The sequence below is a fragment of the Leucobacter chromiisoli genome, from assembly GCF_016522505.1.
GTDB classification, from domain to species: domain Bacteria; phylum Actinomycetota; class Actinomycetes; order Actinomycetales; family Microbacteriaceae; genus Leucobacter; species Leucobacter chromiisoli.
In genome coordinates this window covers 1-57,671 of the sequence record NZ_JAEHOH010000015.1, presented here as the reverse complement: position 1 = coordinate 57,671, position 57,671 = coordinate 1, and the positions used below count along the sequence as shown (strand labels likewise).

48 protein-coding genes (1 of these 48 running past the window's edge) are annotated in these 57,671 nt (G+C 71.3%); 25 read left to right on the top strand and 23 right to left on the bottom strand.

The annotated features are described in order from the left end of the window. The 3 genes in view from JD276_RS11720 to JD276_RS11710 are tightly spaced (at most 2 nt apart) and all read left to right on the top strand, a layout consistent with a single transcriptional unit that may run on beyond the window. Window positions 1-1,245: the 3' portion of an ABC transporter permease gene (locus JD276_RS11720; RefSeq protein ID WP_200115893.1), read on the top strand. It extends 408 nt beyond the left edge of the window; the window shows 1,245 of its 1,653 coding nt (coding positions 409-1,653); the start codon falls outside the window, past its left edge; it ends in the stop codon at window positions 1,243-1,245. Between the two features lie 2 nt (window positions 1,246-1,247). Next, window positions 1,248-1,925 (top strand): ABC transporter ATP-binding protein, encoded by a 678-nt coding sequence (locus tag JD276_RS11715; RefSeq protein WP_200115838.1) that lies wholly within the window; start codon window positions 1,248-1,250, stop codon window positions 1,923-1,925. Further along, complete coding sequence (locus JD276_RS11710; protein ID WP_307866550.1) at window positions 1,922-2,482, top strand: nucleoside/nucleotide kinase family protein; 561 nt, start codon at window positions 1,922-1,924, stop codon at window positions 2,480-2,482. The genes JD276_RS11715 and JD276_RS11710 overlap by 4 nt, the downstream gene beginning before the upstream one ends. 34 nt (window positions 2,483-2,516) lie before the next feature. Here JD276_RS11710 and JD276_RS11705 read toward each other — a convergent pair whose 3' ends face one another. The 3 genes from JD276_RS11705 to JD276_RS11695 all read right to left on the bottom strand — a co-directional run bounded on the left by JD276_RS11705 (window position 2,517) and on the right by JD276_RS11695 (window position 5,869). Beyond that, on the bottom strand, window positions 2,517-3,839 hold the full coding sequence (locus JD276_RS11705; RefSeq protein ID WP_200115837.1) for an ABC transporter substrate-binding protein: 1,323 nt from the start codon (window positions 3,837-3,839) through the stop codon (window positions 2,517-2,519). Between the two features lie 238 nt (window positions 3,840-4,077). Continuing rightward, window positions 4,078-4,950, bottom strand: a complete 873-nt coding sequence (locus tag JD276_RS11700) for a carbohydrate ABC transporter permease (RefSeq protein WP_307866549.1) — start codon at window positions 4,948-4,950, stop codon at window positions 4,078-4,080. Between the two features lie 13 nt (window positions 4,951-4,963). Beyond that, a complete protein-coding gene (locus JD276_RS11695) occupies window positions 4,964-5,869 on the bottom strand; it encodes a carbohydrate ABC transporter permease (RefSeq protein WP_200115836.1) in 906 nt (301 codons plus the stop codon). Window positions 5,870-5,970: 101 nt separating this feature from the next. On the opposite strand from JD276_RS11695, the gene purN reads away from it, so the two are divergent. The 5 genes from purN (at window position 5,971) to JD276_RS11670 (ending at window position 11,095) form a co-directional block, all read left to right on the top strand. Continuing rightward, window positions 5,971-6,762: a phosphoribosylglycinamide formyltransferase gene (gene purN, locus JD276_RS11690; RefSeq protein ID WP_200115835.1), complete on the top strand. Its 792-nt coding sequence runs from the start codon at window positions 5,971-5,973 to the stop codon at window positions 6,760-6,762. Further along, on the top strand, window positions 6,753-8,411 hold the full coding sequence (gene purH / locus JD276_RS11685) for a bifunctional phosphoribosylaminoimidazolecarboxamide formyltransferase/IMP cyclohydrolase (protein ID WP_200115834.1): 1,659 nt from the start codon (window positions 6,753-6,755) through the stop codon (window positions 8,409-8,411). The genes purN and purH overlap by 10 nt, the downstream gene beginning before the upstream one ends. Before the next feature lie 93 nt (window positions 8,412-8,504). After that, a complete protein-coding gene (locus JD276_RS11680; RefSeq protein WP_200115833.1) occupies window positions 8,505-9,278 on the top strand; it encodes an ABC transporter ATP-binding protein in 774 nt (257 codons plus the stop codon). Then, complete coding sequence (locus JD276_RS11675; RefSeq protein WP_200115832.1) at window positions 9,275-10,666, top strand: ABC transporter permease; 1,392 nt, start codon at window positions 9,275-9,277, stop codon at window positions 10,664-10,666. The genes JD276_RS11680 and JD276_RS11675 overlap by 4 nt, the downstream gene beginning before the upstream one ends. A gap of 78 nt (window positions 10,667-10,744) precedes the next feature. Beyond that, window positions 10,745-11,095, top strand: a complete 351-nt coding sequence (locus tag JD276_RS11670) for a hypothetical protein (RefSeq protein ID WP_200115831.1) — start codon at window positions 10,745-10,747, stop codon at window positions 11,093-11,095. 99 nt (window positions 11,096-11,194) lie between these two features. On the opposite strand, the gene JD276_RS11665 is transcribed toward JD276_RS11670, so the two are convergent. Together JD276_RS11665 and JD276_RS11660 are read right to left on the bottom strand one after the other, a co-directional pair. Next, window positions 11,195-11,617 (bottom strand): META domain-containing protein, encoded by a 423-nt coding sequence (locus JD276_RS11665; protein ID WP_200115830.1) that lies wholly within the window; start codon window positions 11,615-11,617, stop codon window positions 11,195-11,197. Window positions 11,618-11,663: 46 nt separating this feature from the next. Beyond that, window positions 11,664-12,692 (bottom strand): agmatine deiminase family protein, encoded by a 1,029-nt coding sequence (locus tag JD276_RS11660; RefSeq protein ID WP_200115829.1) that lies wholly within the window; start codon window positions 12,690-12,692, stop codon window positions 11,664-11,666. Window positions 12,693-13,130: 438 nt separating this feature from the next. Here JD276_RS11660 and JD276_RS11655 point away from each other — a divergent pair, with 438 nt between their 5' ends. Genes JD276_RS11655 through JD276_RS11645 form a run of 3 tightly spaced genes read left to right on the top strand, consistent with a single transcriptional unit; the run spans window position 13,131 to window position 15,648 of the window. Next, window positions 13,131-14,255, top strand: a complete 1,125-nt coding sequence (locus JD276_RS11655; protein ID WP_200115828.1) for an LLM class flavin-dependent oxidoreductase — start codon at window positions 13,131-13,133, stop codon at window positions 14,253-14,255. Continuing rightward, the gene (locus tag JD276_RS11650; RefSeq protein WP_200115827.1) at window positions 14,252-14,818 is read left to right on the top strand and encodes a MarR family winged helix-turn-helix transcriptional regulator; all 567 of its coding nucleotides are present in this window, start codon (window positions 14,252-14,254) and stop codon (window positions 14,816-14,818) included. Before JD276_RS11655 ends, JD276_RS11650 begins: the two co-directional genes overlap by 4 nt. Next, a complete protein-coding gene (locus JD276_RS11645; protein ID WP_200115826.1) occupies window positions 14,815-15,648 on the top strand; it encodes a CE1759 family FMN reductase in 834 nt (277 codons plus the stop codon). The genes JD276_RS11650 and JD276_RS11645 overlap by 4 nt, the downstream gene beginning before the upstream one ends. A 171-nt stretch (window positions 15,649-15,819) precedes the next feature. On the opposite strand, the gene JD276_RS11640 is transcribed toward JD276_RS11645, so the two are convergent. Then, window positions 15,820-19,593 (bottom strand): multifunctional oxoglutarate decarboxylase/oxoglutarate dehydrogenase thiamine pyrophosphate-binding subunit/dihydrolipoyllysine-residue succinyltransferase subunit, encoded by a 3,774-nt coding sequence (locus JD276_RS11640; protein ID WP_200115825.1) that lies wholly within the window; start codon window positions 19,591-19,593, stop codon window positions 15,820-15,822. Window positions 19,594-19,949: 356 nt separating this feature from the next. Here JD276_RS11640 and JD276_RS11635 point away from each other — a divergent pair, with 356 nt between their 5' ends. Both JD276_RS11635 and JD276_RS11630 read left to right on the top strand, forming a co-directional pair. Then, a complete protein-coding gene (locus JD276_RS11635; protein WP_200115824.1) occupies window positions 19,950-21,284 on the top strand; it encodes a hemolysin family protein in 1,335 nt (444 codons plus the stop codon). After that, on the top strand, window positions 21,281-22,327 hold the full coding sequence (locus JD276_RS11630; RefSeq protein ID WP_200115823.1) for a hemolysin family protein: 1,047 nt from the start codon (window positions 21,281-21,283) through the stop codon (window positions 22,325-22,327). The genes JD276_RS11635 and JD276_RS11630 overlap by 4 nt, the downstream gene beginning before the upstream one ends. A gap of 44 nt (window positions 22,328-22,371) precedes the next feature. Here JD276_RS11630 and JD276_RS11625 read toward each other — a convergent pair whose 3' ends face one another. The 3 genes from JD276_RS11625 to JD276_RS11615 all read right to left on the bottom strand — a co-directional run bounded on the left by JD276_RS11625 (window position 22,372) and on the right by JD276_RS11615 (window position 25,735). After that, entirely contained in the window at window positions 22,372-22,977 is a 606-nt protein-coding gene (locus JD276_RS11625) for a hypothetical protein (RefSeq protein WP_200115822.1), read from the bottom strand. A 101-nt stretch (window positions 22,978-23,078) separates the two neighbouring features. Beyond that, window positions 23,079-24,284 (bottom strand): homoserine O-acetyltransferase MetX, encoded by a 1,206-nt coding sequence (metX, locus tag JD276_RS11620; protein WP_200115821.1) that lies wholly within the window; start codon window positions 24,282-24,284, stop codon window positions 23,079-23,081. A 122-nt stretch (window positions 24,285-24,406) separates the two neighbouring features. Further along, window positions 24,407-25,735, bottom strand: a complete 1,329-nt coding sequence (locus tag JD276_RS11615) for a bifunctional o-acetylhomoserine/o-acetylserine sulfhydrylase (RefSeq protein WP_200115820.1) — start codon at window positions 25,733-25,735, stop codon at window positions 24,407-24,409. Window positions 25,736-25,938: 203 nt separating this feature from the next. Between JD276_RS11615 and JD276_RS11610 the strand changes: the two genes are divergently transcribed. The 3 genes from JD276_RS11610 to JD276_RS11600 all read left to right on the top strand — a co-directional run bounded on the left by JD276_RS11610 (window position 25,939) and on the right by JD276_RS11600 (window position 30,560). After that, complete coding sequence (locus JD276_RS11610) at window positions 25,939-26,631, top strand: uracil-DNA glycosylase (RefSeq protein ID WP_200115819.1); 693 nt, start codon at window positions 25,939-25,941, stop codon at window positions 26,629-26,631. A 102-nt stretch (window positions 26,632-26,733) separates the two neighbouring features. Next, window positions 26,734-28,191 carry an APC family permease gene (locus tag JD276_RS11605; RefSeq protein ID WP_200115818.1) on the top strand — a complete coding sequence of 486 codons (1,458 nt, stop codon included), beginning with the start codon at window positions 26,734-26,736 and terminating at the stop codon, window positions 28,189-28,191. A gap of 113 nt (window positions 28,192-28,304) precedes the next feature. Beyond that, the gene (locus tag JD276_RS11600; RefSeq protein ID WP_200115817.1) at window positions 28,305-30,560 is read left to right on the top strand and encodes a DEAD/DEAH box helicase; all 2,256 of its coding nucleotides are present in this window, start codon (window positions 28,305-28,307) and stop codon (window positions 30,558-30,560) included. A 188-nt stretch (window positions 30,561-30,748) separates the two neighbouring features. Here JD276_RS11600 and JD276_RS11595 read toward each other — a convergent pair whose 3' ends face one another. The 6 genes from JD276_RS11595 to speB all read right to left on the bottom strand — a co-directional run bounded on the left by JD276_RS11595 (window position 30,749) and on the right by speB (window position 37,298). Continuing rightward, on the bottom strand, window positions 30,749-32,047 hold the full coding sequence (locus JD276_RS11595; protein WP_307866548.1) for an MFS transporter: 1,299 nt from the start codon (window positions 32,045-32,047) through the stop codon (window positions 30,749-30,751). A 123-nt stretch (window positions 32,048-32,170) separates the two neighbouring features. Then, entirely contained in the window at window positions 32,171-33,526 is a 1,356-nt protein-coding gene (locus JD276_RS11590) for an NAD-dependent succinate-semialdehyde dehydrogenase (protein ID WP_200115816.1), read from the bottom strand. Further along, window positions 33,508-34,329, bottom strand: coding sequence for a cyclase family protein (locus JD276_RS11585; protein WP_200115815.1), 822 nt, complete (start codon window positions 34,327-34,329; stop codon window positions 33,508-33,510). Before JD276_RS11585 ends, JD276_RS11590 begins: the two co-directional genes overlap by 19 nt. A 4-nt stretch (window positions 34,330-34,333) precedes the next feature. Further along, on the bottom strand, window positions 34,334-35,884 hold the full coding sequence (locus JD276_RS11580) for a purine-cytosine permease family protein (protein WP_200115814.1): 1,551 nt from the start codon (window positions 35,882-35,884) through the stop codon (window positions 34,334-34,336). Beyond that, entirely contained in the window at window positions 35,881-36,345 is a 465-nt protein-coding gene (locus JD276_RS11575) for a nuclear transport factor 2 family protein (protein ID WP_200115813.1), read from the bottom strand. Before JD276_RS11575 ends, JD276_RS11580 begins: the two co-directional genes overlap by 4 nt. Window positions 36,346-36,350: 5 nt before the next feature. After that, complete coding sequence (gene speB, locus JD276_RS11570; RefSeq protein ID WP_200115812.1) at window positions 36,351-37,298, bottom strand: agmatinase; 948 nt, start codon at window positions 37,296-37,298, stop codon at window positions 36,351-36,353. A gap of 107 nt (window positions 37,299-37,405) precedes the next feature. Here speB and JD276_RS11565 point away from each other — a divergent pair, with 107 nt between their 5' ends. Beyond that, window positions 37,406-37,987: a helix-turn-helix transcriptional regulator gene (locus tag JD276_RS11565; RefSeq protein WP_200115811.1), complete on the top strand. Its 582-nt coding sequence runs from the start codon at window positions 37,406-37,408 to the stop codon at window positions 37,985-37,987. Between the two features lie 6 nt (window positions 37,988-37,993). Here the strand turns inward: JD276_RS11565 and JD276_RS11560 are convergent, their stop codons facing one another. From JD276_RS11560 to hrpA, 3 genes are all read right to left on the bottom strand, one after another. Further along, a complete protein-coding gene (locus tag JD276_RS11560; RefSeq protein ID WP_200115810.1) occupies window positions 37,994-39,223 on the bottom strand; it encodes an MFS transporter in 1,230 nt (409 codons plus the stop codon). Between the two features lie 169 nt (window positions 39,224-39,392). After that, the gene (ppgK, locus tag JD276_RS11555) at window positions 39,393-40,202 is read right to left on the bottom strand and encodes a polyphosphate--glucose phosphotransferase (RefSeq protein WP_200115809.1); all 810 of its coding nucleotides are present in this window, start codon (window positions 40,200-40,202) and stop codon (window positions 39,393-39,395) included. 9 nt (window positions 40,203-40,211) lie between these two features. Further along, on the bottom strand, window positions 40,212-44,249 hold the full coding sequence (gene hrpA / locus JD276_RS11550; RefSeq protein WP_200115808.1) for an ATP-dependent RNA helicase HrpA: 4,038 nt from the start codon (window positions 44,247-44,249) through the stop codon (window positions 40,212-40,214). Window positions 44,250-44,387: 138 nt separating this feature from the next. Between hrpA and JD276_RS11545 the strand changes: the two genes are divergently transcribed. The 4 genes from JD276_RS11545 to argG all read left to right on the top strand — a co-directional run bounded on the left by JD276_RS11545 (window position 44,388) and on the right by argG (window position 49,128). After that, window positions 44,388-45,224, top strand: a complete 837-nt coding sequence (locus tag JD276_RS11545) for an aldo/keto reductase (RefSeq protein ID WP_200115807.1) — start codon at window positions 44,388-44,390, stop codon at window positions 45,222-45,224. 50 nt (window positions 45,225-45,274) lie between these two features. Continuing rightward, a complete protein-coding gene (locus tag JD276_RS11540) occupies window positions 45,275-46,273 on the top strand; it encodes a malate dehydrogenase (RefSeq protein WP_200115806.1) in 999 nt (332 codons plus the stop codon). 149 nt (window positions 46,274-46,422) lie between these two features. Continuing rightward, window positions 46,423-47,670, top strand: a complete 1,248-nt coding sequence (locus JD276_RS11535) for an MFS transporter (RefSeq protein ID WP_200115889.1) — start codon at window positions 46,423-46,425, stop codon at window positions 47,668-47,670. A gap of 36 nt (window positions 47,671-47,706) precedes the next feature. Next, a complete protein-coding gene (argG, locus tag JD276_RS11530) occupies window positions 47,707-49,128 on the top strand; it encodes an argininosuccinate synthase (protein WP_200115805.1) in 1,422 nt (473 codons plus the stop codon). Between the two features lie 75 nt (window positions 49,129-49,203). Here the strand turns inward: argG and JD276_RS11525 are convergent, their stop codons facing one another. Then, the gene (locus JD276_RS11525; RefSeq protein WP_010156721.1) at window positions 49,204-49,452 is read right to left on the bottom strand and encodes a WhiB family transcriptional regulator; all 249 of its coding nucleotides are present in this window, start codon (window positions 49,450-49,452) and stop codon (window positions 49,204-49,206) included. A gap of 196 nt (window positions 49,453-49,648) precedes the next feature. Here JD276_RS11525 and JD276_RS11520 point away from each other — a divergent pair, with 196 nt between their 5' ends. Continuing rightward, entirely contained in the window at window positions 49,649-50,074 is a 426-nt protein-coding gene (locus tag JD276_RS11520) for a hypothetical protein (RefSeq protein WP_233615643.1), read from the top strand. 16 nt (window positions 50,075-50,090) lie between these two features. On the opposite strand, the gene JD276_RS11515 is transcribed toward JD276_RS11520, so the two are convergent. Next, complete coding sequence (locus JD276_RS11515; RefSeq protein ID WP_200115804.1) at window positions 50,091-50,366, bottom strand: hypothetical protein; 276 nt, start codon at window positions 50,364-50,366, stop codon at window positions 50,091-50,093. Window positions 50,367-50,867: 501 nt separating this feature from the next. Beyond that, window positions 50,868-51,341, bottom strand: coding sequence for a thioredoxin-dependent thiol peroxidase (gene bcp / locus JD276_RS11510; protein ID WP_200115803.1), 474 nt, complete (start codon window positions 51,339-51,341; stop codon window positions 50,868-50,870). 137 nt (window positions 51,342-51,478) lie between these two features. Between bcp and JD276_RS11505 the strand changes: the two genes are divergently transcribed. Continuing rightward, window positions 51,479-53,707: an NADP-dependent isocitrate dehydrogenase gene (locus JD276_RS11505; protein WP_200115802.1), complete on the top strand. Its 2,229-nt coding sequence runs from the start codon at window positions 51,479-51,481 to the stop codon at window positions 53,705-53,707. Between the two features lie 180 nt (window positions 53,708-53,887). Here the strand turns inward: JD276_RS11505 and rsgA are convergent, their stop codons facing one another. Together rsgA and aroA are read right to left on the bottom strand one after the other, a co-directional pair. After that, window positions 53,888-54,934: a ribosome small subunit-dependent GTPase A gene (gene rsgA, locus JD276_RS11500; RefSeq protein ID WP_200115801.1), complete on the bottom strand. Its 1,047-nt coding sequence runs from the start codon at window positions 54,932-54,934 to the stop codon at window positions 53,888-53,890. 9 nt (window positions 54,935-54,943) lie between these two features. Beyond that, complete coding sequence (gene aroA / locus JD276_RS11495; RefSeq protein ID WP_200115800.1) at window positions 54,944-56,377, bottom strand: 3-phosphoshikimate 1-carboxyvinyltransferase; 1,434 nt, start codon at window positions 56,375-56,377, stop codon at window positions 54,944-54,946. A 190-nt stretch (window positions 56,378-56,567) separates the two neighbouring features. Between aroA and JD276_RS11490 the strand changes: the two genes are divergently transcribed. Beyond that, entirely contained in the window at window positions 56,568-57,173 is a 606-nt protein-coding gene (locus JD276_RS11490) for a sigma-70 family RNA polymerase sigma factor (protein ID WP_200115799.1), read from the top strand. After that, window positions 57,170-57,412: a zf-HC2 domain-containing protein gene (locus JD276_RS11485; RefSeq protein WP_200115798.1), complete on the top strand. Its 243-nt coding sequence runs from the start codon at window positions 57,170-57,172 to the stop codon at window positions 57,410-57,412. The genes JD276_RS11490 and JD276_RS11485 overlap by 4 nt, the downstream gene beginning before the upstream one ends. Window positions 57,413-57,671 lie beyond the last annotated feature (259 nt).

Below are 57,671 nucleotides of genomic sequence, written 5' to 3'. Positions count from 1 at the left end.
ATCGTCCTGGCGCTCGCGTTCTTCAACGTCACCGTCGTCATGCGCACCGTCGGCGGGTTCTGGGGCAACCTCGACACGCGCCCCGAGCAGGCGGCCCGCACGCTCGGTGCGGGCCCGGTGCGGGCCTGGTGCACCGTCACGCTTCCCGCGCTCGCGCCGGCGATCGCTTCCGCGGCCTCGCTCGTCTTCCTCTTCTGCGCGACGTCGTTCGGCGTCGTGCTCGTGCTCGGCGGGCGAGAGTTCTCGAACATCGAGACCGAGATCTACCGCCTCACCGTCCAGTTCCTCGACCTGAGATCGGCGGCAGTGCTCTCGCTCGCGCAGTTCGCGATCGTCGCCCTCGCGCTCGTGGTCTCGTCGCGGCTGCGCCGGCGCCGCGAGCACGCGGTCGCGCGGCGGGCGGAGAGCGTGCGGCCGACGCGTCGCCACGCACCCGTGGTCGCGATCTTCGCGGCGACGGTGCTGGTGCTGCATGCGCTGCCGATCCTGACCCTGCTGCTCCGCTCCTTCCGGGGCGCGGGCGGCGGGTGGACGCTCGGAAACTACGCGAACCTGATCTTCCCGCCGCCGGAATCGCCCATCGAGGGGTCGGTGCTCGGCGCCGCCGCGCTGTCGCTGCGCATCGCGCTCGCCGCCACCGCGCTCGCGATGCTGCTCGGCCTCCTGGTCGCCCTGGTCGCCTCGCGCCGCCCCAGGTCGCGGACCCTGCGGCGCGGGATCGACCTCTTCGACGGCCTGATCATGCTGCCGCTCGGCGTCTCGGCCGTGACGCTCGGCTTCGGCCTGCTGCTCACCATGCACCGGCCGCTCGGCATCGGGTTCGACCTGCGCAGCTCGGTGGTGCTGATCCCGATCGCGCAGGCCATCGTCGCCCTGCCGCTCGTCGTGCGCACGATACTGCCGGTGCTGCGCGGGATCGAGCCGCGGCTGCGGGACGCCGCGGCGACGCTGGGCGCATCGCCGTTGCGGGTGCTCGCGACGATCGACTTCGCGATGATCGGCCGATCGGCCGGCCTCGCCCTCGGCTTCGCCTTCGCCGCCTCGCTCGGCGAGTTCGGGGCGACGGCGTTCCTCGTGAGGCCGGGGGCGCAGACGCTTCCAGTGGTGGTCGCCGAGCTGATCGGGCACCCGGCGAGGGGGAGTTACGGCACCGGCCTCGCGGCGGCGGTGCTGCTCGGCGTGCTGACGGCCGGGATCATGATGCTGGCGGAGCGCTGGCGGACCGACAGTGCAGGGGAGTGGTAGAGGTGACGAGGAGCAACGGGCTGAGCGTTCGCGACATCGTGGTGCGATACCCGGCCGAGGGGCGCAGCGGCCGTGCCGCGCCCCCGGCGGTCGACGGGGCGAGCTTCGCGGTCGGCCGCGGCGAGGTGCTGGCGCTCCTGGGCCCCTCGGGCTGCGGCAAGTCGACGCTGCTGCGCGCCGTCGCCGGGCTGGAGCCGCTCGAGCGGGGCACGGTCGAGTGGGACGGCGAGGACCTCGCCGCCGTGCCCACCCACCGCCGCGGATTCGGGCTGATGTTCCAGGACGGCCAACTGTTCGCCCACCGCAGCGTCGCGGAGAACGTCGCCTACGGGCTGCGGGTGCAGCGGCTGCCCCGGGATCGGCGGGAGGCGAGGGTGGCGGATCTGCTGGCCCTGGTCGGGCTGCCCGGTATGGGATCCCGCGCGGTGACGTCCCTCTCCGGCGGAGAGCGTCAGCGGGTGGCGCTCGCCCGGTCGCTCGCGCCCGAGCCCCGCATGCTGCTGCTCGACGAGCCGCTGTCCGCGCTCGACCGCGAGCTCCGGGTGCGGCTGGCCGACGAGCTCGCGGCGCTGCTGCGCGAGACGGGGACCACCGCGATCCTCGTCACCCACGACGAGGAGGAGGCCGCGACGATCGCGGATCGCACGATCCGGATGCGCGAGGGGCGGCTCGTCGCGTGAGCCCCGCAGGCCTCCGCGGCGGCGAGCGGTGGCTCGCCCGAGTGCTCGCGCTGCGCGGCGGTCCGCCGCCCGGAGCGGTGCTCATCGACGGCCGCTCGGGTTCGGGCAAGACGACGCTCGCCGCGACGATCGCGGCCGCACTCGGCGCCCGGATCCTGCGGGTCGAGGATCTCTACCCCGGTTGGGACGGTCTGGCGGCCGGATCCCGCGCGGTGCCGACGGTGCTCGAGACCGGGCGGTTCCAGCGGTTCGACTGGCACGTCGGCGAGTTCGCGGAGTGGCGCGCGCTGGATGCCGGAGGGCCGATCGTGGTGGAGGGGTGCGGAGCGCTCTCCACCTCGAGCCTCGATGCGGCGAACCGCTTCGCGGCACGGGCCGGCGGAGGGCCGGCCTGGGGCATCTGGGTCGAGTGCCCCGACGAGCGGCGCAGGCGGCGCGCTCTGACGCGCGACGGCGACGTCTTCCGGCCGCACTGGGAGCGCTGGGCGGCGCAGGAGGAGGCGCGCTTCGCCGTGACCCGGCCCCGGGCGCTGGCCCGGGAGACCCGGTACACCTAGCGCGTCTCCTCCCGCTTCCTCTTCCGCGCCCCGGTCACTCCATCGCGGCGTTGCCCGCGTCCTGCGCCTCGCGCAGCTTCGCCGCGACGTCGGAGCCGCCGAGGAACATGTCCTGCAGGATCGGGACGATCTCGTTGGCGCCCGCGTTCACCTCGGGGCCGACGGGCGCGGGGGTCGTCTCGCCGTTCGCCGCCTCGATGAAGGGCGAGACGTCGACGCCCTCGGCCTCCCAGTAGTCGACGAACGCGTCCTGCGCGTCGACCGCGCCCGGGAACGAGACGCCCTGCTCCGCGAGCGGGGCCTGGCCCTCGGCCGAGCCGAGCCACTTCAGCACCTCGACGGTGGCCTCGGGGTGCTCCGTGTCGGCGTTGCCCAGGGCGGCGACGCCGTGCACGACCGAGACCCGGCCCTCGGGGCCCGCGATCTGGGGCGCGATGCCCCACTCGAAGTCGGCGTTGTCTGCGATGTGGCGCAGCGAGTAGGGGCCCGACTGGAAGAGGCCCATCTTGCCCTGCACGAAGAGGTCGCGGGCGGCGTCGCCGTTCGTGTTCGTCTCGGCGGCCGAGGGGGCGACGTACCACGTGTTGATCGTGTCGACGAGGTACTGGAACGCCCGCTCGCCCTCGGGGGAGGCGAAGGCGAAATCGTCGTTCTCATCCTGGAAGAGGCCGCCGGCCTCGGCGATCCAGTTCACATAGATCGCCTGCAGGTCGGCCGAGCCGTTGTAGCCGTAGGTCTGGCGGCTGCCCGGATCGAAGCCGGCGTCGTCCGGGTGACGGCCCTCGGCGTCGGTGGTCAGCGCCTTCGCAGCCTCCAGGAAGGTGTCGTTCGCCGACCCGTCCGACCAGGTGAGATCGGAGGGATCGACGCCGGCCTCGGCGAGGAGGTCCTCGTTGGTGAAGAGCGCGATCGAGTCCCACAGCTGGGGCACGCCCCACAGAGAGCCGTCGCGCTCGTAGAGCGACGTCACCGACTCGACCCACTCGTCGTGGTCGTCGCCGATCTCCTCGGAGATGTTGATGACGTTGCCGTTGTCGACGTAGCGGCCGAAGTTCGAGGTGTTCGTCCAGAAGATGTCGGCCATGTCGCCCGACTGGAAGTCGAGCGGCAGGCGCTCCCAGTAGTCGTCCCAGGGCACGACCTCGACCTCGACGTCGATGTCGTCGTGCTGCTCCATGAAGGCCTCGAAGGACTCCTCGTAGGCCGGGGCGGCGACGTCGTCCCACAGGCGGAAGGTGACCGTGGTGCCCGATCCCTCGTCCGAGGTGTTCTGGGACGCTCCGGGGGAGCATGCGGCGAGCGAGAGGGCGAGGGCGGCCGCGCCGGTCAGAGCTGCGATCCTGGTAGGGGACTTCATAACACTCCTTATTGAAACGACAACTATTCCATTCTGCGCGTCCGAGGGGTCGCGAGGCGCCGTGTTGCCCCCTGTGACGGTCACGATTCGGCAACGCCCGGAGGATCCGGCGCGGTCGGGGCTCGGTCTCGGGCGTCGCGCACCCGCCTCCAGCGGAAGATCTGCCGTCGGCGGAACTCGGATCGGAGCGTCGGTTCCGCTGGCGGCAGATCTTCCGCCGGCGGGCGCCGAGACGGGATCAGCGCACGCCCGTGATCCCGATCGAGCGCGTGATCTGGTTCTGGAAGACGAGGAACAGGACGATGAGCGGGGCGAGCGCTACCGTCGTCGCCGCCATCACGAGGGTCCAGTTGCCGTCGTACTGGGACTGCAGGGCGGCCGTCGCCACGGTGATGACGCGCCACTCAGAGGCCGGGGCGATGATGGAGGGCCACATGAAGTTGTTCCAGTGCGTCACGACGGTGATGATGAGCAGCGTCGCGAGGATCGGCTTGTTCATCGGCAGCACCACGGAGACGAGGCGGCGGATCGGCCCCGCGCCGTCGATGCGGGCGGCGTCCAGGATCTCGGCCGGCGTCGACCGGAAGTTCTCGCGCAGCAGGAAGATCGCGTACGGCGAGCCGAACATCAGCGGCACCACCAGGCCGGCGAACGAGTTGCGGAGCCCCGCCTCCGACATCATGACGTAGAGCGGGATGATCGTGACCACGGCGGGGATCATCAGGGTGGAGACGTACACCCAGAAGAGCGCATCGCGCCCGGGGAACCTGAGCGTCGCGAACGCGTACGCCGCGAGCACGGAGGAGACCATCTGGCCGATGACCATCACGACCACGACCTGGGCGGTCACCGCGATCGGCGTCCAGAACTGGTACTGCGGGGTGAAGAGCGTGAGGAGGTTCTCCGCGGTCGCCGGGTCGGGAAGGGTGAGCGGTGGCGCGGTCGCGAACTGGCGCGGCGTCTTCAACGCCGTGACCACGGAGAACACGAACGGCAGCACCATGATGAGCGCGCCGGCGACGAGCATGAGGTAGGTGAGGGCCAGGGAAGCCGCCCGGCCCAGCCTCACGGGGCGTCTTCCGGCGGGGCGGGCATCTGCTGCGGAGGTCACGGTGCTGCCTTCCTCACGACATGTCGTAGGTGGTCCGGCGGGAGAAGTACCGCTGCTGAACGACGGTGACGACGACGAGGACGGCGAAGAGCGCGAGCGCCATGACCGACGCGCGGCCCAGGTTCAGCGAGACGAAGGCCTCCTGGTAGATGCGCGTGACGATGACGTCGGTGGATCCCGCGGGATAGCCGGCCGCGGAGCCCGTGAGTCCGTACACGAGGTCGAAGACCTGGAACGAGGCGATCACGGAGGTGACGCTGACGAAGAAGGTGGTCGGGCGCAGGAGCGGCAGCGTCAGGGAGAACAGCGTCCGCACGGGCCCCGCGCCGTCGATCTTCGCGGCGTCGTATACGGAACGGGGGATGTTCTGCAGCCCCGCGAGGAAGAACAGCGAGATGTAGCCCACCTGCGTCCAGACGTAGACGAAGGCCACCGCCGGCAGCGCGAGCGACGGGTCGCTCATCCACTCGATGCGCCGGCCGAACAGCACGTTGACGGCGCCGTTCGCGGGATCGAGCAGCCAGCGCCACACCACCCCGAGGGCGAGGGGAGCGCACACCCACGGCAGCACGTAGACGATCCGGAGCAGGTTCGATCCGGGCAGGCGCCGGTTGAGGCCCAGCGCGAGCAGGAGCCCGAGCGCCACGGAGGCGGGGATCGCGAGCAGCACGAACGTGGCGGTCACCAGCAGCGAGTTCCAGAACCGTCCGTTGCTCGCGAGCCACTCGTAGTTCGCGAGGCCGACCCACTGGGGAGGCGAGATGAGATCCCACCGCATGAAGGTGAGCACGACCACGATGAGCACGGGGACGACGAGGAAGAGCCCCACGCCGACGAAGCTGGGGATCAAGAGGGTGTAGGCGGTCGCGGTCTCCCGGCGGCGCCGGGCGCGGTGCCCCTCGCGAAGTGCCGCTGTCACTCTCGCTCGCTTTCTGGAGGTGGATCACGTAGGGATGCGCGTCGATCAGCCTATCGAGGAACTCGGGTCGGCACCGGTCGGGGCGCGGGTAGACTGTGCTGGTGCTGAAACTCGCGGTACTCATCTCCGGCGGCGGGAGCAACCTCAAGGCGCTGCTCGACGCCGCCGCCGATCCCGCTTACCCCGCCCGCGTCGTGGCCGTCGGCTCCGACACCGACGCGGCCGGACTCGCCCACGCCGAGGCGGCGGGAGTGCCGACCTTCATCGTGCGGCCCCGCGACTACGCCACCCGCGAGGAGTGGGGGCAGGCGCTCGCCGCCGCGATCCGGGAGCACGGCGTCTCCGGCGTTTCCGCCCCCGGCCCGGCTTCCGGTCCGGGCTCGGCCTCGGGTGCGGGCTCGGCTTCCGGTCCGACCTCCGATCCGGACCCGGTTCGCGACGCCGCCCGGGAGCCCGGTCTCGTGGTGAGCGCCGGTCTGATGCGGATCCTGCCCGCCGGCTTCGTGCGCGCGTTCTCGCCGAACCTCATCAACACCCATCCCGCGCTGCTGCCGCTCTTCCCCGGGGCCCACGCCGTGCGCGACGCGCTCGTGGCGGGCGCGACCGAGACCGGTGTGACCGTCCACGTCATCGACGAGGGCGTCGATACCGGACCCGCACTGCGCCGCGCCGCGGTGCAGGTGCGGCCGGGTGAGACCGAGGAGGAGCTGCACGAGCGCATCAAGCAGCTCGAGCGTCCGCTCCTCGTCGAGACCGTGCGCGAGATCGCCGCGGGCGAGCTCGACCTGCGGATCGCGGCGTCCGGCGCCGTCGACGAGACCGACCACCGACGAGACCGATCTCCCGAGACCGACCACTCCACCCCATGCAAGGAGCGCACACGATGGCAGTGAAGAGCCACGATCCCAGCCTGTACGAGCACCGCGACGTCGTCCCCGTGCGGCGCGCGCTCATCTCGGTGAGCGACAAGACGCGCCTGCTGGACCTCGCAGCCGCCCTCGCGGAGGCCGGGGTCGAGATCGTCTCGACGGGCTCGACCGCGTCCACGATCCGCGAGGCCGGGCACCCCGTCACCGACGTCTCGGAGGTCACGGGCTTCGCCGAGGCGCTCGACGGCCGCGTGAAGACCCTGCACCCCGCCGTCCACTCGGGCCTGCTCGCCGACCTGCGCCTCGCCGACCACCGCCGCCAGCTCGAGGAGCTCGGATTCGCGCCCTTCGAACTCGTCGTCGTGAACCTGTACCCCTTCGACGAGACGGTCGCGGCGGGCAAGCCGGCCGCCGACATCGTCGAGAACGTCGACATCGGCGGCCCGGCGATGGTGCGCGCGACCGCGAAGAACCACGCGAACGCCGCGATCGTCGTCTCGCCCCTCCGCTACGACGAGGTCATCGAGGCGGTGCGCACCGGCGGCACGACGCTCGAGCTGCGCCGCTCGCTCGCCACCGAGGCCTTCGTGCACACCGCCCAGTACGACGCCTCGGTCGCGAACTGGTTCCTCGAGCAGGAGGAGCGCGCCTGGAGCGACGCGACGCTCGACGATGACGCCCAGGCGGACGCCTCGGTCGACAGCATCTTCGAGGGCGCCGACGGCTACGTCGGGTACGAGGTGTTCGGCCTGCGCGAGGCGGTGCTGCGCTACGGCGAGAACAGCCACCAGCGCGGCGCGCTCTTCACCGAGAGCGACGGCACGGGCATCGCGCAGGCGACCCAGCTGCACGGCAAGGAGATGTCGTACAACAACTTCGTCGACGCCGACGCGGCGCTGCGCGCCGCGTTCGACCACGAGCGGCCGGCCGTCGCGATCATCAAGCACGCGAACCCCTGCGGCATCGCGGTCGCCCCCGAAGACGCCGCTGATCCCATCGCCGCGGCGCACGAGCTCGCGCACGCCTGCGATCCCGTGTCGGCCTTCGGCGGCGTCATCGCGGCCAACCGCGTCGTCACCGCGCAGATGGCGGAGACGGTCTCCGGCATCTTCACCGAGGTGATCGTGGCGCCGGGCTTCGAACCCGAGGCGCTCGCGATCCTCACGAGGAAGAAGAACGTCAGGCTGCTCGTGCTGCCGGCCGACTTCGCGCCCAACCCGGTTGAGCTGCGCCAGGTGTCGGGCGGCTTCCTGCTGCAGGACGCCGATCGCGCATTCGCGCCCGCCGCGGAGTGGGAGCTCGCGACGGGCGAGCCCGCCGACGCCGAGACCCTCGCCGAGCTCGAATTCGCCTGGCGCGCCTGCCGGGCGGTGAAGTCGAACGCGATCCTGCTGACGAAGGACGGCGCCTCGGTCGGCGTCGGCATGGGGCAGGTCAACCGGGTCGACTCGTGCCGCCTCGCCGTCGAGCGGGCGGGGGAGCGGGCCGCGGGGTCGGTGGCGGCCTCCGACGCCTTCTTCCCCTTCGCCGACGGCCTGCAGGTGCTGCTCGACGCCGGGGTGCGCGCGGTCGTGCAGCCGGGCGGCTCCGTGCGGGATCCCGAGGTCGTCGAGGCCGCGAAGGCGGCCGGCGTCACCATGTACTTCACCGGCGAGCGCCACTTCTTCCACTGAGTCCCGCCGATCCGGCACATCGGTACCCCGGTCCCATGCGCTTGGGACCGGGGGCCGACGCGCCGCGCCGCGGCGCGGCCGTAGCGTCGAGGCATGGAGATTCAACCGAGCGATATGGGCCTCGTCGCCCGAGTCACACACCTCAGCAAGCACTACGGCGCCGGGGAGCACCGCGTCACCGCCCTCGACGACGTGTCGATCGGGATCCGGCGCGGGCAGTTCACCGCGATCATGGGCCCCTCGGGATCCGGCAAGTCCACCCTCATGCACGTCATGGCCGGGCTCGACACGCCCAGCGAAGGGCGGGCCTGGCTGGGCGACGACGAGATCACGGGCCTGGGCGATGCGGCACTCACCAAGCTGCGGCGGCGCCGGATCGGCTTCGTATTCCAGGCCTTCAACCTGGTGCCCACGCTCGACGTGCGCGGCAACCTGCGGCTGCCGTTCGAGCTCGACGGGCGCGGGCCGAACGCGCAGGAGCGCGAGCGCATCGACTCGCTCGTGCACGCGCTCGGCCTCTCGGAGCGCACCGCCCATCGACCGCACGAGCTGTCCGGCGGCCAGCAGCAGCGCGTGGCGATCGCCCGCGCGCTCGCGACGCGGCCCGACGTCATCTTCGCCGACGAGCCGACGGGCGCGCTCGACTCGCGGACGGGGCGCGAGGTGCTCGGGCTGCTGCGCGCGGCCGTGGTCGACGCGGGTCAGAGCATCGCGATGGTCACCCACGATCCCGTGGCGGCGAGCCACGCCGATCGTACCCTGTTCCTCGCCGACGGGCGCATCGTGGCCGATCACGGCGCGATGACTCCGGAGCGGATCTCCGAGGCCATGCTGAACCTCGAGGCGAGCGCGGGGGCCGAGGTATGAGGGCCGGCCTCCGCGAGCACGCCGCCACCGTCGTCGTCTCGGCGCTGTCGAGCCTGTTCGCCGTCACCCTGATCCTGTTCACCGGGATCCTCACCGCGTCGATCGACCCGGCCCTCGTCGAGAGCCAGGGCACCTTCTACCTGGTGCTCATGATGGTGGCGCTGATCTTCATCCTCATCGCCCTCTACGTGGGAGCGATCGTGACGGCCAACACCTTCGCGACCATCATCGCGGGGCGCACGCGCACGATCGCACTGCTCCGGCTGGTCGGAGCCACCTCGAACCGGGTGCGCGCCGGAGTCGCCGGCGAGGGGCTCGTCATGGGCGCGATCGGCGCCGTCATCGGACTCGTGCTCGCGGAGGGGCTCTGCGCCGCGGCCGTCGCGTGGGGCCCGTCGCTCGGCTGGCTGCCCGAGGGGCGTGACTACCCGCTGTTCACCCCGCTCGTGATCGTCGCCGTCGCCGTGGTCGTGCTCACGACGTGGGCCGCCGCCTGGTCGGGATCCCGTCGCGTGGGGAAGGTCTCGCCCATCGAGGCGACCGGAGCCGCCGTGGAGCTCCGACCGGAGGAGGCGAGGCGCCGCAGCGGGCGCACCGTCTGGGCGATCGTCCTCATCATCATCATCGGCGTCTCGCTGCTCGCGCTCGGGATCCTGCTGGGGCTCATCACCCCGCTCGGGCTCTTCGTCGCGTTCCTCGGCGGGCTCTTCTCGTTCACCGGCATCGCTCTCGGCGCGCACCTCGTCATGCCTCCGCTGCTGGGCCTCGCCGGGCGTCTGCTCGGGAGCGGGCCCGTCGGCCGTCTCGCCGCGGCGAACGCGGTGCGCTTCCCGGATCGGAGCTCGCGGGCGACGATCGGGCTGGTCATCGGGGTGACGCTCGTCACGATGTTCGCGGTCGCCCTGGCGAGCTACGAGAACATGGTGCTGTCGGCGTTCGCGCAGGATCCGGACATGGCGGCGACGTTCCGCGAGACGCTCGCGATCACGACCGCGGTCTTCACGGGTCTCGTCGGCTTCTCTGCGGTCATCGCGGCCGTGGGCATGGTCAACACGCTCTCGCTCGGCGTGCTGCAGCGCACCCGCGAGCTCGGCCTGCTCAGGGCGCTCGGTTTCACCGGGGACCAGGTGCGGGGCATGGTCGTCGCGGAGAGCGTCCAGATGACCTTCGCCGCGCTCGGGTTCGGACTGCTGCTCGGCGTCTTCTACGGCTGGGCCGCGGCACAGTCGCTCATGGGCTTCGAGGTCGGGCTCGTGGCGCCCGCGATCCCGTGGCCGATCCTCGCCGGGGTGGTGCTCTTCGGGGTGGTGCTCGCGCTCGGCGCCGCCGCGGTGCCGTCGAGGCGCGCGGTGAGGGTGTCGCCGGTCACCGCGCTCGCGTTCGACTGATCGGCCGGCTGCGGCGAAGAAGAGCCGAAGGCGCGGGCGACCAGGGTTTCGTTACCCGGCGCCGGATACCCTGGAGACATGGAGATTCTGAAGGGCGTCCTCGTCGTACTGCACATCGTCGGCTTCGGAGTGGTGATGGGCGGCGCGCTCGCCCAGCTGCCCAATGTGAAGGCGGGCACGGCGAAGGTGAGCAAGGGGATTCTCCACGGCTCCCTGCTGCTGCTCGTGACGGGGCTGGCGCTCGTCGGCATGCTCTACGCGCTCGGCGGCGCCCCGAACAACGCGAAGATCGGCGTGAAGACGGTGGTGCTGCTCGCCATCATCGTGCTCGTCCTCGTGAACCGCAAGAAGCCGAGTGTCTCGGGAGGCGTGCTGGGCGCGATCGCCGGGCTGTCGGTCGTCAACGTCTGCCTGGCGGTGCTCTGGTAGGAGCCGCGGAGACGGCGAGGGCGGCGGGGTCATCGGATCCCGCCGCCCTCGCCGTTTTGCGGTACTCGACATGTCTCGGTGTTCCGCCGTGCCCGGCCCTCAATCGGTCCGTTCGAGGGAGCCGATCTCCTCGTCGTTCTCGTCGTAGAAGGTCATGGTGGCCGGCGATCCCGGCTCGATCCTCGCGGTTCGGGCCAGGGAGAGCCAGGTGTCGACGCCCTCGCAGAAGATGAGCGTCGAGCGCATCATGCCGAGGTCGATGAGGTCGCCCTCGACGGTGTACTCGCCGCCGAGGCGGTTGCAGCCGTCGGTGCCGGTGTAGTCGCCGCGCTCGGCGCGCTCGGCGCCCTCCGCGTCGGCCGGCTCGAACTCCAGCGACGGCAGCTCCCGGGCGTCGGGGCGGCCCCAGGAGCCCTCAGGGCCGTCGGGCCCCTCGCCCGAACTGCACGCGGTCAGGGCGAGGCTCGCGCCGGCCGCGACCGCGGCCAGCGCGAGCGGGATTCGGAGCGGTGCGCGGATCATGCGCCCACCCTAGGCCCCGGGCCCGGGAGGGGCCTGGGATCCTCTGTCAGACGCCGGTCTTCGGCTGCTGCTGGGTGATGCAGTGGATGCCGCCGCCCCGGGCGAAGAGGGGGCGGGCGTCGAGCCCGATGACCTCGCGACCCGGGTACACCTCGCGCAGCACGCCGAGGGCGCGATCGTCGGCGGGGTCGTCGAAGGCGCAGGCGAGCACGGCGCCGTTGATGACGACGTGGTTGATGTAGCTGTAGTCGACGAAGCCCTCCTCGTCGTGCAGGGTCTCGGGGGCGGGCAGGTCGAGGATCTCGAAGCCGGCGGAGGTGTCCGTCAGGTAGCGCTCGGCGACGGCTCGGTTCTCGCGGGCGATCGCGTGGTCGGGGTGCGACTCCGCGTCCTGCCGGTGCATGAGGAGGGTGTCGGGGCTCGGGAACACCGCGAGGATGTCGGAGTGCCCGCGCGTGCCGAAGGTGTCGTGGTCGCGGAAGAGGCCGCGGGGCAGCCACAGTGCGCTCGTGGTGCCGATCGTGCGGGCGAGCTCGGCCTCGACCCGCTCCTTCGTCCAGCCGGGATTGCGACCCGGATCGAGCTGCACCGTCTCGGTGAGCACGACGCGGCCGGCCCCGTCGACCTGGATGCCACCGCCCTCGTTCACCATCTCGGAATCGATCAGCTCGGCACCCGAGGCCTCGGCGACGAAGCGCCCGATGTGCTGGTCGTTGTCCCACCGGGCCCAGTCCTGGCCGCCCCAGCCGTTGAACACGAAGTTCACGGCCCCGAGCCGGCCGTCGTCGCCGATGACGAAGCTCGGCCCGATGTCGCGCATCCAGGCGTCGTTGAGTGGAGCTGACACGATGTCGATCTGCCCCGAGAGGTACGTGCGCGCGATGCCCTCGTCGCCCGGGTGCACCACGACGGTCACCGGCTCGTGCTCGCTCGCCGCGTTGGCGACGGCGGCCCAGGTGCGGCGGGCCTCCTCGGCCTCGGCCTCGGTGTCGCCGAGGGTGTAGCCGGTCGTGGGCCAGGCGAGCCACAGCCGTTCCTGCTCGTGGCCTTCGATGGGCATCTTCCACGTGGTCATACTGGTGCTTCTCCGCGGTGTCGTGACGTTGATCGGGATCGGCCCAGTCTACTGGGCCGGACCGTCCGGCGGATCCTGCCCGCCCCGCCGCCCGCCTGCCCGCGTCCCCCCGTCCCCCCGCCCCCGCCCGCCCCGACCCCCGCCCCGACCCCCGCCCCGCCGTCCCACCGTCCCCTCCCGCCGTCCCCTCCCGCCGCCCCACCTTCCTCCTCCAGTGGATGCATGCCTCGCGAGCGGACGCCTGTTGTGCGGTACGACGGGCATCCGCTCGCGGCATACCCATCCACTCGCGGGCGAGTCATGCAGAAAAGCTTGAAAGTTTGACTAAAAAGATTCATTCGGATATAGTTGAGGCATTCACACGAGGCCGTCCGGTGCGGACGGCGGAGCGATCCCGAGTCGATCGGCCGGGGCGCGGAGGCGCAGGAGGCGATGCACATGGAGTTCGGAGTGTTCTCGGTGGGGGATCTGACCCCGGATCCGACGACGGGCGTGACGCAGACGGAGCACGAGCGGATCAAGGCCCACGTGGCCATCGCGAAGAAGGTCGAGGAGGTGGGCATGGACGTCTTCGCGACGGGCGAGCACCACAACCCGCCCTTCTTCCCGTCGTCTCCCACGACGACCCTGGGATACATCGCGGCGCAGACCGAGCGGATCACCCTCTCGACCGCCACGACGCTCATCACGACGAACGACCCGGTGAAGATCGCCGAGGACTACGCCACGCTGCAGCACCTCGCCGACGGCCGCGTCGACCTCGTGATGGGGCGGGGCAACACCGGCCCGGTCTACCCGTGGTTCGGGAAGGACATCAGGCAGGGGATCCCGCTCGCGTTCGAGAACTACGCGCTGCTGCGCCGGCTCTGGCAGGAGGAGTCGGTCGACTGGGAGGGCAAGTTCCGCACGCCCCTGCACGGCTTCACCTCGACGCCGCGCCCGCTCGACGGGCTGCCGCCGTTCGTCTGGCACGGCTCGATCCGCAGCCCCGAGATCGCGCACCAGGCCGCCTACTACGGCGACGGCTTCTTCGCCAACAACATCTTCTGGCCGAAGGAGCACTTCCAGCGGCTCATCGCGATCTACCGCGAGCGCTTCGAGCACTACGGACACGGCAAGGCGCACCAGGCGATCGTGGGCCTCGGCGGCCAGTTCTTCATGCGCAAGAACTCGCAGGACGCGGTGAACGAGTTCCGGCCGTACTTCGACAACGCCCCCGTCTACGGCCACGGCCCCTCGCTCGAGGACTTCATGGCGCAGACCCCGCTGATCGTGGGCAGCCCGCAGCAGGTGATCGACCGCACCCTGTCGTTCCGGGAGTGGGCGGGCGACTACCAGCGTCAGCTCTTCCTCATCGACCACGCGGGCCTGCCGCTGAAGACCGTGCTCGAGCAGCTCGACCTCTTCGGCGAGCACGTGCTGCCCACGCTGCGCGAGGAGCTCGCGAAGGGACGACCGGCGGACGTGCCCGAGACCCCGACGCACGCGAGCCGGCTCGCGGCCGCGCGCGCCGGAGGCGAGGGATCCGCCGCAGATCCGGAGCCCGCGGAGGTGGCGCGATGAGGGAGGAGCAGCGCCTCGCCGTGGAGGCGGCGGGCGGGGGAGCGGCCCTGTCGCGCAGGGAGGAGCAGCGCCTCGCCGTGGAGGCGGCGGGCGGGGGAGCGGCCCTGTCGCGCAGGGAGGAGCAGCGCCTCGCCGTGGAGGCTTGGGAGGCCCTGTTCCGCGCGCAGACCGTGCTCTTCCGCCGGTTCTCCGCGGCTCCGGTCTGGCAGGGGCGGTCGACACGGGAGTACGACGTGCTCTACCAGCTCAGCCTCTCCGGCGAGGAGGGGGTGCGTCAGCGGGATCTCATGGACCGGCTGATGATCTCGCAGCCGTCGCTCAGCCGTCTCGTCGACAAGCTGGTGGGCGAGGGGCTGGTGCTGCGCTGCCCCGACCCGCGCGACGGCCGGGGCGCACTGCTGAGTCTGAGCGACAGCGGTCTCGCGGTGCAGCGGCGGATCGGAGCGGGGCACGCCAAGGACGTGGCGCGGGCGATGTCGGAGCGCCTCGATCCCGAGGAGCTGCGGCGACTGCGCGCGCTGGCGGAGAAACTGGTGGGAGACGACGGAGGAGGAACGAGATGACGGAGGTGCAGGCCCTCGAAGCGCCTCGGGTTCGGCTGGTGGCGGTGTCGGGAGGGCTCGGAAGCCCGTCGTCGAGCCGTCTGCTCGTCGATCGCGTCGTGGCGCATGCCGAACGGGCGCTGCTCGCGCACGGCGTGCAGGCGGAGACCGAGGTGATCGAGCTGCGCGATCTCGCGGTTCCGATCGCCAACAACCTGGTCACGGGCTTCGCCGAGCCCGGCCTCGCGGGGGCGCTCTCGAGCCTGGAGCACGCCGACGGGGTCATCGCGGTCTCGCCGGTCTTCAACGCATCGGTCGCCGGGCTCTTCAAATCGTTCTTCGACCTCGTCGGCGTGGACGCGCTCGGCGGCGTCCCCGTGGCGCTCGGGGCGACGGGCGGCAGCGCCAGGCACTCCCTCGTCATCGAGTACGCGATGCGGCCGCTGTTCTCCTACCTGCGGGCGCTGCCGATGCCCACGGGGGTGTTCGCCGCGACCGAGGACTGGGGCGCGGGCGCGGCGGGGAGCGGCATCGAGGAGCGCGCCGCACGCGTGGCGCGCGAGCTCGCGGACGCGGTGCGGGCCGGTCTCGCGCCGGTGCCGACGGTCGATCCGGTGGCCGGCCCGCCGGCGGTCGACCCGGTAGCCGGCTCGCCGGCGGTCGATCCGGCGACCGGATCGACGGCGATCGCCTCACCGGCGGCGCCGGTGGTCGGCTCGACGGCGACGCCGCCGATCGCCGCCACGGCCGCGGACTTCACGCCGGAGGCGCGGGCCGCGCGCGAACGCCGGGAGGAGCACGACGACTTCGCGGAGCTGATGTCGCGATTCGCGGGCACCGAGGTCGGCTGAGGCCGCCGCGGGAACGGGGGAGGGGGCGGGGCGGCCCGGCCCCGCGCGCCCCCCCGGAAAACCCCCCACGCGCCGCGGCGACCGGGGGTCGGCGGCGGCCGCCGGGGTACGGGGGGCGGCCCGGGGCCCCCCGCCCGGGCCCCTCCCCCGTTCATCCTCCGAGAGGCGACGCTACTCGTCGAAGCGCAGCGCCTCGGCGATCAGCGCCTCCTGCTCGACGGCGTGGACCTTGGCCGATCCCGTGGACGGAGCGGCGGAGGCCGGGCGCGAGACGCCGCGGATGCGGTCGTTCTTCAGGTGCTTCGACAGCTCGAGCGCGATGAACGGCCAGGCGCCCTGGTTCTCCGGCTCGTCCTGCACCCACACGAGCTCCGCGTTCCGGTATCCGGCGAGCACGCGCCCGAGCTCGATGGACGGGATCGGGTAGAACTGCTCGACGCGCACCAGCGCGATCCGGGGATCGGGGTTCTTGTCGAGAGCCTGCAGCAGGTCGTAGTAGACCTTGCCGGAGGTGAGGATCACGCGCTGCGCGTCGGCCTTCGACTCGAGACGGGGATCGTCGATGACGGGCTGGAAGGAGCCGGTCGTGAAGTCCTCCACGCTCGAGGTGGCTCCGCGCAGGCGCAGCATCGACTTCGGGGTGAACACGATGAGCGGCTTGCGCGGCCGCGCGTAGGCCTGGCGGCGCAGCAGGTGGAAGTAGTTCGCCGGTGTGGAGGGGCGGGTGACCGTCATGTTGTTCTCGGCGCACAGCTGCAGGAAGCGCTCGATGCGCGCCGAGGAGTGATCCGGCCCCTGGCCCTCGTAGCCGTGCGGCAGCAGCATGACCACGGAGGACTGCTGGCCCCACTTCTGCTCCGCCGACGAGATGAACTCGTCGACCACGCTCTGCGCGCCGTTCACGAAGTCCCCGAACTGCGCCTCCCACAGCACGAGGGCGTCCTCGCGCTGCAGCGAGTAGCCGTACTCGAAGGCGAGCGCGGCGTACTCGGAGAGCAGCGAGTCGTAGATCCAGAACCTGGCCTGGTTCTCGGCGAGGTTGAGCAGCGGCAGCCACTCCTGGCCGTTCGAGCGGTCGTGGAACACGGCGTGCCGCTGCGCGAAGGTGCCGCGGCGGGCGTCCTGCCCCGCGAAGCGGACGGCGGTGCCCTCCATCAGCAGCGAGCCGAGGGCGAGCAGTTCGCCGAAGCCCCAGTCGATCCCGCCCTCGCGGCTCATCTGGACGCGCTTGTTCAGCAGCTGCTGCAGCTTCTGGTGGACGGTGAAGCCCTCGGGCTTGTTGCCGTGCGCGTCGCCGATGCGCTCGATGACGTCGCGATCCACCGCCGTCTCGAGCGAGAGGATCGCGGGCGCCGCGGGCGCCGGCGAGGCGATGCCGCTCTGGTCGATGATCGGGATGGACCCGGTCTGCGCCGCGTGCGTCTCCTGGAAGGCCCGTTCGAGCCGATCCTGGAAGTCCTGCTTCGCCTTCTCGTACTCCTCCTCGGTGATGTCGCCGCGGCCGACGAGCGAGCTCGTGTAGAGGCGCCTCGTGGACCGCTTCGCCTCGATGAGGTCGGTCATGAGCGGCTGGGTCATCGACGGGTCGTCGCCCTCGTTGTGACCGCGGCGGCGGTAGCACACGAGGTCGATGACGACGTCCTTGTGGAAGCGCTGGCGGAACTCGTACGCGAGGCGCGCGACCCGCACGACCGACTCGGGATCGTCGCCGTTCACGTGGAAGATCGGCGCCTGCGTCACCTTGCCGATGTCGGAGGAGTAGACCGACGAGCGCGAGTCGGAGGGCAGCGTGGTGAAGCCCACCTGGTTGTTGATGATGATGTGCAGCGTGCCGCCCGTGCGGTACCCGCGCAGCTGCGCCATCTGCAGGGTCTCGTAGACCACGCCCTGCCCGGCCATCGCGGCGTCTCCGTGGATGAGTACCGGGAGGGTCGTGAAGGAGCCGATGGGCTTCAGATCCTGCTTCGCCCGCACGATGCCCTCGAGCACGCCGTCGACCGTCTCGAGGTGCGAGGGGTTCGCCGCGAGGTGGATTGGCACCTGGGTGCCGTTGGGGGCGGTGAAGACGCCGGTCGTGCCGAGGTGGTACTTGACGTCGCCGGAACCCGTGCGGGAGGCCTGCTGGCCCTCGAACTCGCGGAAGATCTGCCCGTAGGTCTTGCCCGCGATGTTGGAGAGCACGTTCAGCCGGCCGCGGTGGGCCATACCGATATCGACGCTGTCGACCCCGTCCTCGGCGGCGTCGATGAGCATGGCGTCGAGCAGGGGGATGACCGATTCGCCGCCCTCGAGGCTGAACCGCTTCTGCCCGACGTACTTCGTCTGCAGGAAGGTCTCGAACGCCTCGGCCTCGTTGAGCTTTTCGAGGATCCGCATCTGCTCGTCGTGGCTGGGCTTCGCGTAGGGCACCTCGAGCTGCTCGCGCAGCCACCTGCGCTGCTCGGGATCCTGGATGTGCATGTACTCGATGCCGATCTTGCGGCAGTAGGAGTCGCGCAGCACGCCGAGGATGTCGCGCAGCTTCATCGTGCGCTTGCCGCCGATGCCGCCGGTCACGAACTCGCGGTCGAGATCCCAGAAGGTGAGGCCGTGCGACTCGATCTCGAGGTCGGGGTGGGTGCGCTGCACGTACTCCAGCGGGTCGATGTCGGCCATGAGGTGGCCGCGGACCCGGAACGAGTTGATGAGCTCCTGCACGCGGGCCGTCTTGTCGACCGCGCCCGAGATGTCGACGTGGATGTCGGGCGCCCACTGCACGGGCTTGTAGGGGATGCGCAGCGCGGCGAAGATCTCCTCGTAGAAGCGGTGCCCGCCGGTCAGGCGCTCGTGCACGATCTTCAGGAACTCGCCCGAGCCGGCGCCCTGGATGACGCGGTGGTCGTAGGTGCTCGTGAGCGTGATGGTCTTGCCGATGCCGAGGTTCGTGAGCACCTCCTGCGAGGCACCCTGGAACTCGGCCGGGTAGTCGAGGGCGCCCGCGCCGATGATGCAGCCCTGGCCGCGCATGAGGCGGGGCACCGAGTGCTCGGTGCCGATGCCGCCGGGATTCGTCAGGGAGAGCGTGGTGCCCTGGAAGTCGGCCGCGCCGAGCTTGTTGTCGCGGGCGCGCTTCACGAGGTCCTCGTACGCCGCGAGGTACTCGTTGAAGTTGAGCGTCTCGGCGCGCTTGATCGAGGGCACGAGCAGGGACCGCGTGCCGTCGGGCTTCGGGACGTCGATCGCGATGCCGAGACCGACGTGGGCCGGCACGACGACCGACGGCTTGCCGTCGACCTCGGCGTAGGCGACGTTCTGGCTCGGGAAGTCCTTGAGCGTCTGGATCAGCGCCCAGCCGATGAGGTGCGTGAACGACACCTTGCCGCCGCGGCTGCGGCGCAGGTGGTTGTTGATCACGATGCGGTTGTCGATGAGGAGCTTCGCGGGGATCGTGCGGACGCTCGTCGCGGTCGGAACCGTGAGGCTCTGATCCATGTTCTTCGAGAGCGTGCGGGCCATGCCGCGCATCGGAGTGACGGCGTCCTCCTGAGCGGGCACCACGTCGGTCGCGGGCGCGGCTCGGGGGGCGTCGGCGGGGATCGGGGCCTCGCGCGGCGCGGCGTTGGTCGTGCGCGCCGGCTGGGTCGAGGTCGAGGCGGTGTCCGTGGAGGGAGCGGAGGAGGACGGGGCCGCCGGGGCGGAGGAGGTCGCCGGCGCGGCGGGGGTGTTCGACGCGGCCGGCGCGGAGGGGGCGGCGGCCTGGGAGGCCCCCGTCGCGGGCTGAGAGGCGCCCGGTGCCGGCTGGGATCCCGATCCGTTCTTGTAGCGCTCGAGCACCGGCCACCAGGACCGGTCCACCGAGTTCTTGTCTTGCACGTACTGCTTGTACAGCTCGTCAACGAGCCACGCATTCGCGCCGAAATCTTCTGCGGAACCACCGTTGCCGGTGGCGTCCGTCCGCTCAGCCAATCCGACTTCCTCTCATTCATGCCGTGTTCGGCGATGGGGTAGATCAGGAGCGCCGCTCGCCCAGCCGGGCCCTGGCCCGAAGGCCTCTGCAGCTCGAGCGTCTCGGTGGAGGCCGCATGGCCTCCGCTTCGAAGCTCCAGCGCGCCTGTGCGCGCTCGAGGACAAGCCTACGCCTTTTCCTGAGGGGAATGTGCACAGGGAACGACACTTTTCGCAGTCGCTGCTGGTAAGGTTGTCGCAATCATGGACGTACCCTCTCGAAGACCGTCAGACCCTCCGAGTATCTGCCGCGCTCACGCGCGGCAACCTGAACCAGACGGCCGTGCGCGAGCGCGGCGCTCCGGGCGGGGCCGCCCGTGAGCGACTGGCTCCTCCTCGTCATCGGCATCCTTCTCACCGCCGGAACCGGCATCTTCGTCGCGGCCGAGTTCTCCCTCGTCGCCCTCGACCGGCAGGATCTCGAGCGCAGGCGCGCGGCCGGGGAGCGCGGGCTCGACCGCGTCATCCGCGGCCTCTCGCGCACGTCGACCCACCTGTCGAGCGCGCAGCTCGGCATCACCCTCACCACGCTGCTCGCCGGCTACACCCTCGAGCCCGCGATCAGCGGCTACCTCGACGGGCCCCTCGGCGCGCTGGGCGTCCCCGAGGGGCTGCGTCGCGCCATCAGCGCCCCCATCGCGGTGGCGCTCGCGACGGTGTTCTCGATGATCGTCGGCGAGCTCGTGCCGAAGAACTTCGCGCTGGCGAAGCCGCTGGCGACCGCCAGGGTCGTGATGCCGGCGCAGGCCGCCTTCACGACGACGTTCAAGCCCGCCGTCGTCGTGCTCAACGGCAGCGCGAACGGCCTGCTGCGCTCCATGGGCATCGAGCCCAAGGAGGAGCTGTCGGGCGCCCGCACCGCCGAGGAGCTCTCCTCGCTCGTGCGGCACTCGGCGAGCGCCGGGCTGCTCGAGGCCGACACGGCGACCCTGCTCGATCGCACGCTGCGCTTCTCGGAGCACACCGCGGGCGACGTCATGACCCCGCGACTGCGCATCGAGGGCATCCAGAAGCTCGAGCCCGCGCAGGCGGTGCTCGAACTCGCCGGACGCACCGGATTCTCCCGCTTCCCGGTGATCGACGAGGACCGCGACGACGTCGTCGGCATCGTCCACGTGAAGCAGGCCGTGTCGGTGCCGCGGGCGAAGCGAGGAGAGGTGCCCGTCGCCGCGATCGCCGAGGAGGCGATGCGGGTCCCCGAGACCATGCGCCTCGATCAGCTGCTCGGCGAGCTGCGCGGCACGGGCTTCCAACTGGCCATCGTCGTCGACGAGTACGGCGGCACGGCGGGGATCGTGACGCTGGAGGATCTCGTGGAGGAGATCGTCGGCGAGGTCGCCGACGAGCACGACCGCGCGAGCGCCGGGGTCGTCGGCACGGCCGAGGCGATGACGCTGCCCGCCGACCTGCGCCCCGACGAGCTGCGGGAGCAGACCGGCATCGAGATCCCCGACGACGACGACTACGACACGATCGCGGGCTTCGTGCTGCGCGAGCTGGGCAGGATCCCCGAGGTCGGCGACGAGGTGGGGCTCTCCGACGGCGGCACGCTGCGGGTGGAGCGGATGGACGGCCGCCGCATCGCGCGGCTGCGCTACACGGGGGCTCCGATCCCCGATGACGCGGCCGCGGTGGAAGGAGGCGCGGAATGAGCGACTGGATGGGAATCGTCTGGCTCGTCGTGCTCCTGGTGGCCAACGCCTTCTTCGTGGGCGCGGAGTTCGCGGTGATCTCGGCGCGCCGCTCCCAGATCGAGCCGCGGGCGGAGGCCGGGTCGAAGCGCGCGAAGACCGCGCTGTACGCCATGGAGCACGCCACGCTCATGCTCGCCACCAGCCAGCTCGGCATCACGGTCTGCTCGCTGCTGATCCTGAACGTCTCCGAGCCCGCGATCCACCATCTGATGGAGGGGCCGCTGGCCTGGACCGGCCTGCCGCCGGAGGCCGTGAGCATCACGGCGTTCGTGCTGACCCTGGTGCTGGTGTCGTATCTGCACGTCGTCTTCGGGGAGATGGTGCCGAAGAACGCGGCGTTCTCGATGCCGGATCAGGCGGTGCTGCTGCTCGCGCCGCCGCTCGTGGCTGTCTCCCGGCTGCTGAGGCACATCATCGCCGCGCTGAACGCCGTCGCGAACGGCGCGCTGCGGATGTTCGGGGTCGAGCCGAAGTCCGAGACCAACAGCACCTTCACGCTCGAGGAGGTCGCGAGCATCGTCAGCCACTCCACGCGGGAGGGCGTGCTCGAGGACCGCAGCGGCGCCCTCACGGCGGCGTTCGAGTTCACGACGAAGCGCGCCCGCGATCTGCTGATCCCCTCCGAGCAGCTGATCGTCCTGGCGCCGGGCGCGACGCCCGAGGACGTCGAAGCCGCGGTGGCGCGCCACGGCTTCTCGCGCTACCCGATCGCGGGCGTCGAGGGCGGGCTGGTCGGCTACGTGCACATCAAGGACCTGCTGCGCCTCGGGGAGGAGCGGATCGCCGAGCCGATCCCGCCCAAGCGGATCCGGGACATGGTGACGATCCACGCCGACGCCGAGCTCGAGGACGTGCTGGCCCGCATGCAGGCCCGCGGCATCCACCTGGCGAGGGTGCACGACGCGGATGGCAGGACGCTCGGCGTGGTGTTCCTCGAGGACGTGATCGAGGAGCTCGTGGGCGAGATCCACGACGCGACGAAGCGGCAGCGCTACGAGTAGCCGCGGCCCCGGCCCCCGTGGGGAGGGGCGGCGGGGCGCTGCGGTCAGCGCGCGGCGAGTTCGACTCTCGCCGAGATGACCTCGGCCTGGGAGGGGGTGCTGAACGCGATGCCGTCGTCAGGTTGGGGGAGCACGCTCTCGGGCAGGTCGAACTCGACGTCGAACTCCGCGCGGCCGTCATCCTCGAAGCGGGGGACCAGCTCGACGGGCGTGCCGGGGCGCTCGACGCCGTCGACCACGAGGGTGCCCGTGGCGTTGATCGCCTGGTCGAAGCCCTCGTTCTTGCGGAGCACGAGCGGCTCGGTCAGCACGAATGAGACGGCCGGGCTGTTCGCGAGGGTGAAGGAGAGCGAGGCCTCCGTGATGATGCCGTCGTTCAGCACCAGGGAGCCGTCGCTCTGCAGCTGCGAGAGGTCGACGTCGCCGAGCTGCGCGGCGGTCGGGTCCGTGAGCGTGACCGAGGTGACCTCGTACACCGTCTCGGCCGGCATGGCGAGCACGTCGGAGCCCGCGGCCGCCCGGAGCTCGGCGCCCTGCGCCTCGCCCTCGGTGCTCGCCGAGGCGCACGAGACGATGCAGAGCGGCGCGGTCGCGACGGTCACGCCGATGGCGATGGCCCGCATCGAACGACGAACGCGCACAACTGCCACTTCGGCCCCCTCTCATCCGCGTCTGCGGCCTCAGGCGAGCCTATTGCCGCAAAGTGGGAGCGGGCTGGCAGCACGGGACGGCCCCGCCGACGCACGAGCGCTCAGACGGCGAGCAGGCGGTTCAGCTGGGCGCCGACGAGGCCCGCCTCGATCAGGAACGAGTCGTGGCCGAACGGGGAGTCGATCCGCGTCGCGCGGTCGCCGTCGAGGCTGCCCGGCGTATGCAGCGCGATCTCGTCCTGCCCCTCGATCGTGAAGAGGCGGTCGCTCGGGATCCCGAGCACGAGCGTCGGCAGCTCGAGCGTCGAGAGAGCCGCACGCACGCCGCCCCGGCCGCGTCCGACGTCGTGCGAGTTCATCGCCTGCACGAGTGTGACGTAGCTGTTGGCGTCGAACCTGCGGGTGAACTTGTTGCCGTGGAAGTCGAGGTAGGACTCGACGGCGAACCGGCCCCCGTCGCCGAGCGGGCTCACGGCGGACTGCCAGGCGCGGCCGAAGCGGTCGTCGAGTTCGGTGTTGCTGCGATAGTTCAGCAGGGCGAGACGGCGGGCGGTGGCGAGCCCGTGGTGCGGCCCGACGCCGTCGGGGGCGTCGTAGTAGTTGCCCCCGCGGTAGAACGGGTCGGAGCGGATCGCCTCGAGTTGCACCAGGTTGAGCCCGATCTGGTCGGCGGTCGTGACGGGCGGCGCGGCGATGACGGCGAGGCGCTCGGCGCGACCGGGCTGGGCGATCGCCCACTCCAGGGCGTGCATGCCGCCCATCGACCCGCCCACGACGGCGGCGAAGCGCTCGACGCCGAGCTGATCGGCGAAGCGGGCCGCGGCGGCGGCCTGATCCCGGATGGTGAGATAGGGGAATCGGCCGCCCCACTCGCGGCCCGCCGGGTCGAGGGAACCCGGGCCCGTGGACCCCTGGCAGCCGCCCAGCACGTTCGGCGCGATCACGCAGTACCGGTCCGTGTCGAGAGGCTTGCCGGGCCCCACGATCTCCGCCCACCAGCCATCGGTCGGGTGCCCCGGGCCCGCCGGACCCACGAGGTGGCTGTCCCCGGTCAGGGCGTGGAAGACGAGGATCGCGTTGTCGCGCCGGTCGTTCAGCTCCCCGAAGGTCTCGTAGGCGATCCTCACGTTCGGAAGCGTGGCGCCCGCCTCCGTCGTCAGCTCGCCGATCGCGGCGAAGCGCCGCTCGCCGACCGGATCCCCGTCCCGCCAGCCGCCCGAGATCGGGGGACGGCCGATGAGCGCTCGCAGCTGCGCATCCGTGATGAAGTCGGTCGGAAACGAGTCCTCGGGCGTCTGCCAGTCCATGGTGCTCCCTTCTGTCCGCGCCTCCGTCCGCCGCGGCTCCCCGTGATCCGGAGGTCGTCAGTAGATGCCGCCTCGCGCGCCGATTGGCAGCACCTACTGACGACCTCCGACGGTGCCAGGCCCTACGCGGTGGTCGCCGCCTCGGCGACCACCGCGCGAGCCGCCGCGAAGCCGCGCTCGAGGTCGGCCTTGATGTCGTCGATGTGCTCGAGTCCGACCGACAGCCTGACGAGACCGGGCGTGACACCGCCGCTGAGCTGCTGCTCGGGGGTGAGCTGCGAGTGGGTCGTCGAGGCCGGGTGGATGATGAGGCTGCGCACGTCGCCGATGTTCGCGACGTGGCTGAACAGCTCCACGTTCTCGACCAGGGCCTTGCCCGCGCCGACCCCGCCCTTGAGCTCGAACGACACGATGGCGCCCACGCCCTTCGGCGCGTACCTGTTCGCGGCCGCGTACCAGGGGCTCGACGGCAGCCCCGCGTAGTAGACGTTCGCGACGTCGTCGTGCGCGTCGAGCCACTCGGCGATCTCCTGGGCGTTCTGCACGTGGCGCTCGATGCGCAGCGAGAGCGTCTCGATGCCCTGGAGCAGCAGCCACGCGCTGAGCGGCGCGATGGAGGATCCGAGATCGCGCAGCAGTTGCACGCGCGCCTTGATGATGTAGGCGATTCCGTCGCCGACGGCGCCCGTGTAGCTGACGCCGTTGTAGGAGGGGTCGGGCTCCGTGAGGCCGGGGAAGCGGTCGACGTGCTTCGACCACTCGAACCTGCCGCCGTCGACGATCACGCCGCCGAGGGTCGTGCCGTGGCCGCCGAGGAACTTGGTGACCGAGTGCAGCACGATGTCGGCGCCGTGCTCGAGCGGACGGATCAGGTAGGGGCTCGCCACGGTGTTGTCGACGATCAGCGGGACGCCGTTCTCGTGCGCGACCTCGGAGACCCGCTCGATGTCGAGGATGTTCACCCGGGGGTTGGCGATGCTCTCGGCGAAGAAGAGCTTGGTGTTGGGCCGCACCGCGCGCTGCCAGGCGGCGGGATCGTCCTGGTCGTCGACGAAGGTGACCTCGATGCCCAGCTTCGCGAGGGAGTACTTGAAGAGGTTGTAGGTGCCGCCGTAGATCGAGCTGGAGGACACGATGTGGTCGCCGGCGTTGGCGATGTTGAGGACCGCGAAGGTCGACGCCGCCTGGCCGCTCGACAGCAGGAGGGCGCCGGTGCCCCCCTCGAGCGCGGCGATGCGCTCCTCTGCGACGGCCTGGGTCGGGTTCGTGATGCGGGTGTAGATGGGCCCCAGCTCGGTCAGGGCGAAGCGGTTGGCGGCCTGGGTCGTGTCGTCGAAGACGAACGAGGTCGTCTGGTGGATCGGCAGCGCCCTCGATCCGGTGGCCGGATCGGGCTGCTGCCCGCTATGGATCTGCTGGGTCTCGAACTGCCAGGTCCGCTGTTCGGTCATGGGAGGCTCCTCGGAGGGTGTGGGCGATGGGAGAAGGTCACGCGGCGGGCTCGAGGCGGTGGCCGCTGCAGAGAGACTACGGAAGGCGCGGCGACGGCACAACGCCGCGCGACACCCGACGTAACGTCGGGCGCCGCGCGGCACGGCAGAATGGATGATGGACCGCCGCACGGACGCGTCGCGGGTGATGTGAGGAGGACGACATGGGGATGAACCCTCGGGAGCTCGCCGAGAAGGGGTACATCGCATCCGATTGGGCGGAGGCGCTGATGCCGATGGCCGACCGGCTGGCCGAGCTGGGGAGCTTCCTCAACGCCGAGCGGGCCTCGGGCGCGCGCGTGCTCCCGGCCGGCGACCGTATCCTCGCCGCGTTCCAGCGGCCCCTGCGCGAGGTGCGGGTGCTCATCGTGGGACAGGATCCCTACCCCACCCCCGGGCACCCCATCGGGCTCTCGTTCGCCACCTCGCCGGAGGTCAGGCCGATCCCGCGCAGCCTGCAGAACATCTACAGGGAGCTGCGCGACGACCTCGGGATCGAGCCCGCCCCGCACGGCGATCTCAACGCGTGGGCCGACCACGGGGTCATGCTCCTGAACCGGGTGCTCACGGTGCGCGCGGGGGCGCCGGCCTCGCACCGCGGCAAGGGCTGGGAGGCGTTCACCGAGCACGCGATCCGCTCGCTCGTCGCGCGCGGCGGGCCGCTGGTGGCGATCCTGTGGGGCAGCGACGCGCGGTCGCTGAAGCCGATGCTCGGCGACGTCCCCGTCGTGGAGAGCCCGCACCCCTCGCCGCTCTCCGCGTCCCGGGGATTCTTCGGTTCGCGCCCGTTCAGCCGGGCGAACGCCGCGCTCGAGCAGCAGGGCGCCGAGCCGATCGACTGGCGGGTGGGGGAGTAGCGCCCCTCGTCCGCCGACATCGCACCGCCCGTCGACATCGTCCCGGGCGCCCCGCGCGGGGCGCCGACATCGCACCGGGCAGCTCCCGACTAAGGAATGACCTTGGACACCCAACTGAATCGAACGCTCGGCGTGCCCGGCATCGTCCTCATGGTGATCGCCGCCGCGGCGCCCATCACCGTCGTCGCCGCGAACTTCCCGATCATCATCGGCGTCTCCGGCTCGGTCGGAGCGCCCCTGATGGTGCTCGCGGCGACGGTGATCCTGCTGCTGTTCTCGGTCGGCTACGCCTGGATGACCCCTCGCGTTCCCGACGCCGGCGCGTTCTACTCCTACGTGCATCGGGGCCTCGGCAGGCGCGCCGGTCTCGGGACCGCTGCGATCGCGCTGCTCTCCTACGCGCTGCTCACGGTCTCGATGACCTGCTACCTCGGGGTGCAGGCCGGCAACCTGATCGAGCTCTGGACGGGCGCGCAGCTGCCGTGGTGGCTGATCTCGGCACTGATGCTGCTCGTCGTGGGGCTGCTCGGCTATCGCCACATCGAGCTCTCCGCCAAGGTCCTCGGCGCGGTGCTCGTGCTGGAGGTCGTCGCGGTGCTCGTGATCGACCTGGGGGTCCTCTTCTCGGGTCGAGAGCTGACGACCCGACCCTTCGACCCCGCGGAGGCGCTCTCGGGAACGCCCGGCCTGGGCCTGCTCTTCGCCTTCCTCGGGTTCTTCGGCTTCGAGGCGACCGCGGTGTTCCGCAACGAGGCCCGCGATCCCGAACGCACCGTGCCCCGGGCCACCTACATCGCCGTCGTCTCGATCGGCGCGCTCTACTTCGTCTCCTCCTGGCTCGTGATCGCCGGCCTCGGCGCCGACGACGCGGTCGCCGCGTCGACCGAGCACCCCGACCGGGTGGTCATCGCGCTGGCCGGCCAGGTCGTCGCGCCCATCGTCGCCGACGTCGTGCAGGTGCTCGTGGTGACGAGCATGTTCGCCTGCATGCTCGCCTTCCACAACATCGTCACCCGCTACCTGTTCACCCTCGGGCAGCGCGGCGTGCTGCCGGCGAGCCTCGCGGAGGTGCACGCCCGGCACCGGGCGCCGTCGCGATCGTCGCTGTGGGTGAGCGCCGCGACGTCCCTCGTCGTGCTGGTCTCGGCCCTGGCCCAGCTGGATCCGGTGCTCCAGATCTACACGTGGTACTCCGGCGCCGGGGCGGTGGGCGTCATCTGGATGATGGCCCTGACCAGTTTCGCCGTCGTCGCGTACGGAGCGAAGCACGGCGCGTACGGGGCGAAGCACGGCGGTGCGTCCTCCGCTGCTTCCTCGGGCGCCTCCTCCGGTGCGCCGTCCATCCGCGTGGTCGTCTCGGCGGTGCTCGGGGGGATCGGCCTGCTGCTGGTGCTCGGCATCTCCGTCTGGAACTTTCCGTTCCTCGTCGGCGGAACCGTCGAGGCGATCGTGTGGGGCGCCGTCCTCGTCGGGGTCTTCGTCGCCGGCCTGTTCCTGCCGCACCGCTCGGGGACGCTCACCTCGGCGGCTCCCGTCGTCACGGAGGAGATCCCCCGGTAGCCGATCGGAGCGGGGAAGCGCGGACGCCTCCCCGGCGGCGGGAAGGGCGCGGCCCGCGGCGTGTCGCGGCGCTCGGGGTCGTGATGCGGCCCGATCCGTCGTAGACTAGTATGATGACCTCTTCCGAGAACCCCGCGCCCGCTTCGGCCGACGAACCCGCCGCCGAGGCCCCCGCGACCGAGGAGCGGGCTGAGACCCAGCCGAACTCCGCCCCCGCGGGCGACAGCGCCGCGACCGACACCGACACCGCTTCCGACGCCGCCCCCGAGCAGGAGCGCGTCACCTTCTCCGATCTGGGCCTCGGCCCCGAGGTGCTGCGCGCCATCACCGAGGTGGGCTACGAGACCCCCTCGGCGATCCAGGCGGCCACCATCCCCACCCTGCTCGAGGGGCGCGACGTCGTCGGCCTCGCGCAGACCGGCACCGGAAAGACCGCGGCGTTCGCGCTGCCGATCCTCTCGCGCATCGAGCCCGGGCAGGGGGTGCCGCAGGCGCTCGTGCTCGCGCCGACCCGTGAGCTCGCCCTGCAGGTGTGCGAGGCGTTCGAGAGCTACGCCTCCCACCTGCCGCAGGTGCACCTGCTGCCCGTCTACGGCGGCCAGGCGTACGGGCAGCAGCTCTCCGCGCTGCGCCGAGGCGTCGATGTCGTGGTGGGCACCCCCGGGCGCATCATGGACCACATGGAGCGCGGATCGCTCGACCTCTCCCAGATCAAGTACCTCGTGCTCGACGAGGCCGACGAGATGCTGAAGATGGGCTTCGCCGAGGACGTCGAGACGATCCTCGCCGACACCCCGGCCGAGAAGCAGGTCGCGCTCTTCTCCGCGACGATGCCCGCGCAGATCCGGCGCATCTCGCAGCAGTACCTGAACGACCCGCGCGAGGTGAAGATCGCGGGGAAGACCCAGACCTCCTCGAACATCACGCAGCGCTACGTCGTGGTCTCGTACACGCAGAAGCTCGACGCGCTCACCCGCATCCTCGAGGTCGAGGACTTCGACGGGCTCATCGTCTTCACCCGCACCCGGAACGACACCGAGCAGGTCGCCGAGAAGCTCCGCGCGCGCGGCTACTCGGCTGCGGCGATCAACGGCGACGTGCAGCAGGCGCAGCGCGAGCGCACCGTGCAGGCGCTGAAGGACGGCAAGCTGGACATCCTCGTCGCGACGGACGTGGCTGCCCGAGGTCTCGACGTCGAGCGTATCAGCCACGTCGTGAACTTCGATCTGCCCATCGACACCGAGTCGTACGTGCACCGCATCGGCCGCACGGGTCGCGCCGGCCGCACGGGAGACGCCATCAGCTTCGTCACGCCCCGCGAGCGCCGCCTGCTGAAGGCGATCGAGAAGGCCACCAAGCAGCCCCTCACGCAGATGCCGCTGCCCAGCGTCGACGAGGTGAACGCCACCCGGCTGTCGCGCTTCGACGACGCCATCACGGCGGCGCTCGCCGAGACCGCGCGCATCGACCGTTTCCGCGACATCATCGCCCACTACGTCGAGCACCACAACGTGCCCGAGAACGACGTCGCAGCGGCGCTCGCCGTCGTCTCGCAGGGCGACACCCCGCTGCTGCTCTCGGAGGAGGACGACCGCAAGTTCGAGCGGGACCGTGCGCAGGCCGCCCGCTTCCTCGAGGATGGGTCGCGCGACCGGGGCGACCGCGGCGACCGGGGCGAGCGCGGTGAGCGCGGCGAGCGTCGCCCGCGCGGTGAGCGCCGGGACGACCTCACCATGTACCGCATCGAGGTGGGTCGTAGGCAGCGGGTGCAGCCGGGCCAGATCGTGGGCGCGATCGCCAACGAGGGCGGCCTCGGCCGGGACGACTTCGGTCGCATCCAGGTGCGCGAGGACTTCTCGCTGGTCGAGCTCCCGGCGAATCTGCCGGCGGACGCACTCGACCGGCTCGCGAACACGCGCATCGGCGGCAAGCCGATCGAACTGCGCGTCGACGCCGGCCCCGCACCGCGCGGCAAGGGCTGGGAGGATCGCGGGCGCGGCTCCTACCGCGGCGACCGGGATGGCCGGGGCGACCGGGACGGCCGGAGCGATCGGGATCACCGTGGCGGATCCCGCGGGGGCTGGGACCGCGACACCCGCGGGGGAGACCGCGGGCGGTACGACGACCGCGGTGGGCGCGAGGACCGCGGTGGCCGCTGGGAGGACCGCGGCGATCGCGGGTACCGCTCCGGCGGCTCGGATCGCGGCGGCTCGTGGAACCGCGACGACCGCGGCGGGCGCGGCGATCGCGGCGGCTACCAGGACCGCGGGGGCCGCGGGGGCCGGGACGACCGTGGCGGGCGCGACGACCGCGGGGGCCGGGGCGGCGACCGCGGCCCCCAGGGCGGGAAGCGCAAGCCGCGCTGGTAGCGCTCCCTCGCGGGGCGCCGGGCCAGGCTTCGAGTGCGCAGTCGAGGCTCTGCATCTTCGGATGCGGAGCCTCAACTGCACCTCGAGGGTCGGAGAGAGATGTCTCAGCCGTCGATCGCTCACGAGTCGATCTCAGGCGACGATCTCAGTCGCCGATCGCTGAGGACGACCTCGGACGACGATGTCTCTCAGGCGTCGGGGGAGCGTGAGACGCGGTGGGCGAGCGCTCCGCCGAGGGCGGTGGCCAGCCCGAACAGGGCGAAGAGGGCTGCCGGCCCCCATGAGGCTCCGCCCGATGCTCCGAGCGAGGCCTGCGCCGCGAGCGGAAGGAAGCCCCCGACGACCGCAGCCAGGTTGTAGCCGAGGCTCACCCCTGAGTAGCGCAGCTCCGTCGGGAAGAGCCCGGCGAGGGCCGAGCCGGCCGTCCCGTAGGCGAGGATCACCGCCGACAGCCCCAGGCACACCGCGAGCACCGCTGCCGCCGGCTGCTGGGAATCCACGAGCCAGAACACCGGGAACGCGACGACGGCCGTCGCGAGCCCGCCCCACAGCGTCACCCGGCCGGGACCGAAGCGCTCGGCCAGCCGCCCCGACCACAGCGTCACCCCGGCCTGCACCACGGCGGCGACGAGCGTCGCGTTCACCATGAGCTGCCGGTCGAAGCCGCGCTCGTTCGCACCGAAGTTCACGAGGAACGTGTTCATGAAGTAGAAGCCGCCGACGCCGAGCATCGAGATGAGGATCGCGATGCCGAGCCGCCCCGGGGCGCGCCGGAAGACGGCAGCGAACGGCACCCGGGTGCGGGCGCCCTCCCGCGCGACCTCGCGGAACTCCGGCGACTCGTCGATCCGGATCCGCATGAAGACGGCCACGCCGAGCATGGGCAGCGCGGCGAGGAACGGCAGCCGCCAGCCCCAGGCGTCGAACGACTCGGGCGGCAGCATGAGCACGAGCGTGAAGGCGCCGCTCGACAGCAGTGTCGCGACGGGGGACGAGAGCTGCACGAGCGAGGCGAGCCGGCTGCGGTGCTCCGGCGGTGCGTGCTCGACGGCGATGGTCATGGCGCCGCTCCACTCGCCCCCGACGGCGACGCCCTGGACGAGGCGCAGCAGCACGAGGAAGACGGGGGCGGCGATGCCGATCGCGGTGAAGTCGGGGAGCACGCCCATGCACGCGGTCGCCACGCCGATGAGCGCGACGCTCAGGATCAGCGCCGGCCTGCGGCCGACGCGGTCGCCGATGCTGCCGAACAGCACCGCGCCGAGCGGGCGGGCGACGAAGCCGACCCCGAACGTCGCGAACGCCGCGAGCGAGGCCGCGCGCGGATCGAGCGTCGTGAAGTAGAGGCGGTTGAAGACCAGCGCGGCCGCGAGGCCGAACAGGTAGTAGTCGTACCACTCCATCGCGGTGCCGGCGAGCGCCGCGAACGCGACCTTGCGGGCCCGGGAGAGGGAGGTGCGAGGGTCCTCATCGAGGGGTGCGTCCACCGCGTGCTCCTGATTCGTCGCTGCTGTTCTGCCGGATGCCACTTAGTAAACATAGCGGGTGAGCGGGAACGCAACGGGGTCGGGGCCCCGAAGGACCCCGACCCCTGCGCAGACGGGCCGAGCCTAGCCGGCGAAGCGGAAGAGCTTCTTGTTGGCGAACTCCTCCATGCCGCCCTTGCCCAGCTCGCGGCCGTAGCCCGACTTCTTCACGCCGCCGAACGGCACGTCGGCGCCCTCGAGGCCCGCGGCCCCGATGAACACCATGCCCACGTCGAGGCGATCGCCCACGCTCTCCGCGCGCTCGAGGTCGTCGCAGATCACGACCGAGCCCAGGCCGTAGGGCGACGAGTTGGCGAGCTCGATCGCCTCCTCCTCGCTCGATACCCGGTAGAGCTGGGCGACGGGGCCGAACAGCTCCTGGCTGTACACGTCCATCTCCGGAGTGACGCCGGTGATCACGGTCGGTGTGAACCGGTTGCCCTCGGGGGAGCTGTCACCGACGAGCACCTCGGCGCCCTGGTCCAGGGCGCCCTGCACCTGCGAGGCGAGCGTCTCGGTCGCCTTCGCGGAGGACAGCGGGCCGAAGTCGCCGTTCTCGTACGACTGGCCGCCGATCGCCGCCTTGAACTTCTCGGCGAACTCGTCGAAGTACTGGTCGAGCACGATGATACGCTTCGAGCCGTTGCACGCCTGGCCGGTGTTCTCCATGCGGCCGCCCACGGCCTGCTCGACCGCGTGGTCGATGTTGGCGGTGTCGAGCACGATGAACGGATCGGATCCGCCGAGCTCGAGCACGCACTTCTTGAGGTGCTTGCCGGCCTGCTCGGCGATGATCGCGCCGGCGCGCTCCGAGCCGGTGAGCGAGACGCCCTGGATGCGATCGTCGGCGATGATGGTCGAGATCTGGTCGTGCGACGCGAACACGTTCACGTACGCGCCCTCGGGGAAGCCGGCGTCGCGGTAGATCTTCTCGAGCGCGAGCGCCGACTCTGGGCACTGCTCGGCGTGCTTGAGCACGATCGTGTTGCCGAGGATCAGGTTCGGCGACGCGAAGCGCGCGACCTGGTAGTAGGGGTAGTTCCAGGGCATGATGCCGAGGATCGGGCCGATGCCCTGCTTGCGGATGAAGGTGCGCAGGCCGTCCTCGACCTGCAGCTCCTCGTCGGCGAGCCAGGTCTCGGCGTTCTTCGCGAATGCCGCGGTGATCTCACCCGAGAACTCCGCCTCGCCGACCGCCTGATCGAGGGGCTTGCCCATCTCGCGGTTGATGATGGCCCCGAGCTCCTCCTTGCGCTCGATCATCAGGTCCGCGGCCTTCTGCGCCAGCGCGGCTCGTTCGGCGAGCGTCGTCTTGCGAGCCCATTCCCGGTAGGCGCGGTGCGCGGAGGCGATGGCCTCTTCGATCTGCTCGTCGGTGGCCCCGGGGTACTCGGCGACGGTTTCGCCCGTGGCCGGGTTGATCACGGCGTACTTGCCCATGTATGACTCACTCCTCGTGACTTCGTCGTGTGCTGGGTGCTGCCAGTCTCCCACACCTCGCTCGTTCGCACTACATCCCGAATGCGTGCGAATTCGGCGTTCGAGCTGTTCGTATCGTTCGTATCGGTGCGAATGTGCGACGGATTCCGTCGCCAGAGGGGTTCCTGGGCGATCCTGGCTACGGCCCGCACGGGCGATCCGTCGACGCCCGCCAGGCGCAGCGGGAGCAGGGCGGCCTCCACGCGGTCCGGCAGGGCCAGGAGCCCGGTGAGGTTCTCGACGATGACCCCGTCGCCCCCGAGCCAGAACTCGTGGACCGGCATCGCGGTCGCCGCCGGATCCGTCGGGTCCGGGCTGAACGTGTCGACACCGAGCACCCGGGCCCCGCGGTCCCAGAGCCGCCGCGCGAACTCGACCGCCAGGTGGGGGTGCTGCAGCGCCTCCGGGGTGCCGAAGGCGCGATCCCACCCCGTTCCGAGCAGGACGATGCGGGGCAGCTCCGCCGGGAGCGGCGCGTCCAGATGGTCGGCGACGATCCCCTCCCCGGGGCCGACCGACGACGCCCGGAGCACCCGCGCCTCGCCGCAGAGCAGATCGAGCGGGATCCGGTCCACGGTCCTGCCGCCCGCAATCGAGTGCGACGGGGCATCGAGGTGCGTGCCGGTGTGCGATCCCATCCGCAGCGACGCGACGGCCACGCCGTCCGTCTCGATGTCGAGCGCCTCGTCGATCCGCACCTCGGGGTCGCCGGGGTAGACGGGCATCCCGCTCGTGACGGGCCGGCTGAGATCGACGAGCGTCACGCGCTCAGTCCTTCGCCCCGGGGTCCGTCGGTCGCGCCGGGCCGCCCTGCGCCGGATCCCCCTGCGCCGGATCCCCCTCTGCCGGATCCCGATTCGCCTGCGCCGGCCGCGCCGACCGCTCGGGCCCAGCCTGCGTCGACCGCGCCGGCTGGGCGATCTCCTCGGTCGCGATCTGGTCGAGCAGGTGGCCCGTCGGCTCGGGATCGCGCGGATCCCGCAGGCCCAGCGCGCGACCGAGCAGGAGCATGAGGACGAGATAGAGCAGGAAGCTCGCCGCGAACGCGGGGATGTTCGCCCCGAGGGGGCTCGGGACGACGTAGCTGAGCAGGTAGGAGAGCGCGGCGCCGATCACCCAGACGACCACGGCGATCCAGTTGACGCCGCCGCGGTACCAGTAGCGGCTCGCGGGGGTCTCGTGCAGGATCTGCCTCGAGTAGGCGCGGCGCTTGAGCAGGTAGTAGTCGGCGATCATGATCGCGAACACGGGGACGAAGAACGCGCTGATCACGAACAGGAAGTCGGTGAACTGGTCGAGCAGCCCCAGGAACGTCGACCCGATCACCGAGATCACGCCGAGCACGATGGCGGTGGGCAGGAACCGGAGGTGCCACTTCGACTGGGCGTTGACCACCGAGGTGACCATGCCGAAGACGACCATCGTGTTGGTGGCCATGACGGAGAGGAAGATGGCGATGCCGAGCGGCCACCCGAATTCGGAGACGATGACGGTCGGGTCGAACGGCGCGGCGTCGCCGTCGCGCAGCAGCACGGTGCTGAAGGCGACGAGGCCGAGCAGCATCGCGATGACGGTCGACAGGGTGTAGCCGATCCCCGAGCCGACGATTCCGGCGGTGCTGGTCTTCGCGTGGCGGTTCATGTCGGCCGAGAGCACGGTCCACGAGATCGCGGTGGCGATGACGATGTCGAGCGTGGTGAAGGGCGTGGCGCCCAACTCGGGGTCGACCGGGATCGCGGCGAAGTCGGAGATGCCGAAGGCGCCGAACGCCGCGGCGAAGACGAAGCCCATGACCACGAGGATCGCGAGCGCGAGCCAGGGCTCCACGCGCGAGATGCCGGTGTGGCCGAAGATCGCGAGCACGACGACGATGCCCTGGCAGATCGCGGAGAACAGAGCCGGATTCGAGAAACCCGTGGCCTCATGGACGAGGTAGTCCACGGTGACCCCTGCGAGCATCGCCTGCACCCAGCTCCACCCCATCAGGATGATGAGGTTGGCGGCGGCCGGCAGCAGGCTGCCCCGGATGCCGAACGCGCCGCGCGTGATCGCCATCGTGGGCAGTCCGGTGCGGGTGCCGATGTTGCCGACGAGCACGAGCACGACCACGCCGATGAGCGTGCCGAGCAGGATCATCGTGGTGGCCGTGCCGAAGGAGACGCCCGGCACGAACAGCGTGCCCGTCAGCAGGGTCGTGACGACGAGATTGGCCGCCAGCCAGATCATCCCGACGTGGGGCAGGGACTGCGTGCCGCGGACGGGGCCCGCGGAGTCGGCGCTGCCGTCGAGGTTGACGGCCATGGTCGCGGGGCTCGTCATGCCGCCTCCTCCCTGTTCCGATCCCGCTCCTCGCCCGCCTGCGCGGCGGCGGCGTTCCGCGCTCCGATCTCGTCGGGCACGGTGGAGAGGTGCTCGTGGACGGCGAGGAGGTCGTCGCCGTCCACGCGGAAGACGATGCTCTCCCGCTCGACGTACGAGTCGGGCCCCTCGGCGCTGTCGATGCTCGTGGCGACCGTGTGGCTGAAGACCGCCCCGCCGGGGAAGGTCTGCACGAGCCGTTCGCTCGACTCGCAGGCGGTCACCCGCCAGCCGCTCTCGAGCCATCCCCGCCACAGCTCCTCGTACTCGGCCCGGGAGTTCAGCCGGGCGGGCTCGGGGTGGAAGACGAAGCTCGCATCGGGGGAGAAGCCGGCGAAGTAGGCGGCGGTGTCGGTCGCGGCGAACGCGGCCACGATCGCGTCGGCCGCGGCGAGGACGGACTCTTCGGCAGGGGTGCGCATGACGCTCAGACCGACTTGCCCATCGCGCTGATGAGCTCGTAGACGACGTGGCTCGCCGCGACCGCCGTCATCTGCGCGTGGTCGTAGGCGGGGGCGACCTCGACGACGTCGGCGCCGACGATGTTGCGGTCGGCGAGCCCGCGGATGAGGCGCAGCATCTCGCGGCTCGTCAGCCCGCCCGCCTCCGGGGTGCCGGTGCCGGGCGCGTGCGCCGGATCGAGCACGTCGATGTCGATCGAGATGTAGAGCGGCTTGTCGCCGATCCGGTCGCGGATCCGGTCGAGGGCGGCCTGCACGCCGTGCTCCTCGATGTATTCGCTCGTCACGATCGCGAAGCCGAGGCGCTCGTCGTCCTCGAGGTCCTCCTTGCCGTAGAGCGGGCCGCGGGTGCCGCCGTGCATGCTGGCGGTCATGTCGATGAGGCCCTCTTCGGAGGCGCGGCGGAAGGGGGTGCCGTGCGTGGTGGGGGCGCCGAAGTACGTGTCCCACGTGTCGAGGTGCGCGTCGAAGTGCAGCACCGCGACCGGACCGTGCTTCTTGGTGATGGCGCGCAGCAGCGGCAGGGCGATGGTGTGGTCGCCGCCGATGGTCACGATCTTCTCGACGCGCTCGCCGAGCTCGGTCGCGGCCTCCTCGACCTGGCGCACGGCCTCGTCGAGGTTGAAGGGGTTGGCGACGATGTCGCCCGCATCGACGACCTGCTGCACGGCGAACGGCGAGATGTCCTGGGCGGGGTTGTAGGGGCGGAGCAGACGCGAGGCCTCGCGCACGTGGGAGGGGCCGAAGCGGGCGCCGGGGCGGTAGCTGACGCCGCTGTCGAAGGGGACGCCGACGACCGCGACGCGAGCCTCGGGAACGTCCTCGATGCGGGGCAGCTTCGCGAACGTCGCGATCCCTGCGTAGCGGGGCGTCAGGCTGGCGTCCACCGGTCCCTGCGGGGTGTGAGAGGTCACGTCCTTGTCCTTCCATGTTTTCTTGTGGTAAACATATGAGTCACCGAGGTGAACTTCCCCTCACTATAGGCGCAGCGCCCCGCTGCGGTCAATGACAGGAGCGCGACATGCGACCGGTGCACCCCGCCGCGGAGTCCGGCCCGATCCGCATCGGCGCGAAGCTCCGCGCCTCCCGGCTCGCCCAGGGGCTCACGCTGGAGCGCGTCGCGGCCGCCGCGGGGGTGACGAAGGGGTTCCTCAGCCGGATCGAGCGCGACGGCACGTCGCCGAGCGTCTCGACGCTCGTGCAGATCTGCCAGGCGCTGTCACTGCCCGTCGGCTCGCTCTTCGAGGCGCCCGAGGTGCAGCGGATCGCCCTCGCCGGCGCGCCGCGCATCAACATGGGCGGCACGGGTGTCGACGAGCGGCTGATCACGCCGCGGGGCGAGGACCGGGTGCAGACCATCCGCTCCTCGCTGGAACCGGGCGGCAGCGGCGGGGGCGGGCTCTACACCGTCAACTGCGACGTCGAGGTGCTGCACGTGATCAGCGGCTCGGTGCTGCTGCGGTTCGCGGAGCGCGAGGAGCACCTCGGGGCGGGCGACACCCTCACGTTCCCCGGCAGGACGCCGCACAACTGGTACGCCGGCGACGAGGGCGCCGAGGTGATGTGGACCCTGATCCCCGCGCCGTGGAGCGGCTCCAACTGAGCGCGATCAGTCGGGCAGCTGCAGCGGCTCGGTGTCGGGGAGCGGCGTGGCGTCCTTCCCCCGCAGATCGGGGAGCCAGCGAATCGTGACCGCCGCGCTGATCACCGTGACCAGCAGGAATCCGACCGACACGAGGATCGCACCCCGCGGGCCCGCCGCGTCGATGGCGATGCCCGCCACCGCCGAACCGGCGGCGACTCCGACGAGCTGGCCGGTGCCGACCCAGCCGTAGGCCTCGGCGGTCTCGGAGAACTTCACGGTCGAGCTCACGATGTTCGAGAGGGCCGCGAACACCGGCGCAGTGCCGAGACCGCCGAGGAACAGCACGAGCGCGAGCCACCACATGTCGAGCCTCACGAGGCACAGCGCCGTGCCGGCGAGCACCACGAGCGCGCGCAGCAGCATCGACCACGGGCGCAGCTGGCGATGGCCGACGAGCAGCCCGCCGATCAGCGATCCGCCCGCGAAGACCGCGAGCACGATGCCCGACTCGATGCTGCCGTGTCCGCCGTGCCCACCGCCCTGGTCGGCGAAGGCGGCCACGATGCCCGCCTCGATCGCCGCGAACGAGGCGACGAAGAGGAAGCCGACGATGGTGGAGATCACGACGGTCGGGCGCCGCAGCACGGCGCCGAGGCTGCGTCTGGCGCGCGGGATCCTCACCTGGGCGACCGCCGGGCTCATGATGAACCAGGCGCCTCCGCCGACCATGAACGCGGCCGCGACGAGCAGGCCGGCGGAGGTGCCGAACTGCGAGGAGACGAAGACCGCGACCACGGGCCCGAACACCCAGATGATCTCCTGCGCCGAGGCGTCGAGCGAGAAGAGGGCGGAGAGCTGCCTGCCCGGCACGAGCTTGGGGTAGATCGTGCGCACGGCCGGGGTGACGGGCGGGGTCGAGATGCCGACCAGGAACGCGATGCCCGCCACCACGGCCAGCGGCAGGTGCACCAGCGCGATCGTGACGAGGAGCGATGCGCACAGCAGGGAGGTGATGGTCAGCACGGGGCGCATGCCCCAGCGCCCCATCATGCGGCTGGTCAGCGGGCCGGCGATCGCCTGGCCGACGCTCTGCGAGGCGAGGATGATGCCTGCGGAGGTGTAGTCGCCGTAGGCCAGCTGGATGTGCAGCAGCAGGATGATCGAGAGCATCCCGAAGGGGAACCGGGCGGTGAGCTGCGCGAAGAGGACTCGGAAGACCCCCGGACTGCGCCCCAGATCTCGATAGATGCCCACCAGGAGAGTATAGTCCGCCGGCCCCTCCGCGTCACGGGCGGGGACGGATCATATCGGCGGGCGAGAGCGCGGAAGGCGTCGGATTCCGCTATCGGCGGGTGGTTTCACCGCGCATATCATGCGCGCTGGGGCAGCGGGGCCTGGCAGGCCCGCCCAGCCCGTCGAGGCGTCAGCCTGCGGCGGCCGCGAGCGCGGCGGCGCCCACGATCCCGGCGTTGTTGCGGAAGTGCGCGGGCACCACCGGGGTCGTGACGTGCTCGAAGGGGAGGTACTCGTCGCTCGACTTGCTGATGCTGCCGCCGATCACGAAGAGGTCGGGGCGGCACACGAACTCGAGATGCGCGAGGTAGGGGGCCACGCGAGCCGCCCAGTCGGCGATCGTGATCCCCTCGCGCTCGATGTTCTTCGGCGAGGCGAACCGTTCGTAGTCGAGCTGCCCGTTCAGCTGGAGGTGCCCGAGTTCGAAGTTCGGCACGAGGCGCCCGTCGTGGATGAGGGCGGTGCCGATCCCGGTGCCGAACGTCAGCACCATCGTCACGCCGTGCTGGCCCCGCGCGGCGCCGAACTCCGTCTCCGCCATTCCTGCGGCGTCCGCGTCGTTCACCACGAGGCACGGCGCGCCGACCGCCGCCGTGAGCAGGGCCTCGGCGTCGGTGTCGATCCATCGCTTGTCGATGTTCGCCGCGGTGCGCATGATGCCGCGCTGCACGACCCCTGGAAGCGTCACCCCGATCTTCGGCACGAGGGTGCGGTCGAGCAGCTCGCGCTCGGCCAGCTCGTCGCGGATGCCCGCGACCATCGCGGCGACGGCGGCCGCGATCGCGTCGGGGGCTCCGCCCTGCGGGGTCTCCACCCGATGCCGCTTCGTCAGCCTCTCGCCGGTCGCGGGGTCGACGCCGGCCCCCTTGATCCCGGTGCCGCCGACGTCGATGCCGATCGCGGGAATCCTCTTCGCGTTCCCAGAGCTGTGGTGACTCATACGCACAGGCTACCGCTCAGTCGCGCTCAGCGTCTTCTGGATGCGCGAGAGCGATACGGGCTCGGCGGTGCGCAGCTGCTGCGCGAACAGGCTAACGCGCAGTTCCTCGATGAGCCAGCGCGTGCGCACCAGCCGCTCGGGAGCGGGGTCGGGGAGCGGGATCGCGCCGCCGGCGTCCCTGAACATCTGCAGCGCGCGGTCGACCTCGTTCTGCCGGCCGCGATCCCGGCCGGGATTCTCGGTCAGCCCCCGCATGCGCAGTCGCACCGCCTCGAGGTAGACCGGCAGCCGCTCGAGCTGCGCGAGTCCCGTGCGCGAGACGAAGCCGTCGGCGACGAGGCCGTCGATCTGCCCCGCCGCATCGGCCACCTGGCCGAGCACCTGCAGCGACTTCGCGCCGTCGACGGCCTTGCGGGCGAGCCTCGCTCCGTCGAGCACGCGCGCGGTGAGGGCGATGGCGCCGTAGATCTCGTCGATGAGGGAGCGGGCGTAGTCGTTCGCGATCAGCTCGAACCCGCCCTCCGACCAGACGAGACCGTCGGGGGCGTGACGCCGGATGACGCGATCCGCGACCGCGAGCGAGACGTCCGCGATCGCGAGATCGAGCGTGCGGTAGGGGCCGGCGCCGAGCAGCAGCTTCTCCTGGTTGGAGAGGTGCTCGCGGATGTAGGCGGCGGGCGAGGGGGAGCTCAGGGCGACGAGTCGCCGGATCCCGCGCCTGGACAGTCGCGCCTGCTCCTCCTCGGAGGCGACGAGCACGAGATCGACGCTCGTGCGGCGATCGACGATGGCGGGGTACGCGCGCACCACGCCTCCGCCTCCGCGCGCCTTGGAGTAGCTCGTGTCGACGTGCCGGGGCAGCTCCCCGAACTGCCACGCCGTCGCGCCGGCGCGCTCGAGCTCGTTCCTCGGCAGCGAGGCCGCGGCGACCTTCGCCACGCCCTTCGTCGCCCGCTCGCGGTGCGTCTGCTGCAGATCGCCCAGGTCCTTGCCGGCGCCGATCGTGCGGCCGCGCTCGTCGATCACGCGGAAGGTCGGAGTGAGGTGGGCGGGCAGGCGCGAGGGATCGAAATCGCCGGGGGAGACCTGCACGCTCGTGCGGCGGCGGATCTCGTCGGCCAGCAGGGCGGTGAGCGCGGGCGCGTCGTCGCCGGGTCGCAGCGGCCGGTCGAGCACGGGGCCGACGGCCGCGAGCAGCGTGCGAGCCCAGTCGGCGGCGGGCACGACGTGCTTGCGGATCGCCTTCGGCAGGGTCTTGATGAGCGCCGTCACGAGCTCCTCCCGCAGACCCGGCACGAGCTTCTCGAAGTCGGAGCCGTCGAGGCGGGGCAGCAGCGGCAGCGGCACGGTGACCGTCACGCCGTCGTCCTCGGCGGTGGGGTCGAAGCGGTACCGCAGCTTCAGCGTCTGGTCGCCGTGCCGCCACTGGCGCGGGAACTCGCTCTCGTCGACCTCGGCCCCGGCCTCGTTCTCGAGCAGATCCTCGCGGCGCATGGTGAGCAGCTTCGGCTGCTTCCGCTGCGCCTCTTTCCACCAGCCCTCGAAGCTCCGGGTGCTGGTGACGTCGCTCGGGATCCTCGCGTCGTAGAAGTCGAAGACCGCGTCGTCGTCGCTCAGCAGGTCCCGTCGCCTCGTGCGCTCCTCGAGCTGCTCGAGCTCGCGGCGGAGCTGCCGGTTCGCCCGGTCGAAGGCCTGCGGCGAGTCCCACTCGCCGTCGACGAGGGCGTGCCTGATGAACAGCTCGCGGGCGTGCTCGCGATCGTAGCGGGCGAGCTGCACGCGGCGGCGGTCCACGATCGGCACGCCGAAGAGGGTCACGCGCTCGTAGGCGACCGCGGCGCCCTGCTTCTTCTCCCAGTGCGGCTCACTGAGGTTGCGCTTCGCGAGGGGGCCCGCGAGCTCCTCCGCCCACGCCGGATCGACGACGGCGTTCGATCGGGCGAAGAGCCGCGAGGTCTCGACGAGCTCGACGCTCATCACGACCTCGGGCGGCTTCTTCGCGAGCACCGAACCGGGGTAGAGCACGAAACGGGTGCCGCGCGATCCGACGTACTCCTGGGCGGGCTTGCGCTTGACCGCTCCCGGTGCGCCCCGTCCCCGCGCCGGGGCGCTGCGATCCTGCCGGTCGTCGCGCACGCCGAGCTGGGAGAGCAGGCCCGCGAGGATGGAGCGGTGGATCGCCTCGCTCGATCCCGATCCGCTCTCTCCCGGAATCGGGGACGCTGGTGCACGCTTCCCGCCCTCCGAAGCGACCGTTACCGTCCCCGATTTCGCGGCGGGCCGTTTGACACCGGCGATGCGCGAGAGCTGCCGGAAGAGGTCCATCCACTCGCGCACTCGCAGGAAGTTCAGGTACTCGGCCTTGCACATGCGCCGGAACGCGCTCGAGGAGCGCTCGCGCTGCTGCTCCTGCAGGTAGTTCCACAGGTTCAGGAGGGTCATGAGATCGCCCTGCGGATCGGCGAAGCGCGCGTGCATCTCGTCCGCGCGGCCCCGCTCGGCCTGCGGGCGCTCGCGCACGTCCTGGATCGTGAGCCCGGCGACGATGGCGAGCACCTCGTCGACGACGCCGTGCCTGCGCGACTCGACGACCATCCTGGCGAAACGCGGCTCGATCGGGAGCCGGGCGAGCTCACGCCCGATCTTCGTGATCCGGTGCGATCCGCGCGCCGATCCCGACGAGGGATCGGGTCGTCGCGATCCCTTCGAAGGGCCCGGGGAGCGCGACTCGACCGCCCCCAGCTCGGTGAGCAGTCCGAGCCCGTCGGCGATGCCCCGCTGATCCGGGGGCGTGAGGAAGGGGAAGCGGGAGATGTCTCCGAGACCCAGCGAGAGCATCTGGAGGATCACCGATGCGAGCCCCGTCCGCCTGATCTCCGGCTCGGTGAACTCGGGGCGGCTCTCGAAGTCCTCCTCCGAGTAGAGGCGGATCGCGATGCCGGGGCTCGTGCGGCCGGAGCGGCCGGAGCGCTGGTTCGCGCTCGCCTGCGAGACCGGTTCGATGGGGAGCCGCTGCACCTTGCTGCGGGCGCTGTACCGCGAGATGCGCGCGGTGCCGGCGTCCACGACGTAGCGGATGCCGGGCACGGTGAGCGAGGTCTCGGCGACGTTCGTCGCGAGCACGATGCGCCGGGCGGCGGCGCTCGCACCGGTCGGGCGCTCGAAGACGCGGTGCTGCTCGGCCGCACTCAGGCGTCCGTAGAGGGGGAGGATCTCGATCGGCTTCGCCCGGTTCGACCCGAAGCGGCCGCGCAAGGCGTCTGCGGCGTCGCGGATCTCGGCCTCACCGCTGAGGAAGACGAGCACGTCGCCCTTCTCCTCGCGGCCCAGCTCCTCGACCCCGTCGCCGATCGCGTCGAACAGGTCGCGCTCCTCCTTGCGGATCCGGGGCGGCCCGCCCTTGGGGTCCGGCATCGCCGTCTCCTGGACGAGCGGCCGGTACCTGATCTCGACGGGGAAGGTGCGCCCCGAGACCTCGATGACGGGCGCCGGCTCCCCGCCGGCCGAGGCGAAGTGCTCGGCGAACGACTCGGGATCGATCGTCGCGGAGGTGATGATCACCTTGAGATCGGGTCGGCGGGGCAGCAGCGTCTTCAGATAGCCGAGCAGGAAGTCGATGTTGAGGCTGCGCTCGTGCGCCTCGTCGATGATGATCGTGTCGTAGGCGGTGAGGTCGCGGTCGCGGTGGATCGCGTTCAGCAGGATCCCGTCGGTCATGAGCCGGATGCGCGTGCCGGCCGAGACCCTGTCGGTGAAGCGCACCTGGTAGCCGACGAGGCCGCCGAGCTCCGAGCCGAGCTCCTCGGCCACGCGCTCGGCGATGGTGCGGGCGGCGAGCCTGCGGGGCTGCGTGTGGGCGATGCGCTCGCGGCCGAGCGCCAGGGCGATCTTCGGCAGCTGCGTGGTCTTGCCCGAGCCGGTCTCGCCGGCGACGATGACGACCTGGTGATCGCGGATCGCCTCGGCGATCTCGTCGCGCATCTGGCTGACGGGGAGCTCCGGCGGGAACTCGATGCGAGGCTCGGCGGAGGCGGCGGGGTACGACATGACCTCTCCATTATCCGGCACGCGCCCGCACACGGCCCCGGAACGGCGTGGCGATGACGCCGGATGGCGTCGTCGCGTGCGTAGACTTGCGATCAGAACCATCGTTTGCAACGTCGACCCGGGGGGAACACGACACTCATGACTGCTCTGCCGATTCCAACAGTGAGGTTGAACGACGGCCAGGAGATCCCGCAGCTCGGCTTCGGCGTCTTCCAGGTCGACCCCGGCGAGACCGAGCGCATCGTCACCGACGCGCTGGAGGTCGGATACCGGCACATCGACACCGCCGCGATCTACGGCAACGAGGCCGAGGTCGGCCGCGCGATCGCCGAGAGCGGCATCGCGCGCGACGAGCTCTACGTCACGACGAAGCTCTGGAACACCGATCAGGGCGACGCTCACGCCGCGTTCGAGGCGAGCCTCGAGCGCCTGGGCCTCGACCGCGTCGACCTCTACCTGATCCACTGGCCGCAGCCGATGTTCGGCGAGGCCCTGGGCGCCTGGCGGGGGCTCGTCGAGATCCTCGGCTCGGGACGCGCGTCGTCGATCGGCGTGTCGAACTTCGAGATCGAGCACCTGCAGCAGCTGCTGGACGAGACTGGCGTGGTGCCCGCCGTCAACCAGATCGAGCTGCACCCCCTGCACCAGCGCCGCGAGCTCGTCGAGTTCTGCCGCGAGCACGGCATCGCCGTCGAGGCGTGGGGCCCGCTCGGCCAGGGCAAGAGCGACCTGCTCGACCGGCCGGAGCTCTCGGACGTCGCGGCTGCGCACGGCAAGACTCCCGCGCAGGCGGTGCTCAGGTGGCACCTGCAGCAGGGGCGCATCGTGTTCCCCAAGACCACGCATCGCGCGCGGATGCTCGAGAACGCCGACGTGTTCGGCTTCGAGCTGGACGACGCCCAGATGGCTGCGATCGACGGACTCGAGGAGGGGCGTCGACTGGGCCCGGATCCGCGCACCTTCGACGTGCGCTGACGCGTCGACGTCGCCCCCGGCAGGCCGGGGCGGAGAGACGGAGGAGAACCATGAGAGACCCCATCACGATCGCGCTGACGGGCGCCGGCGGGCAGATCGGCTACGCCGCGCTGTTCCGGATCGCCTCGGGCGCGATGCTCGGCGAGGATCGGCCGGTGAGGCTCCGCCTGCTCGAGATCCCGCAGGGGATGCGGGCCGCGGAGGGAGCGGCGCTCGAACTCGCCGACTGCGCGTTCCCGACGCTTGCGGGGGTCGAGCTCACCGACGATCCCGCGACCGCGTTCGACGGCGCGAACGTGGCCCTGCTCATCGGCTCCCGCCCCCGCACCGCCGGGATGGAGCGCGGCGACCTGCTCTCGGCGAACGGCGCGATCTTCGGTCCCCAGGGGCGCGCCATCGGGGAGTGCGCCGCCGATGACGTGCGCGTGGCCGTGGTCGGCAACCCGGCCAACACGAATGCCCTGATCGCGCAGCAGCACGCGCCCGACGTGCCCGCCGAGCGCTTCACGGCGCTCACCCGGCTCGATCACAACCGGGCGGTGGGGATCCTCGCGGCGCAGGCCGGCGCCCCGGTCGCCGAGATCGACGGCGTGACGATCTGGGGCAACCACTCGGCGACGCAGTATCCCGATCTCAGCCACGCCACCGTGGGCGGCCGGCCGGCGCTCGAGACGGTCGACGTCGAGTGGGCTCGCGGGCCCTACGTCGAGCGCGTGGCCCGGCGCGGAGCCGAGATCATCGAGGTGCGCGGCGGGTCCTCGGTCGGCTCCGCGGCGAACGCGGCCATCGAGCACGTGCGCGACTGGCTGCTCGGCACGGCGAGGCCCGGCGATCCCGGGCGCCGCACCAGCGCGGCGATCGTCTCCCGCGGCGAGTACGGCGTGCCGGAAGGCCTGATCTCCTCCTTCCCCGTGCGCTCGGAGGCGGGGGAGTGGCGGGTCGTCGAAGGGCTCTCCGTCGACGAGTTCTCGCGCGAGCGCATCGACGCGTCGGTCGCGGAGCTGATCGCCGAGCGCGATGCGGTGCGCGAGCTCGGGCTGATCCGCTAGCCGGGCGCGGCGGGAGGTTCGCTCGCGGTGCGGCTGGGCAGCTCTCTCGCGGGGCGGTCGACCGTTCTCCCGCGGCGCGGCGGGGCGAGGGGCGGTAGCGTGGTCGGGTGAGCATCCGCGCGCGCAGCGTCCTCTGGCAGTACGGTCCGATGATCTACGGGCCGACGCTGCTGTTCTCGCTGGGCGAGGGAGCGGTCATCCCGCTCATCCCCGTGATCGCGACGCGTCTGGGCGCCGACCTCGCCACCGCGGCCGTCGTCGCGGGGGCGCTCGTCGTCGGCCAGCTCTGCGGCAACATCCCCGCAGGATGGGCCGTCTCGCGCATCGGCGAGCGGCTCACGATGGTGGTCGCGGGCCTCGTCTCGATGGTCGCGGGGCTCGGCCTGCTGTTCGCCCCCGCGCTGTGGAGCTTCGCCGTCGCGGTGCTGCTGCTGGGCTTCTGCGCCGCGGCCTTCGCGCTCGCCCGCCACTCGTTCATGACCACGCGGGTGCCGCTCGAGTTCCGCGCACGCGCTCTGTCGATGCTGGGAGGGAGCTTCCGGCTGGGCGTCTTCGTCGGCCCCTTCGTCGCCGCGGGGCTGCTGCAGCTGTTCGGGACCGAGCAGTCCGCCGTCGTGTTCCTGCTCGCGTGCCTCGTCGGGCTGGTGCTCCTGGTGCTGCTCGGCACGGATCCCGAGACCGTTGCTCCTCCGGGGCGTGCCGGCTCTGGGCGTGCCGGCTCTGGGCGTGCCGGCTCCGGGAGTGCCGGCTCCGGGCCCGCCGATCCGGGGCCGGCAGACCCCGAGCCGGCCCGGGCGGGTGTGCTCCGCACGATGTGGCGATATCGGGGAGTGCTCTCGCGGTTGGGGCTGGCCGCGGCGACGTTGTCGGCCGCGCGGTCCGCGCGCCAGGTGGTGCTGCCGCTGTGGGGCCTCTCGCTGGGCGTGGACGCGCAGACCATCGCCTTCGTCGTCGGATTGTCCGGGGCGATCGACTTCGCGCTGTTCTACGCCAGCGGCCAGGTGATGGACCGGTTCGGGCGGCTCTGGGCGGCGATGCCTGCGATGCTCCTGATGGGGGCCGGCTTCATCGCGCTCGCCTTCACGCACGAGCTGGGCACCGCTGTGCTCTGGTTCGGGATCCTGGCCGTCGTGCTGGGCATCGGCAACGGGCTCTCGAGCGGGATCCTGCTGACCCTGGGAGCCGATACGGCGCCGCAGCGGGATCCCGCCTCCTTCCTCGGCTCGTGGCGGACCCTCACCGACGCCGGAGGAGCGGTCGCGCCGCTGATCGTCTCCGCGGTGGCGGCCGTGTCGAGCCTCGCCGTCGCGAGCGGGGTCATCGGCGGCATCGCGCTGCTCGGCGCGGTGGGGTTCATACGCTGGGTTCCGCGCTACATCCCCCGTGCCCGCCCGTGATCGGGAGCATCCGTCGCACGGCCTAGGATGGGAAGCATGTCCAAGGTTCTTTCTTCTCTTCCCGTGGGCGAGCGCGTCGGCATCGCCTTCTCCGGCGGTCTCGACACCTCGTGCGCGGTCGCGTGGATGCGCGAAAAGGGCGCCGTGCCCTGCACCTACACCGCCGACATCGGCCAGTACGACGAGCCCGACATCGACGGCGTCGCCGACCGTGCCAAGGAGTACGGCGCCGAGATCGCGCGCCACGTCGATGCCAAGCGCCCTCTCGTCGAAGAGGGCTTCGTCGCGCTGCAGTGCGGCGCCTTCAACGTGCGCTCGGGCGGGAAGACCTACTTCAACACCACCCCGCTCGGCCGGGCCGTGACGGGCACGCTGCTCGTGCGCGCCATGAAGGAGGACGGCGTCGACATCTGGGGCGACGGCTCCACCTACAAGGGCAACGACATCGAGCGCTTCTACCGCTACGGGCTCATGGCCAACCCCGCGCTGCGCATCTACAAGCCGTGGCTCGACGCCGAGTTCGTGAGCGAGCTGGGCGGGCGCCACGAGATGAGCGAGTGGCTCGTCGCCCACGGCTTCCCCTACCGCGACGCCACCGAGAAGGCCTACTCGACCGACGCCAACATCTGGGGCGCCACCCATGAGGCGAAGAAGCTCGAGTTCCTCGACGCGGGCCTCGACATCGTCGAGCCGATCATGGGCGTCGCCGCGTGGCGCGATGACGTCGAGGTCGCCACCGAGGAGGTGTCGGTGCGCTTCGAGGCGGGCCGTCCCGTCGCGATCAACGGCGTCGAGTACGACGATCCCGTGGCCCTCGTGTACGAGGCGAACGCCATCGGCGGCCGGCACGGCCTCGGTGTCTCGGACCAGATCGAGAACCGCATCATCGAGGCGAAGTCGCGCGGCATCTACGAGGCCCCGGGCATGGCGCTGCTGCACATCACCTACGAGCGGCTCGTCAACGCGATCCACAACGAGAACACCCTCGCCTCGTACCACAACGACGGCCGCAAGCTCGGTCGCCTCATGTACGAGGGGCGGTGGCTCGACCCCGAGTCGCTGATGCTGCGCGAGGCGCTGCAGCGCTGGGTCGGGTCCGCCATCACGGGCGAGGTGACCCTGCGCCTGCGCCGCGGCGACGACTACACGATCCTGAACACCACGGGTCCGAACCTCAGCTACCACCCCGAGAAGCTCTCGATGGAGCGCACCGTGGGCGCCGCGTTCGGCCCCGAGGATCGCATCGGGCAGCTCACGATGCGCAACCTCGACATCGCCGACTCGCGCCAGCGCCTCGAGCAGTACGCGCAGCTCGGCCTCGTCGGCGGTGCGACCGCCGAGCTCGTCGGCAAGCTCGAGAGCGGCGGAGCGGCGCAGATCGCCGACGCCGTCACGGGAATCGACGAGGATGCCGACGAGCTGGGTCTGTCGGCCGCGTTCGACGCCGGCACCGACTGACGTTCGCGCCCCCGGGTACGACGAAGGCCCCCGGATCTCCGGGGGCCTTCGTCGTCTGCGGTGCGGTGCTGCGGATCAGGATGCGCGGCGGGCGCGAGCGGCGCGCCGCTTGAGGGCGCGGCGCTCGTCCTCGGAGAGGCCGCCCCAGACGCCCGAGTCCTGGCCCGTATCCATCGCGTACTGCAGGCACATCTCGGTCACGGTGCAGCGGGCGCAGACCGACTTGGCCCGCTCGATCTGCTCGACCGCCGGGCCGGTGTTGCCCACCGGGAAGAAGAGCTCGGGGTCTACTGTGAGGCATGCAGCCTGCTCGCGCCAATCCATTCTTTCGTCCTCCATACTTCATACGCACGCACGCGAATAACCGGAGGCCGGGATAGCCTAGAACTCGCGCCGTAATTACCTAACAGTGGCTGAGATTGCTCACGTCGGCGTGCGCGAAACTCGACGAAATATATGGTTTCACGGAAACAAGTGCAAATCAATAGTCAATTTGCAATCACTCCGAAAGGTTCCTGACATGCAGCCGCAAGACGTCGTTCACACGAGGTCGCGGGTCGCGTGGGCCGTGCTCACGCTGATCCTGATCTGCGAGGGCCTGGGCGGCGCGGCGCTGCTCTGGGTCACGATCCAGAGCAGCTTCGCCGCGGCCGACGAGCCCCTCGCGCAGCGCCTCAGCATCCTCATCGCGCTGCTGCTGGCCTGGATCTGGGTGTGCGCGACGCTGGCGGGAGCGCTCTCCAAGCGCGCCCCGTGGGCGCGCGGCTCGGCCCTCACGATCCACGTGCTGCTGTTCGCGGCGGGCACCGGGGTGCTGCAGGGAATCCTCGGCGATCCGCTGCTCGGGTGGGCGCTCGTGCTGCTCGCGCTGGTCGGGTTCTTCGCCGCGGTGCTGGCGAGGCCGACGGTGCCGGCGGCGCCGGGTGATCCGGATCGCGAGACGTGACCTGAGCCTGCTCGGCTCAGGATCCCGCGCCGAATGCCGGGTGAACGACCCGGCGGCGGGGCTCGATCCTTCCTTTCCAGATCACTTCGTAGGTCGAGGGTGAGACCTTGCCGGCCGCGTAGACCCACTCCAGCCCGTACGGTTCCCAGCGGCCCGCGACCGAGTCGCCGCGCCCCATCAGCGTGAGGGTCCGCAGCTCGGCGAAGCTCGTCGGCACGGTCGGCGAGGGCAGCACGAGTTCGCGGCGGTCGACGCCGGCGCCAGCCGGGATGCCGGCCCCGATCCTCGACAAGCTCTCTCGCGACCTCGCGACCTCGCGGGAGCGCTTGGCGGCGTCCGCCTGAGCGCGGTCCAGAGCTCCCAGCCGTGCTCCCAGCGACGGGCGTCAACCTCGATACTCACGATTCCCCTTCGAAGCATCGATCGCCTTCAACGCCTTTCGTACCAGACCCGGCGAGACCTCTCTCGTCTGAGTGAGTCTGACCTGAAGCGAACCCTTGCTCCACACCTCGTGATCACCCTTGCCCTGGCGCGGGAGGAATCCGGCCTGCTTCAAGAGCCGGTCGCCGAAGGCGAGCGGCCACGTGCAGGCTCCAGCAACTTCCGCAAGCGCAGAGCGGGACAGCGGAGAACCGCCTCGAGAGGCGGGTCTTCGCTGCGGAGCGAGCGTTCCGCAGCGAAAAGTCGCCTTTCGGCGGAGGTGTCGGGATCCGGTGCCGGAAGACCCAGGGGCCAGGGCAGCCCGCGCGCCTCTGGCGCCCGGACGGAACCACGCGAGCAGTCCGCCCGCGTCTCAGACGCCGAGCATCTTGCGTACCCGCGCGACGTGCCCGGTGGCCTTCACGTTGTACAGCGCCTCGGCGATCCGGCCCTCCTCGTCCACCACGAAGGTGGAGCGGATGGCGCTCGTCACGATCCGTCCGTAGCTGTTCTTCTCGCCGTAGGCGCCGTACGCGTGATGGGCGGCGAGCTCGGGATCGCTGAGCAGCGGGTAGGTGAGTCCGTCCCGCTCGGCGAAGCGCTTCAGCTTCTCGACGGCGTCGCGCGAGACGCCGAGCACGCGGTACCCCGCTGCCGCGAGCGGTTCGACGGAGTCGCGGAAGTCGCAGGCCTCCTTCGTGCAGCCCGGGGTCATCGCCTCCGGATAGAAGAAGAGGATCACCCGTTCGCCGCGCAGCTCCGAGAGTGTTCGGGTGACGCCGTCCTGGTCGGGGAGCGAGAAATCGGGGGCGGTCTGCCCGGGTTCGAGGATCACGCGATCTGCCATGCCAGCCAGCCTAGAGCACCCGCGCGGCGAGCACCGCGCGACGGCGGATTTCTCTCGACGTCGAGATATTTTTGCTGCGACACTGTAGACTGGGCCACGCATCTTGCGCCGCCTACACCAATGGGAGATTACGAGACGTGACGGACTCCACGATTGTCTACACCCACACCGACGAGGCGCCCGCGCTGGCGACCGCCTCGTTCCTTCCGATCGTCGAGGCCTACACGGGCGCGGCGGACGTCGAGGTCGAGACCCGCGACATCTCGCTCTCGGGCCGCATCCTCGCCGCCTTCCCCCAGCGCCTGCGGACCGAGCAGATCGTGGGCGACGCGCTCGCGGAGCTGGGTGCCCTCGCCACGCTGCCCGAGGCGAACATCATCAAGCTGCCGAACATCTCGGCCTCGATCCCGCAGCTCAAGGCCGCCATCGCCGAGCTGCAGTCTCAGGGCTTCGACATCCCCGACTACCCCGACGAGCCCGACACGCTCGACGAGAAGGACGTCCGCGCGCGCTACGACCGCATCAAGGGCTCCGCGGTGAACCCCGTGCTGCGCGAGGGCAACAGCGACCGGCGCGCGCCCCAGGCGGTCAAGAACTACGCCCGCAAGCACCCGCACGTCAACAAGCCCTTCGGCGAGGGTTCGAAGACCCGCGTCGCGACCATGGGCCGCGACGACTTCTTCTCGAACGAGAAGTCCACGGTGATCGACGACGATGACGCCCTCACGATCAGGCATGTGGCGGAGGACGGCACGACGACCGTGCTCAAGGAAGAGGTCAAGGTGCTGCCCGGCGAGATCGTCGACGCGACGTTCATGTCCGCCGCCGCGCTCGACGCCTTCCTCGCCGAGACGATCGAGCAGGCGAAGACGGACGACGTGCTCTACTCGCTGCACCTGAAGGCGACCATGATGAAGGTGAGCGACCCGATCATCTTCGGGCACGCGGTCAGGGCCTTCTTCGCGGACGTGTTCGCCGAGCACGGTGCGGCGCTCGACGCCGCCGGGCTCACCCCGAACAACGGCCTCGGCTCCATCCTCGCGGGGCTCGACGCGGTGCCGGGCGGGCAGAACATCGCCGATGCGATCGCCGCTGACATCGAGCGCGGCCCGCGCCTCTCGTACGTCAACAGCGACAAGGGCATCACCAACCTGCACGTGCCCTCCGACGTCATCGTCGACGCGTCGATGCCCGCGCTCGTCCGCAACGGCGGCAAGCTGTGGGGCGCCGACGGCGGCGAGGCCGACACCCTCGCGGTCATCCCCGACTCCTCCTACGCGGGCGTCTACCAGGCGGTCATCGACGACACGATCGCCAACGGTCCGCTGGATCCCGCGACCATCGGCACGGTGCCGAACGTGGGCCTGATGGCCCAGAAGGCCGAGGAGTACGGAAGCCACGACAAGACCTTCGAGATCGAGGCGGCCGGCCGTGTCGAGGTCGTCAACCGCGCGGGCGAGGTGCTCCTCGAGCATGCGGTGCAGCCGGGAGACATCTGGCGCGCCACCCAGACGAAGGACATCCCGGTGCGCGACTGGGTGAAGCTCGCGGTGACCCGCGCCCGCGCGACCGGCGCCCCCGCGGTGTTCTGGCTCGACGCCGACCGTGCGCACGACGCCCAGCTCATCGCGAAGGTGGAGCGCTACCTCGGCGAGCACGACACCGACGGCCTCACGATCGAGATCCTCGCGCCCGCGGAGGCGACCCGCTACTCGCTCGAGCGCATCCGCCGGGGCGAGGACACGATCTCGGTGACCGGCAACGTGCTGCGCGACTACCTGACCGACCTGTTCCCGATCCTCGAGGTGGGCACGAGCGCCAAGATGCTCTCGATCGTCCCGCTGCTCGCGGGCGGCGGCCTCTTCGAGACCGGTGCCGGCGGCTCGGCCCCGAAGCACGTGCAGCAGCTGGTCGAGGAGAACTACCTGCGCTGGGACTCGCTCGGCGAGTACTTCGCGCTGGCCGCCTCGCTCGAGCACCTCGCCGAGTCGACCGGCAACGCCAAGGCCCAGGTGCTCGCCGACACCCTCGACCGCGCGACCGGCACCTTCCTCGAGGAGGACCGCTCGCCGGGCCGCAAGCTCGGCACCCTCGACAACCGCGGCAGCCACTTCTACCTGGCGCTCTACTGGGCCCAGGAGCTCGCGAAGCAGAGCGAGGATGCGGAGCTCGCGCGGGTGTTCGCGCCGGTCGCTGAGCAGCTCTCGGCGCGCGAGGAGACCATCGTCGCCGAGCTGGTCGCCGTCCAGGGCGAGCCCGCCGAGATCGGCGGCTACTACCGCCCCGACTCCGAGCTCGTCGCTGCGGTGATGCGGCCGTCGGCGTCGCTCAACGAGGTGATCGACTCGCTCGCGCAGCGCGCATGATGGTCTGAGGATCGCCGGGCGCATCGAGCGCGAGACGGGAGAGGGGCGGCCGCCGCCCCTCTCCTGCTGTCTCGGCGAGAAGGATCGTCCGCTCGCCGGAGGAGGGATCCGCGTCTCCGGGCGGAGCCGATCGCCGCACCGAACGGCGGCCGGACGCGCCGGACGGGCCGGACCTGCAGATCAGTGCAGCAGGCGCCTCAGCGACTCCACTCGGGCCGCGCCCACGGCGTCGAGACGGCCGTCGGCGATCGCCGCGTCGAGTTCGCAGTCGGGCGCGTCCTCCTGGTGGCTGCAGCCCCGCGGGCAGTGGTCGATCAGCTCCGCGAGGTCGGTGAAACCGCGCAGGATCCCCTCGCTCGTCACGTGCCCGAGCCCGAACGAACGCACGCCCGGGGTATCGACGACCCAGCCGTCTCCCGCCGGTGTCGTGACGCGCAGGGCGACGGACGACGAGGAGGTGTGCCGGCCGCGTCCCGTGACCTCGTTCACGTGACCGGTCGCCCGCCCGGCGTCGGGCACGAGCGCGTTGATGAGCGTCGACTTGCCGACGCCGGAGTGGCCGACGAAGACCGTGGTGTGCCCCGCGAGGGCGAGGCGGATCGCGGCCAGCGGCTCCGCTCCCGGCGCCGAGCGGAACACCGGCACCTCGAGCGCGCTGAAGTGGGCGAGGAACGGCTCGGGGTCGGCCAGGTCGGTCTTGGTGATGCAGATCAGCGGTGCGATGCCCGCGTCGTAGGCGGCGACCAGGTAGCGGTCGACGAGCCGCACGCGCGGCTCCGGGTTGGCGCTCGCGACCACGATGAGCATCTGGTCGGCGTTGGCGACGACGACGCGTTCGACGCGGTCGGTGTCGTCGGCGCTGCGGCGCAGCAGCGTGCGCCGCTCCCCGACGGTGACGATGCGCGCGAGCGAACCCTCGGCCCCGCTGGTGTCGCCGACCAGCTGCACCCGGTCCCCGATGACGATCGAGGTGCGCCGCAGCTCACGGGCGCGCGCCGCGACGATCTCGCGCTCGCGGCGATCCTCGGGATCCGCGCCCTCCGCTACGAGCACGGCGTAGCGGCCGCGGTCGACGCCCGTCACCATGCCCGTCACCGAGTCAGCGTGGTCGGGCCTGCGCTTGGTGCGCGGCCGGTTCGCCTTCGGGTTGGGCCGCTCGCGCACGGCGTGATCCGCGTACTCCGCGTACGGGACGTCGTCCTCGTCGTCGAAGTTCAGCCAGCTCATGGTCTGGGGTCAGAGACCGTCGGGACCGAATGTCGTGCCGGTGGTCGGCAGCCACCCGGCGGCCCCGGGCTCGGCGGCATCCGACTCGTCCCCGAGCATGCCGTGCCACAGCTCCGAGAACTGCGGCAGCGTCTTGGAGGTGGACGCGATGTCCTCGACCTCGACCCCCGCGACCCGCAGGCCGAGGAGGGCCCCCGTCGTCGCCATGCGGTGGTCGGCGTAGCTCTTCCAGACGCCCGCGTGCAGCGGCGCCGGCCTCACGGCGATGCCGTCCTCGAGCTCCACGGCGTCGCCGCCGAGGCCCCGGATCTCCGCCACGAGCGCCGCGATGCGGTCCGTCTCGTGGTGCCGGATGTGGCCGATGCCCGTGATCTCGCTCGGTCCGTCCGCCAGCGCCGCGAGGCCCACGAGGGTGGGGGCGAGCTCTCCGGCCTCCGGCACATGCAACTGCACGCCTCGCACCGCGCCATCCCCGGACACCGACAGCACGCCGTCGTCGGAGAGCCGCACCTGTGCGCCGAACTCGGGCAGCAGCCGGCGCAGCTGATCGCCCACCTGGGTGGTCGCGTCGGGCCAGTTCGGCACCGACACGCTGCCGCCCGCGACGAGCGCGGCGGCGAGGAACGGGGCGGCGTTCGAGAGGTCCGGCTCGATCGTGAGGTCGCGCGCCGCGATCGGGCCCGGCTCGACGCGCCACTCGTGCGGAGCGGGGGAGGAGACGTCGACGCCGCGGGCCCGCAGCGCCTCGACCGTCATCTCGATGTGCGGCAGGCTCGGGACGCGCTCGCCCGTGTGCACCACGTGCACGCCCTCGTCGAAGCGCGGAGCCGACAGCAGGAGCCCCGAGACGAACTGGCTGGAGAGCGACGCATCGAGCTCGACGCGGCCGCCGCGCAGCGATCCCGAGCCGTGCACGGTGAACGGCAGCGCGCCGCGGCCCTCGTCCGCGATGTCGGCGCCGAGGGCGCGCAGCGCCTCGAGGATCGCCCGCATGGGCCGCTTCCGCGCGTACGGGTCGCCGTCGAAGGCGACGGGCCCGAGCGCGAGTGCCGCGACCGGTGGGATGAAGCGCATCACGGTACCGGCCAGACCGCAGCCGATGCTCGTCGAACCCGTCAGCTCGGAGGCGGGGGAGACGCGCAGGTCGGCGCCGAACGCGCCCTCGCTCGGGATCTCCTCGATGCCGGTGCCGAGCGCGCGCAGCGCGTCGACCATGAGCGCCGAGTCGCGGGAGTGGAGGGGCCTGCGCAGCGTCCCCGGGCCGTCGGCCAGGGCGGAGAGGATCAGCTCGCGGCCCGTGAGGGACTTGGACCCCGGCAGGGGCACCGTCGCGCGGAGAGCGCTCCCCGCCGTCGGCGCCGCCCAGAGTTCGGCATCGCCGGGGCCGGCCTCTCCCGCGCGTGCTCCGTCGTCGTCCTGGGGGTTCATCTTCGCAATCAGCATCGCTCACGAGTCTACGTCGTTTCGTCGTCCTGTCGCCCTCGGTTGCGGCGGCCGTGCGCCGATCTCCTCCACGACCGCTCCACGGTGGACCCGGCCCCGGGAATATCCGGCCGCTCCGGGCGTTGTTCCCAGGTGAGGCGGGTTCGGAGAGAGGGGCTGCGCGTGACGCGAACGGCTAGGATCGGAGACTGTGAGCGGCACCGACGACCAGGCGACGGGGCTGGAGCAGCGCTTCGCCCGCGACGCACTTCCCCTTCTCGACCAGCTCTACGGGGCGGCGATGAAGATGACGCGGAATCCGCAGGACGCGCAGGATCTCGTGCAGGAGACCTTCCTGAAGGCGTACGCCGCGTTCGCGTCCTTCGCGGAGGGCACGAACCTCAAGGCCTGGCTCTACCGGATCATGACGAACACCTACATCAACGGCTACCGGAAGCGGCAGCGCGAACCCTACCTGGGCGTCGTCGAGGATCTCGAGGACTGGCAGCTCGGCGGAGCCGAGTCGACGACGGCGATGACCTCCCGCTCGGCCGAGGCCGAGGCGATCGACCGGACGCCGGACACCGTGGTCACGGAGGCGTTGAACGATCTGCCGGAGGATTTCCGCATGGCCGTGTATCTCGCCGACGTGGAGGGCTTCTCCTACCAGGAGATCGCGGACATCGTGGAGGTGCCCATCGGCACCGTCATGAGTCGGCTGCACCGGGGACGAGCGCGGCTGAGGAAGTCGCTGGGGGAGTACGCGCGTGAGCAGGGCGTCGGGATCGGCGCGGATACGAAGGGAGGGTCGCGATGAGCGGCTGCGGATGCGATGAGGCCAGGGCCAACCTGGAGGAGCTGATCCGGGGCGAGCTGTGCGCCGAGGAGTCGGCACCGATCCGGGAGCACCTGGAGCGGTGCACCGAGTGCCGCGACGAGGAGCAGGTCTATCAGCGGCTCACCGAGGCCGTCAGGCGGGCCTGCTCGGGCGCTGCGCCGCCCACCCTGCGCGAGGCCGTGCTCGACGGGCTGCGCGACCTCCACACGGGAGCCTGATCCGGCGGCGCCCAGCCCCGCGCCCCGGCGTCGGCGACCCCGCCCCGCCCCGTCCCGTCCGCCCTATCCGCTCCGCCAGCCCTATCCGCCCCGCGCACCATCTGCGCTCGACAGTAGATGTCCTGGATCGTCGGTGGTTTCAGGGGGCTAACGCAACACCTCTTTTACCCGGAGGTGCTGTCATGAAGTTCTGGCCTTGGTCTACTATCGAGTCACTCTTGCACCTCTTGGTGCAGGGCTATTCCACGCTCGAGATCAG

Coding starts and splice junctions, on each gene's coding strand:
- JD276_RS11535 (WP_200115889.1), top strand. CDS start 46,423: ATGATCTACGGGCCGACGCTGCTGTTCTCGCTGGGCGAGGGAGCGGTC.
- JD276_RS11580 (WP_200115814.1), bottom strand. CDS start 35,884: ATGACGAGCCCCGCGACCATGGCCGTCAACCTCGACGGCAGCGCCGAC.
- metX (WP_200115821.1), bottom strand. CDS start 24,284: ATGGACTGGCAGACGCCCGAGGACTCGTTTCCGACCGACTTCATCACG.
- JD276_RS11520 (WP_233615643.1), top strand. CDS start 49,649: ATGCAGCCGCAAGACGTCGTTCACACGAGGTCGCGGGTCGCGTGGGCC.
- JD276_RS11540 (WP_200115806.1), top strand. CDS start 45,275: ATGAGAGACCCCATCACGATCGCGCTGACGGGCGCCGGCGGGCAGATC.
- JD276_RS11650 (WP_200115827.1), top strand. CDS start 14,252: ATGAGGGAGGAGCAGCGCCTCGCCGTGGAGGCGGCGGGCGGGGGAGCG.
- purH (WP_200115834.1), top strand. CDS start 6,753: ATGGCAGTGAAGAGCCACGATCCCAGCCTGTACGAGCACCGCGACGTC.
- JD276_RS11575 (WP_200115813.1), bottom strand. CDS start 36,345: ATGCGCACCCCTGCCGAAGAGTCCGTCCTCGCCGCGGCCGACGCGATC.
- JD276_RS11670 (WP_200115831.1), top strand. CDS start 10,745: ATGGAGATTCTGAAGGGCGTCCTCGTCGTACTGCACATCGTCGGCTTC.
- JD276_RS11645 (WP_200115826.1), top strand. CDS start 14,815: ATGACGGAGGTGCAGGCCCTCGAAGCGCCTCGGGTTCGGCTGGTGGCG.
- JD276_RS11565 (WP_200115811.1), top strand. CDS start 37,406: ATGCGACCGGTGCACCCCGCCGCGGAGTCCGGCCCGATCCGCATCGGC.
- JD276_RS11630 (WP_200115823.1), top strand. CDS start 21,281: ATGAGCGACTGGATGGGAATCGTCTGGCTCGTCGTGCTCCTGGTGGCC.
- JD276_RS11615 (WP_200115820.1), bottom strand. CDS start 25,735: ATGACCGAACAGCGGACCTGGCAGTTCGAGACCCAGCAGATCCATAGC.
- JD276_RS11545 (WP_200115807.1), top strand. CDS start 44,388: ATGACTGCTCTGCCGATTCCAACAGTGAGGTTGAACGACGGCCAGGAG.
- JD276_RS11485 (WP_200115798.1), top strand. CDS start 57,170: ATGAGCGGCTGCGGATGCGATGAGGCCAGGGCCAACCTGGAGGAGCTG.
- JD276_RS11680 (WP_200115833.1), top strand. CDS start 8,505: ATGGAGATTCAACCGAGCGATATGGGCCTCGTCGCCCGAGTCACACAC.
- JD276_RS11590 (WP_200115816.1), bottom strand. CDS start 33,526: ATGGGCAAGTACGCCGTGATCAACCCGGCCACGGGCGAAACCGTCGCC.
- bcp (WP_200115803.1), bottom strand. CDS start 51,341: ATGGCAGATCGCGTGATCCTCGAACCCGGGCAGACCGCCCCCGATTTC.
- argG (WP_200115805.1), top strand. CDS start 47,707: ATGTCCAAGGTTCTTTCTTCTCTTCCCGTGGGCGAGCGCGTCGGCATC.
- JD276_RS11655 (WP_200115828.1), top strand. CDS start 13,131: ATGGAGTTCGGAGTGTTCTCGGTGGGGGATCTGACCCCGGATCCGACG.
- JD276_RS11660 (WP_200115829.1), bottom strand. CDS start 12,692: ATGACCACGTGGAAGATGCCCATCGAAGGCCACGAGCAGGAACGGCTG.
- JD276_RS11705 (WP_200115837.1), bottom strand. CDS start 3,839: ATGAAGTCCCCTACCAGGATCGCAGCTCTGACCGGCGCGGCCGCCCTC.
- JD276_RS11525 (WP_010156721.1), bottom strand. CDS start 49,452: ATGGATTGGCGCGAGCAGGCTGCATGCCTCACAGTAGACCCCGAGCTC.
- hrpA (WP_200115808.1), bottom strand. CDS start 44,249: ATGTCGTACCCCGCCGCCTCCGCCGAGCCTCGCATCGAGTTCCCGCCG.
- JD276_RS11675 (WP_200115832.1), top strand. CDS start 9,275: ATGAGGGCCGGCCTCCGCGAGCACGCCGCCACCGTCGTCGTCTCGGCG.
- rsgA (WP_200115801.1), bottom strand. CDS start 54,934: ATGAGCTGGCTGAACTTCGACGACGAGGACGACGTCCCGTACGCGGAG.
- aroA (WP_200115800.1), bottom strand. CDS start 56,377: ATGCTGATTGCGAAGATGAACCCCCAGGACGACGACGGAGCACGCGCG.
- JD276_RS11665 (WP_200115830.1), bottom strand. CDS start 11,617: ATGATCCGCGCACCGCTCCGAATCCCGCTCGCGCTGGCCGCGGTCGCG.
- JD276_RS11600 (WP_200115817.1), top strand. CDS start 28,305: ATGACCTCTTCCGAGAACCCCGCGCCCGCTTCGGCCGACGAACCCGCC.
- ppgK (WP_200115809.1), bottom strand. CDS start 40,202: ATGAGTCACCACAGCTCTGGGAACGCGAAGAGGATTCCCGCGATCGGC.
- JD276_RS11610 (WP_200115819.1), top strand. CDS start 25,939: ATGGGGATGAACCCTCGGGAGCTCGCCGAGAAGGGGTACATCGCATCC.